The organism is Pseudomonas sp. IPO3747 (assembly GCF_013385245.1).
GTDB lineage: Bacteria > Pseudomonadota > Gammaproteobacteria > Pseudomonadales > Pseudomonadaceae > Aquipseudomonas > Aquipseudomonas edaphica.
Window position 1 is genome coordinate 551,626 of record NZ_JACAQL010000004.1, and the last position, 54,722, is coordinate 606,347.

Sequence of the window (54,722 nt, forward strand, 5' to 3'; positions counted from 1 at the left end):
ACGGCTGATGGACAGTTCAAATTCAGCGGGTTGGGTATTCATGGGTAAACCTCCTTAAAATCTTGTGGTTGTTGTGTTCAGAGATTCAATTCACGCACGGGGCGCACTTCCACACTGCCGACCCGGGCTGCCGGTATGCCGCCCGCCACCTGGATCGCTTCGTTCAGGTCTTTGGCCTCGATCAGGTAAAACCCGGCGAGCTGTTCCTTGGTTTCGGCAAACGGCCCGTCGGTGATCGACAGCTTGCCATTGCGCATGCGCACGGTGGTGGCGGTGCTCACCGACTCCAACGGCTCGGCGGCGAGCATTCGGCCGCTGGCCTGGATGGCCTCGGCGTAGGCAAAACACTCCGGGTCCGCCGGGCTGTCGGGCGAGGTGTGCAACACCTCTTCGTTGCTGTAGATCAGGCAGAGGTATTTCATGGCGGTCTCCGTTTTCGGGCTACTGACTATAGTTCGTGGCGGTCAAGGTTTCAGGTCGAACAATGCCGTGCCGCTTTCCATGTCGAAGGGCGCCGACCAGTGCTCATGCACCACCTTCCACTGCCCGTTGATGCGCTGGTAGCCGGCAGTCACGCGCATCCAGCACGCCTTCACCACGCCATCCGGCCCGGCGCCGCCGCAGTGGGCCAGCCAGTGGGCAAACGCGCTGTCGGGCGCCTCAACGATATGCAGCTCATGAAATTCGAAAATGCCCGGGCCAGGGCAATGCTTCATGCATTCGTCCCAATGGGCGCGGTAGGCGGCCTTGCCCTTGAATTGCAGCGCAGTGACAGCGTCGAACGAGACGATATCGTCGGCGTAATAGCTGACAATTTTGTCGATATCACGATCAAGTACGGCTTGTTTCCATTGCTCGATCAGGGTGTTGATTGCAGTGCTCATGGCGATACTCCTGGGGGTTGGAAAATCACAAAGGACACTCCTGGTCGAATGGCCTTGAATGAAATCGACACGCCACTGAAAAATAATTTCGCGTGCATCAAACCCGCTAGAATCCACGCCTCTTTGTAGGATTTCGGATGCGCCCCCGATGGAAACCCGCCTCGTCGCCTATGAGACGCTGAGCCTTGTGCAAAAACAGCACCTCGACACCCTGCAAGTGCACCCCGAGCAACTGGCGTATTCCGGCGATATCTACTGCGCGCTCAACAGCCTGCTGGTCAACCCCAAGCCCGGCGCAATCAAAGGCTTTGCACTACTGGCCGACGAAATGCCCGTGGCCTTCCTGCTGCTCAAACGCCCACCCTGCCTGCCCCATTGGGCCGATGAACACAGCGCCACGCTGCACGCGTTACAGGTGGACCGGCACCAGCAAGGGCGCGGGTTTGGCAAAGCGTGTTTGCAGGCATTGCCGGCGGCGGCCCTGCAGGCGTGGCCGCAGATCAGGGCGCTGGAGTTGTCGGTGGACACGGACAATGTGGCGGCGATGGGGTTGTATCTGGCGGCTGGGTGGGTGGACAGCGGGGAGGCGTATAAGGGGCGGGTTGGGTATGAGCGCAGGTTGAGTTGGGTGTTTGGTCGGGATGGCATTGACAGCTTAAAAATGTAACGTATATATGACTTAAATAATCAAAAGTAATGAATACGTGACATGGACACTTCTATTATCACCCAACGCTTAGGCCAACAAGTTCGCTCCATGCGCCTCAACCGTGGCTATACACAAGCGGACCTGGCGAAACTTGCGGGCGTTACCCGGCAAAAACTGATCGAAATCGAGAAGGGCAGCCTCTCTGTTTCCATGAATGCCTATGCTCGCGTGATTGCCGCCCTGGGCAGTGAGGTCAAATTAGTGCCAGTGACTCTGCCGACACTTGAAGAGTTAGAGGACTTGTTCAATGAATAGCCCCGCTCTTAGCGTTCATACGCCTCAGGGCGACAGCGGCAGCGTCTTGGTGGGCGCTGATGATTACCTGTTTCGCTACGACGCTAAGGCACAGGCCCAAAGCGCCATCAGCCTTACCATGCCCGTGCGTGCAGAAGAATATCGCCGCCGCGAATTGCATCCAATCTTTCAAATGAATTTGCCCGAAGGCTACGTACTGGAGCAATTGCGTAACCGTCTGGCTAAAACGGTAAAAGTGGACCCGATGCTGTTACTGGCCTTATCAGGTAGCAGTGCACCGATTGGCCGGGTTTTCGTGATTTCCGATCAGATAAACGAATTGATCCAACGCAACGGTCCGCCCGCAAACGGAGAGAACCTGGCAGAAATTCTCGCGTGGGATGGAGCAGAAGACCTGTTCGCCGACTTGGTGGACCGTTACATTCTGCGAGCGGGCATTTCTGGCGTGCAGCCCAAAGTGCTGGTGCCAGAAAAACCTCAAACTCCCGAGCAAAAATTCACCTCAAAAACCAACGACCTGATTATCAAAAGCGGGCGCGATGAGTTTCCGGGCTTGGCCATCAATGAATACCTGTGCATGTCCATTGCGCGGGATGCAGGCCTGCCCGTGCCGCCGTTTTATCTGTCGCAGAACCATAAGCTATTCATCATGCGGCGCTTTGATCGCGACGCGCAGCTCAACCCGCTGGGTTTCGAAGACATGACCACACTGATGGGCCTGTCTGCCGAACAGAAATACACCAAGAGCTATGCCGCCATCGCCAAGGCTGTACGCGCGTTTTGCTCACCAGAAAACCAACGCAGCTCGTTGGACCAATTGTTCGATAGCGTGGCTTTGAGTTGCATCGTGGGAAATGGCGATGCTCACCTGAAAAACTTCGGTGTGCTCTACAGTGACCCGATTAAATTTGACGCGCGCCTGGCCCCGGCTTACGACATCGTGAATACCACCGCCTATATACCTGAAGACACACTTGCGCTGGATCTGTCCGGCAACAAATCAATGTTTGCCTCACGCTTGGGCATCCTTGAGTTTGCAAGAACCTGCGAAATTGCAGAACCTCAGGCGCGTATTCAGGCGCTGCTTCAAACCCTTGAGGTCGTGCTCAAGCGCGAAGACGAATACTGTCGGTTAGCGCCTGACGTTGCAAAAGCCATTCGACAATCCGCCCAGAGCTACCAGCAGAGCTTCGGTGGCTGAACGCTTCTGTACTCATCCAAGGACAAGGTGGTGAACATGCTGACAACCCTCGAACAACTCGAAACCCTCTACGGCCTCCCCCACGAGCGGGCGGTGCGCAAGGAGATCGCGTTTCTCAACGAGGACTACCAGGCCATGGTGCGGGCGTCGCCCCTGGTGGTGGTGAGTTCATCCGGGCCGGACGGCATTGATGGCTCGCCACGTGGTGATGTGCCGGGGTTTGTGCGGATTGTGGATGAGCGCACCTTGGCGATCCCGGACCGGCCGGGCAATAACCGGCTCGACACCCTGCGCAATCTGCTGCAAGACCCACGCATTGCCTTACTGTTCATCATCCCGGGGGTTGGCGAAACGTTGCGCGTGAACGGCCGCGCACAGATTTCCATCGAGCCCGAGCTGCTGGAGAGTTTTGCGGTGAATGGCAAACCGGCGCGTTCGGTGATTCTGGTGCAGGTGGAGGCCGCGTATTTCCACTGCTCCAAAGCCTTTGTGCGCTCGGATTGCTGGAACCCCGAGAAGCACTTGGACCGCTCGGCACTGCCGTCGGCCGGAGCGTTTCACAAGCGGCTCAATGCTGGGCAGTTTGATGCCGAGGCCTATGACCGAGAGATGCCGGAGCGGGTCAAAAACACGCTGTATTGATACGTCTGTCGGCGCCGGCTTGCCGGCGCTGACAGCACCGCCGTCAGCCCTTTTCGCCAACCGGCAGCCAGATCTCCACCGTCCCCGTACCCTTGCGCGCGTCGAAATCGGCGCTGTAGCGTTCGAAATCCGCGCCCATCACCTTGTAGCCCGAGTGCGGCAACCACTCGAACATGATGCGTTCGTAGGTTTGCTCAAGTGCCTGCACCGGCCCGTAATGTGGGAACACGGCATAGTTGAGCGGCGCAATTTCGATGAACTCGAAGTTGCTCGGCACGTCGCTTTTAGTCGGGACTTCAACTCCGGCCATGTAGTCGAACTCGCCATGGTGGGGGTTATGGCACACACCATAGGTCACGCCACCGACGCGCTTTTTAATGTCTTTGATGCAAGTGTCGAACAATTCCCACAGCTTTGGGATATCACCCACTGTGGCCTTTGAATAACGCCCTTGTACCCCAGCGATTACCAAGGCTTTACCGGCTTCCATGCGTGGCTCTAACGGTTGTTTTGTCTGCTGATCCATACGAACAGTCTCCTTCTTATGAGGGAACAAACCCGCATCGAGTATAGGGGCATATCCAGGCTTCACTCCAAGTAGAAATTTTTCCTACACATCTGGACAACTGGCCATCATCGACCGTATTGTCTGCCCCGCAGGCCACCGCAGTGGCCGACGTCGCTCGGACGGTTCCGGGCGCTTACGTACCTCGAGGCAACAATGGCAGACCAAGGTTCGCCGCGCCGCTTTGCGCGCATAGATCGACTCCCCCCTTACGTTTTTAATATCACTGCCGAGCTGAAGATGGCTGCGCGTCGGTGCGGCGAAGACATCATCGACTTGAGCATGGGTAACCCTGACGGCGCCACGCCTCCCCACATCGTGGAAAAAATGGTCACCGTCGCCCAGCGTGAAGATACCCACGGCTACTCCACTTCCAAAGGCATTCCGCGGCTGCGCCGGGCGATTTCGCGCTGGTATAAAGACCGCTACGAAGTGGATATCGACCCGGAAACCGAAGCCATCGTGACCATCGGTTCCAAGGAAGGCCTGGCGCATTTGATGCTGGCCACCCTCGACCAGGGCGACACCGTGCTGGTGCCCAACCCCAGCTACCCGATTCACATCTACGGTGCCGTGATTGCCGGCGCCCAGGTGCGTTCGGTGCCGCTGGTGCCGGGCGTGGATTTCTTCGCCGAGCTGGAACGGGCGATTCGTGGCTCGATCCCCAAGCCGAAAATGATGATTCTGGGCTTCCCGTCCAACCCCACCGCGCAGTGCGTGGAACTGGACTTCTTTGAACGTGTGATCGCCCTGGCCAAGCAGTACGACGTGCTTGTTGTCCACGACCTGGCCTACGCCGACATCGTCTACGACGGCTGGAAAGCGCCGTCGATCATGCAAGTGCCGGGCGCCAAGGACATTGCGGTGGAGTTTTTCACCCTGTCCAAGAGTTACAACATGGCCGGCTGGCGCATCGGCTTTATGGTCGGTAACCCGGAACTGGTCAACGCCCTGGCGCGGATCAAGAGCTACCACGACTACGGCACCTTCACCCCGCTGCAAGTGGCCGCGATTGCGGCGCTGGAAGGTGATCAGCAGTGCGTGAAGGACATTGCCGAGCAGTACCGCCAGCGCCGTAACGTGCTGGTCAAAGGCCTGCATGAGCTGGGTTGGATGGTCGAGAATCCCAAGGCGTCGATGTACGTCTGGGCAAAAATCCCCGAGCAGTATGCCGCCATGGGTTCGCTGGAATTTGCCAAGAAGCTGCTGCTGGAGGCCAAAGTGTGTGTGTCGCCAGGGATTGGGTTTGGTGAGTACGGGGATGATCATGTGCGCTTTGCGCTGATCGAGAACCAGGACCGGATTCGCCAGGCGGTACGCGGGATTCGCGGGATGTTCCGGGCGGATAAAGCCTGATCCTGAACGACCTGAAGAAACCGAATCAATGTGGGAGCTGGCTTGCCTGCGATGGCGATGGTGAATCCAACACCGCCATCGCAGGCAAGCCAGCTCCCACATTTGATTGGGTTACCACATAGGTTTTGTGGTGCGCCTGTTACACCACCAACGACAGCAACATGATAAAGATCAGCGCCACCACCGACAGAATGGTCTCCATCGCCGTCCAGGTCTTGAACGTCTCGACCACGGTCATATTGAAGTACTGCTTCACCAGCCAGAACCCCGCATCGTTGACGTGAGACAACACCAACGAGCCCGCCCCCGTCGCCAACACCAGCAGCTCACGGTTAACGCCTGGAATCATCCCGACCACCGGCACCACAATGCCTGCGCCGGTAATGGTCGCGACCGTCGCGGAGCCTGTGGCCACACGAATCACCGCCGCCACCAGCCACGCCAGCAAAATCGGGTTGATCTGCGCGTTCACCGCCATGTGGCCGATCACGTCGCCCACACCGCTGGTCACCAGCATCTGCTTGAAACCACCACCGGCGCCGATGATCAGGATGATCGCAGCGGTCGGCGCGAGGCTGGCGTCGAGCAGCTTGAGGATTTGCTTGGAGTGAATGCCCTGGCGATGGCCAAAGGTGTACAGCGACAGCAGCAACGCCAGCAGCAGCGCAGTGATCGGGTGACCGATCATGTCCATCCAGTTGCGGATGGCATGGCCGTCCGGCAGCGCGACGTCGGCGAAGGTTTTGAGCAGCATCAGGAACACCGGCAGCAGCACGGTGATCAGGGTGATGCTGAAGCTCGGCAAGCTTTTGGACTCTGGCTCGCGGGCCAGTTGGTCAACCAGTTCCTGGGACGGGTTGCCTGGAATGTACTTGGCGATAAACGTGCCGAAAATCGGACCGGCAATGATGGCGGTCGGCAGTGCGACGATCAGGCCGTACAGGATGGTCTTGCCGATGTCTGCGCCAAACACGCCGATGGCCAGCAGCGGGCCAGGGTGCGGTGGCACCAGGCCGTGTACTGCCGACAGGCCGGCGAGCAGCGGGATGCCGATCTTGATCAGCGACACGCCGGTGCGGCGCGCGACGATAAATACCAGCGGGATCAGCAGTACAAAACCGATCTCGAAGAACAGCGGGATGCCCACCAGGAACGCAGCGAACATCATCGCCCACTGGACTTTGTCTTTGCCGAAGGCACGGATCAGTGTCTGTGCGATCTGATCGGCGCCGCCGGACTCGGCCATCATCTTGCCGAGCATCGTGCCCAGCGCGAGGATAATGCCGACAAAACCAAGCACACCGCCAAAACCGTCCTGGAACGCCTTGATGATCTTGTCCACGGGCATGCCCGAGGTCAGGCCGAGAAAGCCGGCCGCGATGATCAGTGCAATGAACGGGTGCACCTTGAATTGGGTGATCAGAACGATCAACCCGATGATTGTGACCACTGCGTCTAGCAGCAGGTAGGACTCGTGGGACATGCCAAACATGGGGGGTCTCTCCTGTTTGTTGTTGTTATTAAAGCGGGTATTGAATCTTTCGCCGGGGGTAGCGCTACCTTTTCCGGCAAAAAATTAATGAGTAGGTTCAAAGCCGTGTTGCAGCCACCAGGCATTGGTTTGCTTGGCCAAGTCCTCAACGCTGTCTTCGCTGGCATTGAGCGCCAGGGTCAGCGGCTCGCCCACGGGCGATTCGAGGGTGGCGAACTGGCTGTCGATCAGGCTTGCCGGCATGAAATGGCCGGGGCGATGGGACACGCGGTCAGCAGCCACGGCGCGGGTCAGCTCCAGGAACACAAACCCCAGGCCCGGCGCGGCTTCGCGCAGGTGGTCACGGTATTTCTTTTTGAGGGCTGAGCAGGTGAGCACCGGATGCTCGCCCGCTTTGAGCGAGCGGCGCAGTTCATCGCAGAGGATATCGAGCCAGCCGGCGCGGTCGTCGTCGTTGAGGGGGTGGCCGGCGCTCATCTTTTCGATATTGGCGGCAGGGTGAAAGCTGTCGCCTTCAATGGCGGTGGCGCCGTTCAGGCGGCACAGGGCTTCGCTGACGCTGGACTTGCCACAGCCGGAAACACCCATGATGACCAGGGCGGTAACAGGTTGACTCATGAAACACCTCAGGACGCAGATAGCGCTACCTTTGCACGCTGTAAGGCTAGTGCAAAAACAGGCTTTTCCCGCGCCGACTTGTCATTTTTATGGAGTGACGCGTGCATCCTCTCCAACTGTTTGAACAGGATCAGGCAACCCAACGTTCAATAATTTGCAGCCATTTGGAGACAGCGCTACCTTAGTGCCTCGATTTTTGTTTGGCAACAGCCTGATGACCTCCAAGAACGATAAAAAATTGCGCACCACCGGTCGCCCGACCCTCAATGAAGTGGCCCGCCTGGCGGGTGTCAGCCCCATTACCGCCTCCCGCGCACTGCGTGGCGTCAGCACGGTTGCTACCGAGCTGGTGGAAAAAGTGCAACTGGCCGCTGCCGAACTGAATTACGTCGTCAACCCCGCCGCTCGCGCCCTGGCCTCGGCGCAAAGCCATTCGGTGGTGGTCATCGTGCCGTCGCTGTCCAACCTGTTGTTTATCGAAACCCTCGAAGCCATCCACGCAGTGCTGCGGCCCAAGGGCTTTGAAGTACTGATCGGCAACTCGCACTATTCGCGTGATGAAGAAGAAAACCTGCTGCGCAACTACATGGCCTACCAGCCACGCGGTTTGCTGCTGACCGGGTTTGATCGCACCGAAAGCGCACGACGGATGGTCGAGGCCAGCAATGTGCCCTGTGTGTACATGATGGATCTGGACCCGAACGCGGGCGTGAATTGCGTGGGGTTTTCGCAATTGAGCGCAGGCGAAACAGCCGCAGCGCATTTGCTCTCCCGTGGGCGCAAGCGCCTGGCGTATATCGGCGCGCAGTTGGACCAGCGCACGTTGCTGCGCGGTGAAGGGTTCCGCCGCGCCCTGCAGCAGGCGGGTATGTACGACCCGGCGCTGGAACTGCTGACGCCACGCCCCTCCTCCGTGGGCTTGGGTGGTGAGTTGTTTTTGCAGCTGCTGGCGGCGCATCCGGACGTGGATGCGATTTTCTTCGGTAACGACGACCTGGCCCAGGGCGCACTGCTGGAGGCCATGCGACACGGCATCAACGTCCCGGAGCGCGTGGCGGTGCTGGGCTTTAACGACTTGCCGGCATCGTCTTTTATGGTGCCGCGTTTGAGCAGCATCAGCACTCCACGGGAAGCGATCGGGCGGCGCTCGGCGGAGCATTTGTTGACGATCATGGCAGGCAACAAGATTGCCAAGCCGGTGGTGGACATGGGGTTTGAGTTGCAGGTGCGCGAAAGCACGTAACTTTCAAAGCCCAAACACAATCAAACTGTGGGAGCTGGCTTGCCTGCGATGGCGGTAGACCTGTCGGCACATCGTTGCCTGACACACCGCTATCGCAGGCAAGCCAGCTCCCACATTTTTTTACCGTGCTCGCTTGAGATGTAGGAAGGCTGTAGGACGCGGCTGACATTGCCGTAAGCGCCTTGCCCGGTTGCCTACGCTTACGTCAGAATCCGCCGGCTTGTGCGCTTGGGGGGTGGTCTCTAAGGTGGGTCGGTCACTGAATTTCTCGGTGATCGGGTTTAGTAGCCCGAACTTCCCAACACAATATGCACAAGCCAATTATGGCGGCTGTGCGTAGGGCGCCTTCGGGCGCGCCGGGTTTGTGTGGGATTACCGGTCTACTAACCTGCGCACAGCTGCCACCCAACTTGTTTAGTAGCGATGCGGGTGTTGGCACAAACCAGGTACTTCAACCATGCAAAGCGTCAATCCCCCAACTACGCTCTTCACTCTCACACCCGACATACCCATCGAATCCCTACTGATCAACAGCTACGAAACCGTGTGCTCCGTCAGCACCTTGTTGCTCGACCTGTCCAATGACCTCACCGGCAAACACCGCGACGTGGCACTCGCCATTCATCAACTCAGCGAGTTATCAGTCTTGATGGTCGGCAAAGCCATGGACCAGCAAACACCACGCACCTAAAGCCTAACTCGGTTAACCCTGTGGGAGCTGGCTTGCCTGCGATGGCGGTAGACCTGTCGGCACATCATTGCCTGACACACCGCTATCGCAGGCAAGCCAGCTCCCACATGTTGTCCGTGCCCACTTAAGATATCGCCGTAAAGTCCTGCCCCTGCTAGATTGACCGCTCGCCATCGTCAGGGAAGCACCATGGGACACTCACTGAAAATCCTCGGCCGCACGTCCTCCATCAACGTGCGCAAAGTGCTCTGGACCTGCCAGGAACTGGGCATCGACTACGTACGTGAAGACTGGGGCATCGGCTTCAAGCCCACCCAGTCAGCCGAATTCCTGGCCCTGAACCCCAACGCCCAGGTGCCGGTGCTGATCGACGACCACGGTGTGTTGTGGGAATCCAACACCATCTGCCGCTACCTGATCGGCCTCTACCAACGCACCGACCTGCTCCCCGCCGAACCCGCGCCACGTGCGCGGGTCGAGCAATGGGTGGACTGGCAAGCCGTGGAACTCAACCGCGCCTGGGGCGACGCCTTCACCGCGCTGGTGCGCAACAACCCCGACGGCCTCGACACAACGCAGATTGCCGCCGCCGTGCAGCGCTGGAATGACAAGATGGGCCTGCTGGAACAACAGTTGGCCAAAACCGGCGCCTATGTGGCCGGAGATGAATTCACCCTCGCCGATATCCTGATCGGCCTCTCGGTGCACCGTTGGCAGAACACGCCCATGGAGCGCCCGCCCTACCCTGCCATTGCGGCGTATTACCAACGCCTGAGCCAACGCCAGGGCTTCAAGACCTTCGCCCTCGACGGCCATCACTAAAACAAGGACTCACTGTGAAAGGACTCAACGTACTGCTTACCGGCGCCTGCGGCAGAATCGGCAAGACATTTTTCGAAGCCTCAAAAGAGCGCTACCGCTTCACCCTCACGGACCGCATCGCGCCGGCGTTCGACCTGGGCGAGCACCGTTTCGTCCACGCTGACCTGAGTGACAAAGCCAGCCTGGCCGCGCTGCTTGATGGCATCGACGTGGTCGTGCACCTGTCGGGCATCCCCCACGCCAGCGCGTCGTTCGACGAGTTGCTACCGAACAATATCCTCGCTACGACTTACCTGTTCGAAGCCGCCGTGGCCGCCGGCGTGAAGCGTTTGGTATTCGCCAGCAGCGCACAAACCATCGAAGGCTACCCGGTAGACCGGCAGATCACGCCCGGCATGCAGGTAATGCCCGCCAACCTGTATGGCGTGAGCAAATGCTACGGCGAGGCGTTGTGCGGCTACTACGCAGCCAAGACGCCACTGTCGACCATTGCCCTGCGCATCGGCGCCTTTGAGTTCCCCGAAACCCACGACCTCAACAACGCCCGCGACCTCAGCGCCTGGCTCAGCCCACGGGACGCGGTGCAATTGCTGCAACGCTCGGTGGAGGCCGAGGGCGTGAAGCACCTGATCGCCCATGGCATTTCCAATAACCGTTTCAAGCGCCTGGACCTGAGCGAAACCACGCGGGTGTTGGGTTACCATCCGGTCGATGATGCATTCCAAGCATTTGAAATCCCGATTACTTATTGAGTTCTGCCCATGCCTGCACTCTCCACCGCCGACGGCATCGACCCGATCCGTGCTGCCCACATCAGCGCGCGCATTGACCGCCTGCCCGCCGTCGCCACCGTCTGGCGCCTGGTGGCGCTGCTGTCGATCGGTGGTTTTTTTGAGCTGTATGACCTGTTCCAGACCGCCTATATCAGCCCCGGCTTGATCAGCGACGGTATTTTCCACACCGGCAGCGAGGGCGTGTTTGGCTTCTCGGACCAGGCCGCGTTTGCTTCCGCGACCTTCCTGGGCCTGTTCCTCGGTGCCAGCCTGCTCAGCCCTATCGCCGACCGTTTCGGGCGCCGGGCGATCTTTACCTTTGCGTTGATCTGGTACACGGTCGCCACGGTGTTGATGGGCATTCAAACCTCGGCGCTGGGCATTATCGGCATGCGTTTTCTGGTGGGCATTGGCCTGGGGATCGAGCTGGTAACCATCGACGCCTACCTGTCGGAACTGGTGCCCAAGCGCATGCGCAGTTCAGCGTTCGCCTTTGCGTTTTTCATCCAGTTTCTGTCGGTGCCGGCGGTAGCATTGATGTCGTGGTGGCTGGTGCCCCAGGCGCCATTCGGGGTGTCCGGCTGGCGCTGGGTGGTGCTCAGCAGTGCAGTGTTTGCGCTGTTTATCTGGCAACTGCGCAAGCGCCTGCCGGAATCACCGCGCTGGCTGGCGCAAAAAGGTCGCTTTGATGAAGCCGGGCAGATCATGGACAACCTGGAGGCGCGCTGCCAAAAGGATCACGGCAAACCGCTGGATGAACCCGAACTGCAGGCCGTCGGCGTGCAAGGCAGCGGCCGTTTTGCCGATATCTGGCAACCGCCGTACCGGCGCCGTGCGTTGATGCTGATTGTGTTTCACGTGTTCCAGGCTATCGGCTTTTTCGGCTTCGGCAATTGGTTGCCGGCGTTGCTGTCGGGCCAGGGCGTGAGCGTGACCCACAGCCTGATGTACGCCTTTATCATCACCCTCGCCTACCCGCTGGGCCCGTTGTTGTTTGTAAAAGTGGCCAACCGTTTCGAAAATAAATGGCAGATTGTCGGCTCAGCCATGGGCGCAATGATCTTCGGCAGCCTGTTCGCCCTGCAAACCACGGCGGTGGGGCTGGTGATCTGCGGGGTGATGATCACCTTCTGCAACGCCTGGCTGAGCTTCAGTTATCACTCGTACCAGAGCGAGTTGTTCCCGACCAATATCCGCGCACGGGCGGTGGGGTTCTGCTATTCGTTCAGCCGCTTGTCCACGGTGTTCAGCAGCTTGTTGATCGGTTTTATTCTGGAGCACCTGGGCACGCCGGGCGTGCTGGCGTTTATTGCCAGCAGCATGTTGATTGTGATGATCACCATCAGTTGGTTCGGGCCGCGCACGCGCAATTTGGCGTTGGAGAATATTGCGCACTGACGGCAACAGTTGGCCGCCTGCGGGACAATGATTGCCGCGACGCCCGCGCCATCCCCAACAAAACCGGGGGTGGTGCACTCGGCATGCTATTTGCTCCAGCTGTCGCACCGAACATTTCCACAGGTGACCGATCATGCTGGTTAATAACAACGCCCAAGCCGTATCGACCGTGCAACAGCTCAAGCGTCCCGACATGGACCCGGCCAACGCTGCCGCCAGCACGCTTTACAGTGGTGCCCTGCAAGCGGCGCAGCAAAGTGTGACCGTGCCGGCCGCGCAGAAGGACCTGGACAAAGCCAACGACCGCATCGACGAAGCCTTCGCCAAGACCCGAGTGCAGCTGCAAGCCACCACCGCCGCCCCTACCGCATCGACGGATGTGCCGGCAGCCGGTTCGAGCACCAGCACCGCACGCGCCGACTTCACCGACTACATGAACAAATCCCCCGCCGAACGCATCCGCGAGCAGTTGCTCAAGGAACAGGGTTTGACCGAGGCGCAAGTGCAAGCAATGCCGCAGGAAAAACAGGACGCGATTGCCAAGCAAGTGGCTGAACGCGTGAAGCAGCAGCAAGATCAGCAGGTAGCGGCGAAGGCCACTGATCCGGCGCAGGCGGTTAAAGAAACCCTGGCCGCGATCTGACCGACACCACTGATGATCGGATGATCGTTCCCACGCTCCGCGTGGGAATGCAGCCAAGGACGCTCCGCGTCCCAAGAGCGGACGCGGAGCGTCCAGTGAGGCATTCCCACGCGGAGCGTGGGAACGATCTTGAGCCCCCAGCCTTACTGCAGTTGCAACGTTGAGTTGAACTGGCTGATCGCATCCACCACATGCCGCGAGCCTTCCTGAATCTCCAGGATCACCTGCCCCGCTTCATTCGCCAATTCCACACCCAGCCCAGTACGGCTCAGGCTCGACTGCATGCTCGACACCGCGCTCAGCGACAGGTCGTGGTTCTTGCGCACTACATCCACAATCTCCACTGTCGCCTGACTGGTGCGTGCGGCAAGGCTGCGCACTTCATCGGCCACCACCGCAAAACCACGCCCATGCTCACCCGCCCGCGCCGCTTCAATGGCTGCGTTAAGCGCGAGCATATTGGTCTGCTCGGCAATGCTGCGGATGGTCTGCACGATGGAGCCGATGATGTCCGATTGCTTGCTCACCGCATCGATACTCTGGGCCGCCTGATTCAAGTCGCTGGAAATCTCTTCAATGATCTGCACGGTTTGCTGCACCACCTCCGAACCTTTGCGCGCACAGGCATCGTTTTGTACCGAGGTGGCATGCGCCGAATCGGCGGCGGTGCGCAGGGTGGTGACCTGGTCGGTGATGTCACTGGCGAATTTCACCACTTTGTACAGGCGCCCGTTGGTGTCGAAAATCGGGTTGTAGGACGCTTCCAGAAACAGGGTCTTGCCGTATTTGTTCTTACGCTCGAAGCGATGGGAATGATATTCCCCACGGTTGAGCGAGGCCCAGAACGCCTTGTAGGCCGGCAATTCAACCTCGGCACGGTGGCAGAACATGCTGTGGTGCTGGCCGATGATTTCTTCGCGTGAGTACTGCACGGTGCGCAGGAAATTGTCGTTGGCGTTGAGAATCTGGCCCTGGGGCGTGAACTCGATCACCGCCATTGAACGGCTGATGGCGTCGATCAGGCTCTGGTTCTCGTGTTCATGGTGGACCCGCGCCGAAATATCCGAAGCCACTTTGATCACGCTCTGCACCTGGTTGTTGCTGTCGAGCACCGGCATATAACTGGCTTCGAGCCACACTTCTTCGCCACGCTTGTTCAGGCGCATAAAGGTGCCGCTGAGGGCTTCGCCCCGCGCCAGGTCACGCCATAGCTTGGTGTAGGCCTCGGTGTGGGTGTAGGCATCCTCGCAAAAAATGCGGTGATGCTTGCCGCGAATTTCCTCCACATTGTAGCCCATGGCTTGGCAGAAGTTGTCGTTGGCATCGAGGATGATGCCGTTGCGGTCGAACTCGATCATTGCCATGGAACGGCTGATGGCGGCGAGTTTGGCGTTGGCTTCGGTGAGGGCACAGGAGAAACGTTCGATTTCTTGCAGGTCGGATTTGTGATGGCGGTTGAACATGGTCAGATCACCCTTGATTCCCGGCGCCTGAAAGGCGCATTCCATTCATTTTTTGGATAGTGCTGGCTAACCTTCATGGGGAAATAACCATCCGAAACGCTTTATATGCCAAACGTCATCAACGGTTCTGGGTGAGCATAGACAGGGCTTGGCGCTATGCAAGGCCACTAGTCAGCCAGCATTTTTAACAATGCGCTTGCCGCGGCTGAAGGCGGCCGGGCGGGCGAGCCGACCAAGGCAAATTCGCGATACAGCGGGACGGTCAGCGGCATCACGCGCAAGCCATTGCGCTTTACCGGCAAGGCCATTTCAGGTACCAGCGTGACGCCGACGCCTTCGCGTACCAGGCTGTAGGCGCTGTTCCACTCGCGTACTTCCACGCGAATATCGCGCAGGGTAAGCCCCGCAGCGCCCGCCAAGCTGCGGGCACTGGCGGTGCAACCGCCGGTGGCAAGTACAAAGGGTTGCTCCAGCAGTTCCTCAAACGACACGCTGGCGTTGGCCGGGCGCTGCGCCAAGGGATGATCGGTCGGCAACACGGCCATCCAGCAATCTCGCCCCAATACGCTGGCGTTGCGCTCGGGCCTGGGGTTGAGCACCACGCCCAGGTCGATCAGGCCGGCGTCAAGCAAGGTGAGCACTTCACTGTCCGTGACATCCAGCGTGGTCACTTCAATACCGGGGTTCAGCTGACGAAAACGCTGCAGCAGCGGCGTCAGAAAAGTCGCCATCACCATCGGGAAACTGGCGATGCGAATACTCCCACGCAGCAGCGGCCGAGCGTCGTCGACCGTTGTACGAATCGCCTGCAACGCCCCCATCATCACGCGCGCTTGTTCGATCACACTCAACCCGAGCGCGGTGGGCAAGGTCTTGCGCGGCTCGCGCGTGAACAATTGCGCACCCAAAGTCGCCTCCATGTTGGCCATGGCCTGGCTGGCGGCGGACTGGGTCATGCCCACCTGCTCGGCAGCCGCCGTAATGCTGCCTTGATCGGCCACGGCCACCAGCAAGCGCCAGTGCATCAGGTTCATCATGGCAGTAGCTGTCCTTATGGGTGGGGTCTGAAGGTTTAATTTTACCCACGGTGCCATGCCCGCGAGACTGGCGCAAATTCAACCGAGTAGCCCCACATGAAATTGTATTTCTCCCCGAATGCCTGTTCCCTCGCCCCCCATATCGTGCTGCGCGAATTGGCGCTGCCGTTCGACTTGGTAAGGGTCGATAACAAGGCCAAAACCACTGCCGATGGCGCAGACTTCCTGCAAATAAACCCCAAGGGCTATGTGGCGGCGCTGCAACTGGATAACGGCCAGGTGCTGACCGAAGCCAGTGCGATCCTGCAATACCTGGCCGACCTGAAACCCGCCGTCCAGTTGGCCCCGGCCAATGGCAGTTGGGAGCGTGTGCGTTTGCAGGAATGGCTGAATTTCATCGCCAGCGAGATTCACGGCGGGCTGGGGATTTTCTTCAACCCGGCGATCCAAGGCGAAGTGCGAGCCACGTTTGTGGCCAAGTTGTTCAAGCGCTTTGAGTTTCTGGTGCAGACGCTGGAGCGTCAGGATTATTTGCTGGGCGAGCAGTACTCGGTAGCGGATGCGTATTTGTTTGTGCTGCTGCGCTGGGCGGCGGTTCATGACATTGATCTGCAGCCGTGGCCGGCACTGACGGCGTTTCAACAACGCGTTGGCGCACGGCCTGCCGTGACTGCGGCGCTGGCTGCTGAAAATCCATGACCTGAAATGCAATCCACTGTGGGAGCTGGCTTGCCTGCGATGACTGTGTGTCAGGCAATGATGTGCTGTCTGGGCCAGCGCTATCGCAGGCAAGCCAGCTCCCACAGTTGATGTTCATTGGTTTAGAGCCTTGAAGACTATTTGCTGCACATCGACCTTTTTCGGGATCAGGCCGTTGGCGAAGAACAGGTCGGCGGTGCGCTGCTGATTGGCGATGTCGATGGCCTGCAGCGGCCGAATCGGCTCCGGCGAGCGGTGTTCGAAGTAGCTTTTGACCACCGCCGGCTGCAGGCCCAGGGTCTTGGCCATCAAGGCGATGCTTTCTTCGGGCTGGTCCAGGGACAGGCGCTGGGCCTTGCCGAGCGTCTTGATGATGGTGGCGACGGCGTGCGGGTACTGTTTGGCAAATGGGCTGTTGACCACAAAGAAACTGCCGGCCGGGTTAAGGCCCTGGCCGTCGCCCAATACGCGGGCGGAGCCATCGACCACAGCCGCCGAGTAGTACGGGTCCCACACCACCCAGGCGTCGACTTTGCCTTGTTCAAACGCGGCGCGGCCGTCGGACGGCGACAGGTACACCACATTCACATCCTTCCACTGCAAGCCCGCGCGCAGCAGGCTTTTGAGGAACAGGTTGTGTGCGCTGGAGCCCTTGAGCAGCGCCACGCGCTTGCCCTTGAGTTCGGCCACGCTTTGGATGCTGCTGGCTGTGGGCACCAGCACCGCTTCGGTTTTGCCTTCATTGGGCTCGACAGCGAAGTACTGCAAGTCGATGCCGGCGGCCTGGGCGAAGATCGGCGGGATGTCGCCGATATTGCCAATGTCCAGGCTGCCGGCGTTCAGCGCTTCGATCAGTGGCGGGCCGCCGAGGAATTCAGTCCACTGCACCTGGGTGCCGGGCAGCGCCTCTTCGAACAGTTTGTGCTCACGGGCCAGTACCATGCTCACCGAGCTTTTCTGGTAGCCGATGCGCAAGGTGGACGGTTCGGCCGCAGACACCGCTGCCGAAAACACAAGTGAAGCCAGAACCACACTGAAAAACTTAACCATCATTGTTATCTCCGATCGCTCCCACGCTCTGCGTGGGAATGCCGCCAGGGACGCTCCGCGCCCCGCTCTAAAATCGTGACGCAGAGCGTCACGGGATGCATTCCCACGCGGAGCGTGGGAACGATCAGCTACAGGCCAGCTTTGACCTTGGCCGCGACATCCGCAGGCACCCATTGCTGCCACACTTGCGGCTGCTCTTTGAGGAACGCCAGCGCGACCTGGCGCGGCTGTTCACGTTTCTCGCTCATTTGCGCGAGGATGCCGTTGAGCAGGTCGATCGGCAGGTCGACTTTTTCAAAGAAGGTGACTAACTGTGGGTACCGCGCCTTGAACGGCGCCGACACACCAATCGCCAAATGTGCAGGCATCGAACGGGTGCCAATGGGGTGCGGGTTGTTGGCGTCGGCCAGGGTTTTCCAGGCGTCGGCGTTGAACGGCGGTTCTTCGAGCTTGATCAGCTTGAAGCGGCCCAGCAGTGGCGTCGGCGACCAGTAGTAGAACAACACCGGTTTGCCACGGCGGATCGAGGAGGCCACTTCAGCATCCAGCGCCGCGCCGGAACCGGTGCGGATGTTGACGAAGGTATCGGTCAGGCCATAGGCCTTGAGCTTCTGGCTGTTGACGATTTCCGAGGTCCAGCCGGTGGGGCTGTTGAGGAAGCGGCCTTTGCTCGGGTCTTCAGGGTCGCGAAATACGTCCTTGTAGCGCGCCAGGTCAGCCACTGACTTAAGCTGCGGCGCCAGCGGTTTGATGCCGCGTTCGGCATCACCCTTGATCACGTATTCGGGCACCCACCAGCCTTCGGTGGCACCTTTGACCGTGTCGCCCAGGCCGAACACTTTGCCTTCGGCCTCGGCCTTGACCCACGCCGGACTGCGCCCGGCCCATTCTTCGCCGATCACCTGAATGTCGTCCTTGGCCAGGGCGGCTTCCAGGCTCACGGTGCTGCCTGGCAAGGTGTCGGTGGGCAGGCCGTAACCTTTCTCGACGATCAGGCGCAGCACTTCGGTGATCAGGCTGCCGCTTTCCCAGGTGATGTCGCCGAAGTGGATGGGTTTGATGGCCTCGGCGGCCTGGGTAGGCTGCGTCAGGACAGCGAGTGCCAGCAGCGAGCCACCGAGCAGGTTTTTAATTGTTTTCATGCAGAACCTCATTTTCCGGAACACAGGAGATCAACGGTGGGAGCTGGCTTGCCTGCGATGGCAATGGTGGCTTCAACATCGCTATCGCAGGCAAGCCAGCTCCCACACTGGATCGGTGTGCCACTCAAGTTGTTTAAAAGTCATAACTGAGCCGCGTGTAGCTGTATGGCTGGCCGGGCGTCTGGCGCAGGCAACGGTTGAGGGCGCGGGCCATGTAGCCGCTGACCGAGCGTTGGGAAATCCCCAGTTTGGCGGCGATCTCGGGATACGTCAGGCCATTGAGCTGCGAAAGCAAAAAGGTCGCCCTGACCTTGGCCGGCAAGCCGTCGAGCAATTGGTCGATGGCCTGCAGGGCTTCGAGCATTTGCGCGAGGTCTTCAGGCGACGGTGCGTTGCAGGTTTCGTCGTTGTCCAGGGCGCCGAGATAAGCGCGTTCCAGGTCACGGCGACGCCACAGTTGGTACATCAAACGCTGAGCGATGGTGGTGAGCAAGGCACGGGGCTGACGAATCGGCAGCACGCCGGGCGAACTCAGCAGTTGGACGAAGGTGTCGGCGGCGATGTCTTCGGCGTGTGCGCGGGAATCGAGGTGGCGGTGCAAACGGCTGCACAGCCAGTCGTAATGACTGCGGAACAATCCGCCCACGTAATCGCTGTGAGAAGTGTCGGCGCCGGACATAGTGGCTCCATCTGAGAAGGTTGCGCGTTATGTCCGGTGTTCCGGTGGAGCGATCCTAGCAAGGCCGCTTATTCTTTAATAATATTTAAAATTCATTCTTATATAACCGATTGTTCGCACGATCAGCGTAGGTGCGGGTAGCCGGCAGTGGCGGCGGCTTGTTGATAGTTCAGCAGGACTTGATAGTCGTCTTCGCTGGCAGGCAGAACTGCCTGGATGCCCAGGGTTGCGACCACGTGCGGTAAATCCTGCAACGCCTGATTCATCACCTCACGAATGTGCGCCACTTGCTCATCGCTCAAGTGCAGCGGGCCGATAAAGGGCAAGGTCGGGCTCGGTGCGCTGCGGGTGACGGTGCGCAGCCCCGCCACTTCTTCGGGGGCGAAACGGGCGAGGTAGTCGTAGGTCACGCTGTCGACGGCGGCAAGGTCGGCGCGGCCTTCGCGCAGCCAGCGCAGGCTTTCGCGGTGGGCGCCGCTGATGCCGACGCTGGCGAAGAAACGGCCGTCGCGTTGCAGCGGTGCCAGGCGTTCACGCAGCAGGTTCATGCCGCTGTTGGAGTCGTGGCCGTTGATCACGCCGCGACTGTCGTAGAAGTCCGCCAGTTCGTTAAGCGGGTTGTCCTCGCGGGTCAGCAGCAGGCTGCAATGTTCGCCCTGGCTGCTGTGGGCCAGCTCATAGCGCGGGCGGCCGATCACGCGCACTTTGCCGCGCAGTTGGGTCATCAGCGGGTAGCCACAGGTTTGCGTCACCAGCAGCTCGGGCGCGAGCCACAGGCCGTGCAGGTCGAGGTGGTCAGCGTTACGGCGCGTCAGGTTCAGGCGCTCAAAAATACGCGTCAGCCACGCTTGGTTGGCCTGTTGCACCGCTGCGGGCGCGACGTACATCAGCAGCTCGGCGTAGTGGTCACTCATGGTCGTCTCTCACGCAAAAGGGTGCCTTGGGCTGTCGATGGCCTTGAGGCCGTGGCGGCTGATCAACTGGCCATAACCCTGCACCAGAAAGCCGCCACTGCGCGCGACCCATTGTTCACGTCGCGCCCGGTAGACCGTTGGCAGCAGATACCAGGGCAGCTTGGGCAAGTCGTGGTGCACCAGGTGCAGGTTGTTATTGAGGAACAGCCAGGTCCACGGCCAGGACGCTTCGTTGAGCACCGTACGCTGTTCCGGCTGCGGGTGCGGGCGGTGTTCATAGTAGGAACGGATCGACGCCAGGGACAAGGCTGGCGCGGTCACCAGCAGCAGGTAATGCCATACCGGGATGGCGCTGGAGTGGGCGATAACGCCGAGCATCAGGATTGTCACGCCGCCGTGGGCCAGCCACATTGGCCAAACCTGGGGCAGGCATCGGAGTTGATGACGCGCCAATCGGGCGATGGCCAGCGGCGATGCCAGCAGAAAACGCCCCAGTAGGGTTTTGGTCAGCCAGTGAACGCCGCGCTTGAGCAACGAGCTGTTATCCCACTGGTGTTGATTGAGGTAGCGGCTTTCCGGGTCGATGCCCGGCAGGGTCAGGTCTTCGTCGTTATGGTGCAACAGGTGACTGTCGCGGTACAGCGTGTAGGGATACCACACGGCAAACGGCGCGTAGCCGAGCAGTTTGTTGATCAGGGGCGAACGGGTGGGATGGCCATGCAGCAATTCGTGTTGCACCGACAGCCAGAGTGTCACCAACGGGATCAGCAACACCGTGCTCAGCCACAGGCCCAGCCAGTGGCTGGCGAGGATCACGGCGAACCAGCCGGTATATACGCCGATCAGCAACAGCCAGGTCGGCCATTCGGTGACTGCGGTAAAACTGCGTGCCAGGGCTTCGATTTCCCGGCGTTGGGTCAGATCAAGGTAGTTGGCCATCGGTAGCTCAGAGCAGGTGTTTCCTGCTCTGTGCAGTGAGGCGCAAAAATCTTGCAGATCGTTTGGTTCTAAGCTTGTAACTCAGTGACCGAACAGGCCGGTTTCAGTCTTTTTGGCTTTTTTGTCGGCGCGTTTTTCATCGGCGGTCTTTGCCGGCTTTTTCTTCGCGGCTTTCTTTGAATCCATACCTTTGGCCATGATGCATGCTCCACGTGAAGGGGATGTAACACTGGGTATACCACCTATTGCCCGGCAGAAGGCGCTTATAATCGGCGGCCCTTGATTACGTTGCTCAAACACCATGCCCGAACTGCACATCCAACTGCTGGCAGAGCCACTGTGGCCGCTGCTGAACAAGTTTTACCGCCGCCATAATTCGCCGATGAAGGCCCTCAAGGGCGGCCGCTTGTGGGTGGCGCGTGACAGCGAGATTGTCGCCGGGTTGTGCCTTACGCCTGTGGTGGGAGGGCAATGGCTGACCGGCGTGTTTGTTGACCCGGCCTATCGCGGCCACGGGCTGGCGGCGCGGTTGATTGCTGCGGCAGTGGCCGATGTGGAAGGCACGGTGTGGTTGCTGTGTCATCCGCAGCTGGAAGGGCTCTATCAACGTATGGGTTTCACCCAGGAAACCACCCTGCCCCAATCGCTGGGTGAGCGCCTGGCGCGCTACAAACGCAACAAGCCAATGATCGCCATGGGCTTAGACCTTTTAGTGAGGTCCACTGCGGATAATGTGTGATCGGCCCGTGCAAGGCCCGTGCTAGCCTCGACAGCACAGTGGCCCCTTACAGGATGATCATGAAAACCACGCTTGCAGCGCTGTCTCTTACCGCCCTCCTCGCTCCGGCTTTAAGCCAGGCAGCGAATGCGCCGATTACCGCCGAGCAATACGCCAGCGTGCTGGCCGGCAGTTGGCGCGACCCGGCCAATAGCGCGCGTGACGGTTACCGCCACCCGCAGCAAACCCTGGAGTTCTTCGGCCTGAGCGCCACACAGAGCGTGATCGAAATCACCCCGGGTGGCGGTTGGTTCAGCGAAATTCTCGCGCCGCTGCTCAAGGACCACGGGCATTACATCGCCGCCGTGCAAGCTGCCAGCAGCAGTGCTTATGCTGCGACGTCCGAACAGAACCTGAAAAACAAATTCGCCGCCGACCCTGCGCGCTATGCCAAGGCCGAAGTCGTCGAGTTCAACCCCAAGGCCCCGGTGCTCGGCAAACCAGCTTCGGTGGACGCCGTGCTGACCTTTCGCAATGTGCATAACTGGGTAGACGCAGGCACCGCGCCAGCGACCTTCAGCGCGTTCTACACCGTGCTCAAACCAGGCGGTGTGCTGGGCGTGGAAGATCACCGGGCCAAAGACGGCGCGGACCTGGAAGCGATCAAGGACAGCGGCTACCTGACCACGGCGCAAGTGGTGAAACTGGCGACGGACGCCGGGTTCAAGCTGGCCGGGCAGAGCGAGGTGAATGCCAACCCCAAGGACACCAAGGACTACCCGGGCGGCGTGTGGACATTGCCGCCGTCGTTGCGGTATGGGGAGCAGGATAAGGCCAGGTATGTCGCGATTGGCGAGTCGGATCGGATGACGTTGCGGTTCGTTAAACCCGCCCGATAACTCTGTTTGGAATGTATTCCAAATGTGGGAGCTGGCTTGTGTGGGAGCTGGCTTGCCTGCGATGCAGGCACCTCGGTTTATCAGTGTCACCGAGGCGATGCTATCGCAGGCAAGCCAGCTCCCACATAAGCGCGCTCCGACATTTAGATATGAGCGTTCCTAAGGGTTACTCGTCAGCGTTTGGATCCATATCCGGGAACATCACTTCGATAAACCCGAATTTGCTGAAGTCGGTAATCCGCGAGGGGTATAACCGGCCGATCAGGTGATCGCATTCATGCTGCACCACCCGTGCATGGAAGCCGTCGGCAACGCGCACGATCGGCTCGCCCTTGGGATCGAAACCCTCGTAGCGAATCTGCTGGTAACGATCTACCGCGCCACGCAGGCCCGGCACCGACAGGCAACCTTCATAACCCTCTTCGAGCACCGGGCTGAGCGGCGTGATCAGCGGGTTGATCAGGATGGTCTGCGGCACCGGCGGCGCATCCGGGTAGCGTTCGCTGGCCTCGAAACCAAAGATAACAAGCTGCAGGTCCACACCAATCTGCGGCGCGGCCAGGCCGACACCGCCGACGTGCTCCATGGTCTGGAACATGTCATCAATCAACTGCCACAGCTCAGGGCTGTCGAACATTTCCGGCGGAACCGGTGGCGCGATGCGCAGCAGGCGCTCGTCGCCCATTTTCAGGATTTCACGGATCATCGATCAGACTTCATCGGTAGTGGGCTTGGAGTGGTCCCGGCCCAGGCCTGAGACGTGCTGTTTTTCATTCGTGTGGCTGTCTTCATCAAATTCCTTTTCACCTGGGTCCTTGCCTTCGGCCGACATGTGCTCGATCACGGCATTCATCTCCGCGCCGAGCAACAACACAGCGGCGGAAATATAGAAGTACAGAAGCAGGACGATGATCGCACCGATACTGCCATACATCGCGTTGTAGTCAGCAAAGGTTTTGACGTAATAACCAAAGCCCAGCGAGGCGATGATCCACACCACCACGGCCAGCACTGAGCCTGGGGTGATAAAGCGGAATTTTTGCTCAACATCGGGCATCACGTAGTACATGAGGGCCACGGCGAACATCAGCAGAATCACGATCAAGGGCCAGCGCAGGATGGTCCATAAGGTGACCACGAATTCCTGCATGCCGATCTGCCCGGCGAGCCATTCCATCACTTGCGGGCCGAGCACCATCAGTGCGGCAGCAGCGAGCAACATGCCGGCGATGCCGACAGTGTAGAAAATCGACAGCGGGAAGCGTTTCCAGATCGGCCGGCCTTCGACCACATCATAGGCGGCGTTCATCGCGCTCATCATCAGGCGCACGCCGGCCGAGGCGGTCCACAGCGCGATCACGATACCCACCGAGAGCAAACCGCCCTTGGACTGCTGCAACTGGTCGATCACCGGGTTGACCTGCTCCAGCGCCTGGGGCGGCAACACCAGTTCCGACTGCATGCGCAGCCAGGTGAAAAAGTCCGGCAGGTGCAGGAAGCCGATCAGGGCAATGAGGAACAGCAGGAAGGGAAACAGCGAGAACAGCATCTGGTAGGCCAGTGCCGAGGCGTAGGTGGGCATTTCGTCATCGACGAATTCCTTGACGGTGCGCAGCAGCACTTTGTGGAGCTTGAGGCCGTCTAGTACCGGAAAAATCATAGCGTCTCCTTTCGCCGCAAAAGGGTGAGGTCGTGGGCGACTCAGGGGCCGTTTTCTACATCAAAGTAGCCCATTTGGCGACTTTGAAACAATTTCCAAACTTTAGTTGCACGCTTCACATAAAAACGGCCATCCGTAGATGGCCGTCGGGCTGCATGAATCCAGCCGGCGATTCAGTGTTACTTGACGGCTTTTTTTACCGCATCTTTGGTGTCGCCGACGGCTTTTTCGACCTGACCTTTCTTCTCCTGCAAAACGCCTTCAGCGTGCAGCTTGTCATTGCCGGTGACTTTGCCGACACCTTGCTTGATGTTGCCGACAAGTTCATCTTTCAAACCTTTTGCCTTATCCGATGTGCTGCTCATGGTATTTCTCCGAAAGAACAATCAAGGGTTTTGGTCATTACCTAGAGATTGACCCGAGGCCGTTCGGCAGAGTTTCAATTATTTTCAGCGCGCATTTCATCGCCGGCGACAGGTTTGGCTTTATGTTTTGCCGCTAACCCATGAGAATGCCCGGCACATTCAGGCTATAACGCTGAATAACAGATCCCGTAGGAAGGTTATGAAACTCAATAAAGCACAGGCCATCGCCCGCAGAAACCAGGAACTGGGCGGTGCCGTACTCGGCGTCAACAACTGCCACTTCACCGACCTGGACAGCAAACGCAACATCTGGTGGTTCGACCTGCCGCTGGTGCGCATTGGTGTGGGCCAGTACGAGTGGGTTCACTTGTTGATGCACAACGCCGAGACTGACCAGTTGCTGCACCTGAAGGTGCCGACGGCGTTCCTGCGCGAACACATCGAAGGGTTGGTGGTGCGCAACGCGGGCAAGCGCAAGCCGGAGATTACCCTGGAGCTGAGCGCGGATAAGGATTCGTTCTTGAAGGATGTGCGCCCGGCAGGTGCTGGCGTGGGCTTCGCGCAGTTCGCCTTGTAACAACTCGATTAAAACATGTGGGAGCTGGCTTGCCTGCGATGGCGGTATACCCGTCACAGTTGGGCTAGCTGATCCACCGCTATCGCAGGCAAGCCAGCTCCCACATTGGACTGCATTCCAGTTCGGGCCAAAAAAAACCCCGCATCAGCGGGGTTTTTTATGGGTTACTTTTTAAGACCCAGCTTCTTCAGCTCTTCATCGCGCAACTCACGGCGCAGGATCTTGCCCACGTTGGTAGTCGGCAATGCATCACGGAACTCCACGGCCCTGGGCACCTTGTAGCCGGTGACGTTGGCGCGCATGTGTTCCATGACCTGGTCCTTGGTCAGGGTCGCGCCTGGCTTGACCACGATAAAGATCTTGATGTGCTCACCGGATTTTTCATCCGGCACACCGATGGCCGCACATTGCAGCACGCCCGGCAGGCTTGTCAGCACGTCTTCCAGTTCGTTGGGGTAGACGTTGAAACCGGAGACCAGAATCATGTCTTTCTTGCGGTCGACAATGCGGATGTAGCCGTCTTGCTGGATGATCGCGATGTCACCGGTCTTCAACCAGCCTTCACTGTCGAGCATTTCGGCGGTGGAGTCGTCGCGCAACCAGTAGCCCTTCATCACCTGCGGGCCTTTCACACACAGCTCGCCGGTTTCGCCCAGCGCCAACTCGGTGCCGTCGTCGGCGATGACTTTGCACAGCGTGGAAGGCACCGGAATGCCGATGGTGCCGATCTGGATATGCTGGATCGGGTTGACGGTGGCCACCGGGCTGGTTTCGGTCATGCCGTAACCTTCACAGATGCCACAGCCGGTCACGGCTTTCCAGCGCTCAGCCGCAGCCAGTTGCAGGGCCATGCCGCCCGACAAGGTCACTTTGAGTGCGGAGAAGTCCAGCTTGCGGAACGCCTCGTTATTGCACAGCGCCACGAACAGCGTGTTCAAGCCGACAAAGCCGCTGAACTTCCACTTCGACAGTTCCTTGACCATCGCCGGCAGGTCGCGCGGGTTGCTGATCAGGATGTTGTGGTTGCCGATCAGCATCATCGCCATGCAATGAAAGGTGAACGCATAGATGTGGTACAGCGGCAGCGGTGTGATCAGGATCTCGCAGCCTTCGTTGAGGTTGGAGCCCATCAGCGCCTTGCACTGCAACATGTTGGCAACCAGGTTGCGGTGGGTGAGCATCGCGCCCTTGGCCACGCCGGTGGTGCCACCGGTGTATTGCAGCACAGCCACATCGCCGCTGGCAGGGCTGGCGTCGTTAACCGGTTGGCCGTGCCCCTTGGCCAGTACTTCATTGAACTTGATCGCCTTGGGCAAGTGATAGGCCGGGACCATTTTCTTCACGTACTTGATGACGCTGTTGATCAACAGGCGCTTGAACGGCGACAGCAAGTCAGCGACTTCGGTGACGATCACGTGCTTGACGGCAGTCTTGGGCACGACTTTTTCAGCCAGGTGCGCCATGTTTGCCAGGCAGACCAGGGCCTTGGCCCCGGAATCATTGAATTGGTGTTCCATTTCCCGCGCGGTGTACAGCGGGTTGGTGTTGACCACGATCAGCCCGGCACGGATGGCACCGAACACGGCCACCGGGTATTGCAGGACGTTGGGCAGTTGCACGGCGATTCGATCGCCGGGCTTCAAATCGGTATGCTGTTGCAGGTAGGCGGCGAAGGCGCCGGACAATTCGTAGAGTTCACCGTAGGTGATGGTCTTGCCCAGGTTGCTGAAAGCCGGTTTGTCGGCGAAGCGCTGGCAGGACTGTTTCAGTACCGCCTGAATATTCTGATACTCGTCTGGATTGATGTCTGCAGCAATCCCGGCGGGGTACTTATCCTTCCAAAAGTCTTCGTTCATGGAAGCCCACTCCTCAGCGACGCGAATTCATCATCGCATTTGATGCGATTATTATTGGTGTATGTTTTTTTAGGTGAATCTGGCGCTTTCAAGCAGGCCGAGAAGTCACAAAGCGCGCCGAGAGTAGCAGCTTTGCCAAGGGCCGCCTAGAGCCAAAAGAAGGCCCTACAGTCATAAACATGACTCAAGAATATCTAATGGTCATTTTTAGAGCAAAGATTCTATAAGCCAGGAAATCGCTCTGGAATGGGCTTTACGGAGCGATAAACAGCAATGTGGGAGCTGGCTTGCCTGCGATAGCGGTGAATCAGTCGATAAATCGGGTGACTGATACATGGCTATCGCAGGCAAGCCAGCTCCCACATTTTTTATTGCATTTCACATCAGGCGATGTCGCGCAGCTCCCTGCGCAAAATCTTGCCCACCGGCGTCATCGGCAACGACTCACGCAACACAATGTGCTTGGGCACCTTGTACCCGGTGAAGTTGGTCTTGCAGTACGCCTTCAACTCATCAACGCTCACACCTTGGGCGCGCGCCACCACAAACAGCTTCACCGCTTCGCCGGTGCGTTCGTCCGGTACGCCGATCACCGCGCAGTTGGCCACTGCTGGATGCGCCATCACCACGTCTTCGATCTCGTTGGGGTACACATTGAAGCCCGAGACGATGATCAGGTCTTTCTTGCGATCGACGATGCTGACAAAACCATCGGTGTCGATCACCGCAATATCACCGGTTTTGAGCCAACCTTCGGCGTCCAGGGTCTCGGCGGTGGCCACGGGTTGCTGCCAGTAACCCTTCATCACCTGCGGGCCTTTGATGCACAGCTCGCCGCGCTCGCCCAGGGGCAGCTCGCGGCCTTCATCATCAATCACTTTCATCGCCGTGCCCGGCACCGGAATGCCCACGGTGCCCAGCCGCGACTGGCTGCCGTAGGGGTTGGTGCTGGCCACCGGCGAGGTTTCGGTGAGGCCGTAACCTTCGCCGATGGAGCAACCGGTGAGTGCCTTCCAGCGCTCGGCGGTGGCCTTGACCAGCGCAGTGCCACCCGAATTGGTGATCTTGAGATGGGAGAAATCCAGGGTCTTGAAGTCGGGGTGATCCATGAGCGCCACGAACAGCGTGTTCAACCCGAGCAAGCAGGAGAACCGCCACTTTTTCAGCTCCTTGATAAACCCGCCGATGTCACGCGGGTTGGTGATCAGCACGTTGTGGTTGCCGGTCACCATCATGCACATGCAGTTCGCGGTAAAAGCATAGATGTGGTACAGCGGCAGCGGCGCAATCATCACCTCCTGCCCTTCTTTCACCAGCGGCTGGCCGTCATCGGTGACCTGGGACATGCACGCCCGCGCCTGCTGCATATTCGCCACCAGGTTGCCGTGGGTGAGCATCGCGCCCTTGGCCAGGCCGGTGGTGCCGCCGGTGTATTGCAGCACGGCGATATCATCCAGCGTCACCGGGTGGCGAACCACCGCCTGGCCCGCGCCCATGCGCAAGGCGCGCTTGAACGACACCGCACGTGGCAGGCTGTAGGCCGGGACCATTTTCTTGACCTTGTCGACCACGGTGTTGACCAGCCAGCCTTTGGCGGCGGGCATGAAGTCGCCCATCCTGGCTTCGATCAGGTAGTCGATCTCGGTGTCGGTGCACACGTCCTGCACCCGCGAACCGAACAGGTTGAGATAGACCAGCGCGCGCACGCCAGCATCCTTGAACTGGTGGCGCATCTCACGCGGGGTGTACAGCGGGTTGGTGTTGACCACGATCAACCCGGCGCGCAGCGCGCCGAACACCGCAATCGGGTAATGCAGCACGTTGGGCATCTGCACCGCGATGCGCTCGCCAGGCTTGAGGTCGGTGTGGTTTTGCAGGTAGCCGGCGAACGCGGCACTCTGGCGCTCAAGCTCGGCGTAGGTCAGGGTGATGCCCATGTTGCTGAACGCCGGACGGTCGGCAAAGGCCTTGCAGGAGCGTTCAAAGACTTCGATCACCGATTTGTAGGTAGTGAGGTCGATATCATTGGGAACGCCCGCCGCGCGTTTGTCATTCCAGAAATCAGGTTGCATTATTCTTGTCCTCGTACCTGAGTGTGTCCGGCCGCTTTCTCATTGGTATAAAAAGCGGAGCTTTGGGGACGTTAGCAGCTATGGCCAAACAGGCAAATACGCGCAACTGTGTCATTTATTGTATGAATCTTGCCCCTAACGTGTAGGCAGATACACCAGCCCCGGCCAGATGAGCTATACACTGCAACGACCCTGAGCAAAGGAAGCGCTATGAATCACAGCACCTTCTGGCTGACCGCGAATGACCGCAGCCGCCTGTACGTCAATCAATGGCTGCCGGACGGGCCCGCCAAGGCCATGATCATGCTGTCCCACGGCATGGCCGAACACAGCGGGCGCTATGCACGCCTGGCCGAAGCGCTGTGCGCAGCCGGCTACGGCCTGTACGCGCCGGACCAGCGTGGCCATGGCCGCACCGCCGATGAAGGCACGCTGGGCCTGTACGCCGAAAAGGATGGCTGGAATAAAGTGGTGGGCGACCTCGCCAGCCTCAACCAGCACATCGGCCAGCAGCAGCCGGGCCTGCCGATCATCTTGCTGGGCCACAGCATGGGCAGCTATATCGCCCAGGCGTACCTGTTGCACCATAGCGCGAGCCTGAACGGGGCGATTCTCAGCGGTTCGAATTACCAGCCGGTGGCGCTTTACCGCGCCGCCGGCGTCATTGCCCGACTGGAGCGCGCACGCCAAGGCCTGCGCGGGCGCAGTGCATTGATCGACTTTTTGTCGTTCGGCTCATTCAACAAGGCATTCAAGCCCAACCGCACCGCGTTTGACTGGCTAAGCCGCGACCCGCTGGAGGTGGACAAGTACATCAATGACCCGCTGTGCGGCTTTCGCTGTACCAACCAGTTGTGGATCGACTTGCTCGGCGGCTTGCAGCAAATCAGCAAAGCGTCCAACCTCGCACAGATCGATCCGGGCCTGCCAATTATGATAATGGGCGGCGAATGTGATCCGGTAAGTGAAGGCAAACGTCTCAAAAGCCTGGCCCATGCCCTGCGTGAGGCTGGTTGCCAGAACCTGCAATTGAATATCTACCCGCAGGCGCGTCATGAAGTGTTCAACGAAACCAACCGCGATGACGTGACAGCGGATGTTCTGAAGTGGCTCGACCAGGCCTTGACGTTACGCAGGCCGGCGCGCTGCGAGTAACTTTTTCCTTTAAAATCAATCTATTAAATTACCGATTAGCCACAGGATGCACCTTTAGATGACCCAGGTTACCAACACCCCATACGAAGCCCTCGAAGTCGGCCAGACCGCCAGCTACAGCAAGACCGTCGAAGAGCGCGATATCCAGCTGTTCGCGGCGATGTCCGGCGACCACAACCCGGTGCACCTGGATGCCGAGTACGCCAAGGCGACCATGTTCAAGGAGCGTATCGCCCACGGCATGTTCAGCGGCGCGTTGATCAGTGCAGCGGTAGCGTGCGAGCTGCCTGGGCCGGGCACTATCTACATCGGCCAGCAGATGAGCTTCCAGAAGCCGGTGAAAATCGGCGACACCTTGACCGTGCGCCTGGAGATCCTGGAGAAGTTGCCCAAGTTTCGTGTGCGCATCGCCACGCGCGTCTTCAACCAGCGCGATGAGCTGGTGGTGGACGGTGAGGCTGAAATTCTTGCGCCGCGCAAGCAACAGGTTGTTACGTTGACTGAGCTGCCGCCGATCAGCATTGGCTGATAGAAATCTCAAAATCAATACAAAGCAAATGTGGGAGCTGGCTAGCCTGCGATACACACCTCGGCGTATCAGTTACACCGGGGTGATGCTATCGCAGGCAAGCCAGCTCCCACATTCAGTTACAGCTTAGGCAGTTACAACACAGGGCTTACGAGTTAGCGCGAGCCTGGTTACGCAGGGCTTTCACCTGGTCGTGGTTACGTTGTGCGCCGTGGAACTGACGCTCAACCAGGTCACGAATACCCAGCAGGTTGTGCTTGTTGATTTTCTCGATCGCTTCCTTGTAAGCCTTCAGGGCGTGGTCTTCACCGCGCTCGGCTTCGTTCAGTACTGCCTCTTCATCTTTACCGGTGACCAGCGACTTCACGTCGACCCAGCCACGGTGCAGAGCGCCGGCAACCGAACCGGATTCTTCCGGATCGCCACCCAGGGCACGCACGGCGGTTTGCAGCTCGGCTGCGGCAGTGGCGCAATCGGCGGAGCGTTTCTGGAACAGCGCCTTGAGCTCAGGATGCTTGATGTCTTCAGCACAAGTCGCGAAGCCTTTCTGGCCGTCTTTGCTGGTTTCGATCAGGTCGTTGAGTACGGAGATCGATTCTTTGTTGATGTCAGTCATTTTTCAATTCCTTGTGCAGGTTAGAAGGTTGTCTTAATGATTGCAGCGCCCGTGCCAGGTTTTGAAAAATTAATTTATTGATATATATCAGCCACTTACAAAATATTGAACCATCTGTATGTACGTTATTTGCATGATCTGTCATTTGGCCTTCATGCAGAATGCCTGTATTTTCCAAGGACTCGACGCCAACCCTTGAAGCCCATGAACCCCGAAAAACTCGAATTGCTGATCACCCGCGAAATGCCCTTCGGCAAGTACAAGGGACGCATCATCGCCGACCTGCCCGGCCCCTACCTGAACTGGTTTGCCCGTGAGGGTTTTCCTCACGGCGAGCTGGGCGGTTTGCTCGCTTTGATGCAGGAAATCGACCACAACGGCCTGTCAGAACTGCTGGAGCCGCTGCGCGTAAAGCACGGCAAACCCGCCCCCCGCCATTAAGAGCCCACGCTATGCCAAGGAATGCAGACAACGAATGTCACTGGCACGCCATCGCCCAGCGCTATGAGCTGGAGCCTGGCCCGATCAATCTGGAAAACGGCTACTTCGGGCGCATGAGCCGTGCTGTGCAGGCGCAGTATCTGGAGCATGTGGCCTTTATTAACCGCAGCAACTCGCTGTATGTGCGTCAGCGCTTCGAGCAAGGTGAAAATGTCGAGATCCGTCAGCAACTGGCCGGGCTGATCGATGCCGACCCGGAGGCGATCGCTTTCACCCGCAACGCCACCGAGGCTTTGCAATCGCTGATCCGCAACTACAACAGCCTGCAACCAGGCGATCAGGTGCTGATCAGTGATCTGGAGTACGACACGGTCAAAGGCGCCATGCGCTGGTTGGCCGGTGTTCGCGGCGTGGAAGTCGTCGAACTTGCCCACGCCCACCCAGCCAGTTTCGACAGCCTGGTGCAGACCTATCGCAATGCGTTCGTGCAGTACCCGCGCCTCAAGCTGATGGCGCTGACCCATGTCACCCACCGCACCGGCCTGGTGATGCCGGTCGCAGCCATCGCTAAAGCGGCCCGTGAGCATGGCGTGGACGTGATTCTTGATGGCGCCCATGCGTTGGGCCAGATTGACTTCAACCTCGCCGAACTGGGCATTCAGTTCGCCGGGTTCAACCTGCATAAATGGATCGGCGCGCCGCTGACCCTGGGTTTTCTGTACATCGCCCCGGAGCGCCTGGCCGATATCGACCCGGACATGGGTGAGTTTCACTACCCCGCCAGCGACGTGCGTGCGCGCACCTCCTACAGCACGCCGAATTTTCCGGCGTTGATGACCTTGCCGTTGGTGCTGGAGGAACATCGCAACCTCGGCGGCTCGGCGGCCAAGGGTGCGCGCGTCAATTACCTGCGTGATCGCTGGGTCAGCCAGGTGCGCGGGTTGCCGGGGATTGAGGTGCTGACACCGGATGATCCGCGGCTGTATTGCGCGATTACGGCGTTCAAGTTTACTGGGCGGGATCAGACGGCGATGGCGGATCGGTTGCTCAAGGAGTACGACCTGTTTACCACCACGCGCACAGGTGCGGCGTTTGGAACCTGTATTCGGGTGACGCCTGGGCTAGTGACGTCGGCGGCAGACATCGATGTGTTGGTCAACGCAATAACTGAGTTAAGCACGGACTAAAACTGTGGGAGCTGGCTTGCCTGCGATGGCGGTGTATCAGTAGAAACATCCTAACCTGACCCACCGCTATCGCAGGCAAGCCAGCTCCCACAGTTGATCGGAGTTGAATGTGAGTTTTTTGCAGGCAAAAAAAAGCGGTACACCGACCAAGTGCACCGCAAAAATGCCGTTAAGCACAGCAACAACGATTCGGTAAATCAGATCAGTCCAGCAGTGCCAGCGCCTGTGCGGTGACTTCCTGGATACGGGCCCAGTCGCCGTTCTTGACCCATTCAGGGTCCAGCATCCAGCTACCGCCCACGCACATCACGTTTTTCAACGCCATGTAGTTTTTGATGTTGGCCGGGCCAACGCCGCCGGTTGGGCAGAATTTAACTTCGCCGAACGGGCCGCCCAGGGCCTTGATTGCAGCCACGCCGCCGCTGACTTCGGCCGGGAACAGCTTGAAGCGGCGATAACCCAGGCCATAGCCTTCCATGATGCCGGAAGCATTGCTGATGCCAGGCAACAGCGGAATCGGGCTGTGCACCGAGGCTTCCAGCAGGTCACGGGTAATGCCGGGGGTGACGATGAACTGCGAACCGGCAACCTCGGCCGCTTCGAGCATGTGGCGGTCGAGTACGGTGCCGGCACCGGTGCACAGTTCAGGGCGTTGCTCGCGCAGTACCTGAATGGCCTTGAGGCCGAACTCGGAGCGCAGGGTCACTTCCAATGCGGTCAAACCGCCGGCTGCCAGGGCATCGGCCAGCGGCAGGATGTCCTGTTCGCGGGCGATGGTGATCACCGGCAGGATCCGCGCCTTGGCGCAGAGGCTGTCGATCAGGGCAACTTTGTCCGCCATGGACACGGTCGGTTGAGGGCTTTTCATAGCGGCTGATCCTTGGCTCATGGGCACCAGTAAATCTCTAAAGTAGGTTGCAAAAACGCGCGAATCGGCATGGCAGCAACGTCGTCACTGGCCAGCGCGGCGCTCAAGGTGGTCAATTTCGAACTGCCGGAAATCGACAGCACGGTGTAATGGGCCGTGGCCAGCAGCGCGCGACTCATGGTCAGGCGCTGGTGCGGCACAGTCGGCGCCAGCATCGGCCAGCAACGGCGCGTGCCGTCAGGCTTGAGCGCCTCGCCCAGGTTGGGGCTGTTGGGGAACAGCGATGCGGTGTGGCCGTCATCGCCCATGCCGAGTACCAGCACATCGATCGCGGGTAGCTCTGCCAACTGGCGATCGGCCAGTTCGGCGGCGTCTTCCAGGTTCGCGGCAACGTTGTACAGGCTGAGGAACTTGGCCTTGGCCGCCGGGCCCTGGAGCAAATACTTTTTCAACAGGCCGGCATTGCTGTCGGCATGTTCCACCGGCACCCAGCGCTCGTCGGCCAGGGTGATGGTGACCTTGGACCAGTCCAGGCCTTGTTTGGCCAGGTTCTGAAAAAACGCCACGGGGCTGCGGCCACCGGACACGACCAGGGTCGCTTCGCCACGGGCACTGATGGCCGCGCGCAGTTGCTCGGCCACGTCAGTGGCCAGGCCATCGGCCAGCAACACCGGCGTGCGGTACTCATGGGCTGTCACGCCCTGAGGCAGTTTCAATTCAGATATCGCCATACCACGACCTCCCATCCCGCGTGATCAGTGCAATTGAGCTCATCGGCCCCCAGGACCCCGCCGCATACGGCTTGGGCGCATCACCGGATTTTTTCCACCCGGCGATCAACTGGTCACACCACTTCCACGCGGCTTCGATTTCATCTTTGCGAACAAACAGGTTCTGATTGCCGCGCATTACTTCCAGCAACAGCCGCTCGTAGGCATCGGGAATCCGTGCACTGCGATAGGTGTCGGAAAAATTCAGTTGCAGCGGGCCGCTGCGCAGTTGCATGCCCTTGTCCAGGCCTTGCTCTTTGGTCATCACGCGCAAGGAAATACCTTCGTCCGGCTGCAGGCGGATGATCAGTTTGTTGCTGATCTGCAGGCGCTGCTCGGGGGCGAAGATATAGTGGGACGGTTCCTTGAAGTGAATGACGATCTGCGACAGCTTTTGCGGCATGCGTTTGCCAGTACGCAGGTAGAACGGCACGCCAGCCCAACGCCAGTTGCGGATATCGGCACGCAGGGCGACGAACGTCTCGGTGTCGCTCTGGGTGTTGGAGTTCTCTTCTTCCAGGTAGCCCGGCACCGGCTTGCCGGCGCTGTAGCCGGCGATGTACTGGCCGCGCACCACTTGGGTGGTCAGGCCTTCCGGGCTGATCGGCGCCAGGGCCTTGAGCACCTTGACCTTCTCGTCACGGATGCTGTCGGCGGACAGGTCGGCCGGTGGGTCCATGGCGATCAGGCACAGCAGCTGCAGCAAGTGATTCTGGATCATGTCACGCAGTTGGCCGGCCTTGTCGAAGTAACCCCAACGGCCTTCGATACCGACCTGCTCGGCCACGGTGATTTCCACGTGGGAAATGTAGTGCTGGTTCCACTGGGTTTCGAACAGGCTGTTGGCGAAACGCAGCGCAATCAGGTTCTGTACGGTTTCTTTGCCCAGGTAGTGGTCGATGCGGTAGGTGCGGTTTTCCGGGAAAAACTGCGCCACGGCGTCGTTGACCTTGCGCGAGGATTCCAGGTCCGAACCGATGGGCTTTTCCAGCACCACGCGGGTGTTGTCCGCCAGGCCGACCTTGGCGAGGTTCTCGCAGATCGCGCCATACACCGCCGCCGGGGTGGCGAAATAGGCGATCAGGCGTTGGTCGCTGCCGACTTTTTCGGCCAGAGCGACGTAGTCATCGGCTTTCATGAAGTCGACGTGCACGTAGGCCAGACGCGCCAGGAAGCGCGCGGCCACAGCTTCGTCGAGTTCCTTGCCGACGTAGTTACGCAGTTCTTTTTCGATATGGGCCAGGTGCTCCTGCTCGGAACCGGCTTCACGGGCCAGGCCCAGGATGCGCGTATCGTCGTGCAGCAGCCCGGCGCCATCGAGTTGGTAGAGGGCAGGAAATAACTTGCGCAGCGCCAGATCACCCAAGGCGCCAAACAGGGCAAAGGTGCAGGGTTCTACGGTTATCGAAGGCATGATGTTTGTTCTTTTATCAAGTTAAGCTACAAATACCTTTTTTCAAGGCATCACTCAAGGAAAAATGTAGTAATAACCACAACATTTTCCCGAAATACGCATTCCGAGTGGTGGTGTTCAGCTACCCTCAGTAGGATAGGCCACCGCAAAGGGCCACTCGTCGATGGGTTACCGCCCTTTATTTGCATCGTCGCCCGAAGGAAAGACTGAATGGACCGCGTGCGAAATCTTCTGGAACAGATCCGGAACCGCCTCGAAGAATTGAACAAGGCCGAGAAAAAAGTCGCCGAGGTCATCCTGCAAAACCCACAGCAGGCGACCCGCTTCTCGATCGCCGCCCTCGCCCAAGCCGCCTCGGTCAGTGAACCGACGGTCAACCGTTTCTGCCGTTCGTTCGGCGTCAGCGGTTACCCTGAACTTAAATTGCAGCTGGCGCAAAGTCTGGCCAGTGGTGCGGCGTATGTGAGCCGCGCCGTGGAGGCCGATGATAACCCTGAGGCCTACACCCAGAAGATCTTTGGCAGCGCCATTGCCTCCCTGGACAGTGCGTGCCAGGCCCTCGACCCGGCGCTGATCAGCAAGGCCGTGGATTTGTTGATCCAGGCGCGGCAGATCCATTTCTTTGGCCTGGGCGCTTCGGCACCGGTGGCCATGGATGCGCTGCACAAGTTCTTCCGCTTCAACCTGGCCGTGACCGCCCATGCCGACGTGCTGATGCAGCGCATGATCGCGTCTGTGGCGCATACGGGCGAGCTGTTTGTGATCATTTCCTACACCGGGCGTACCCGGGAGCTGGTGGAAGTGGCGCGTATCGCCCGGGAAAACGGTGCGTCGGTACTGGGCGTGACTGCCGAGAACTCGCCCTTGGCCAAGGCCAGTACGGTGAGCTTGAACATTCCATTGCCGGAAGACACTGACATCTACATGCCGATGACGTCGCGGATCATTCAGTTAACGGTGCTGGACGTGCTGGCAACCGGCATGACCTTGCGCCGCGGGGTGGATTTCCAGCCGCATCTGCGCAAGATCAAAGAGAGCTTGAATGACAGCCGGTATCCGGTGGGGGATGAATTCAACTAGCAGCAATCTCCACCAGCAGTACCGACCCTATCGCAGGCAAGCCAGCTCCCACAGTGAACCGAGCTGCCCATTTGGAATGGATTCCCCTGTGGGAGCTGGCTTGCCTGCGATAGCGCCATAAGCTCCACCACTAAACCCCGGCCCGCGCCTGCAAACTCAGGTGCGCCCGCTCCCCCGGCGCCAGACTGGCTGCCGCCATCGCCGACTCCACGCACACAAACCCCGACGCCTCGTTAAAGCTCACGCCCAACAACGGCCGACTGCCCGGATGCCATACCACGGTGTCGGCGCTGTCGCCGGTGTCGATGCACAGTTCGCGTTGCCAGGCGTGGTCCTTGAGCTGCAGTTCACCCTCATGCTGGAACACCCGCTGGCAGCCGCCATCCACTCGCAGTTCACCTTCCTGCTGGCAAACCTGACGGCTGAGCTGGTCATAACCTTGCGCACCGTCAAGCCCAGACAGCGCTATCTCGTCGACGTGACCAATACGCCAATAAGCGTGCAACGCATGGCTCAACTGGCACGGCAACTCGTCCTGGTGCTCGGTGCTCAGGCGCAGCTCCAGGGTCTCGCCCAGGTGCGCGTGCAGGTCGACCTGCCAGTCGCACAGCTGCAATTGCCAGTGCAGGCGCACGCCGTCGTCGTCGGTGCTGCTGTCGAGCAGTTTCCAGTCGATCAGCCGCGCCCAGCCATGGGACGGCCAGGCGTTTTCGCTCGGATGGCGCCCATACCAGGGCCAGCACACCGGCACGCCACCACGGATGGCGCCGACTTGTGGCCACTTGGCTGCGCACCACAGCCAGGGTTTCTGGCCTGTGGGCTGAAAGTGCAGCAATTGCGCACCCTGGCGGCTGAACACCGCCTGGCACAGCGGATGGTCGATCACCAATACATCGCGCATCTGAAAGCGCTCCCAGGCGAACACCGGTTGTTCACGCAGGGATTTGAAAAAGCGTTGCAGCGGATGCTCATGCATGTGCCACGGTCCTGGAGTTCATTGTTGCTCAAGCTTGGTTACCCTGTGGGAGCTGGCTTGCCTGCGATGGCATCGCCTCGGCCATCCAGGCAGACCGCGTCGTTTGCATCGCAGGCAAGCCAGCTCCCACATGGGTAGTGCAGCGCGCCCCAAAAAAAGCGGGTAGCCATGGCTACCCGCAAAATGCGCACAGAGAGAAGGAGCTTATCGCAACAGCGTTAGAACGTAGACTGAATTTTCAGGCCCGCTACCAACGCGTTGTCGACTTTATCGACGCCACCTGGGTGGGTAACGTATTGCAGGTTAGGACGCACGGTCAGCCAGTTGGTGACGTGGAAGCCGTAGTTGATTTCAGTGTTGTACTCGGTGTCACGCAGCGGCGCGTAGCCCACCTGATCGTAGTCGGTGAAACCACCGGCTGCGTTCAGCAACTCTGCGTTTTTCCTCACGTCCTGGTTGACATGGATGCGGGAGAAACCGATACCGACGTCATCTTTTGGACGCGCATCGAACGGGCCTTTGTAGACCAGCATCAACGACTGATAGTTGTCGACGAGGTTGGTGTCCTTGTCGTGGAAGGTGGCGTTGGCCGCGATGTTCAGGCCGCGCGACGCGTCGCCGTTATGGGTGGTAAGTTGCTGCTGCACAACGCCCCAATAGCCGCTTTTGCTGCTACGGGTACGGTAAGCCAAGCCTGAGGTGGCGGCATCGTTGCCGTTAACGTCTTCACGTACGTCGCTGGCATCCGCGGCGCTCTTGTAGTAACCCACGCGGTATTCGCCCGGCAGGCCATTGACCTTCGGCGACCAGACCAACTCCACCGGAATCACGGTGCCCTTGGTGCCGCTGCCGCTGAGCTTGAAGCCATTGCCGTGCTCAAGCTGCGACGGGTTCTGGTTGTACGCACCGATCTGCGCATACAGCTCAGGCGTGATGTTGTACTTCACGCGGATAGCGGCCTGGGCGACCGGCCAGTTGTACCAGGTGTTTACATAGTTACCCACCTGCGAGCCACAGAACGACAGGTTCTGGAAGTCGCATGGGAAGGTGTTGAAGTCTTCGCCTTCACCGAAGTAACCGAGTTTCACGTCCAGCTTGTTATCGAACATCTGGTGCTGAATCCAGAACTGGGTCAGACGCACCATGTGGCCACGACCATAGACTTCCATCGACGAACTCAGCGTGCCGGCACGCGGGTCACCGATACGGTCGTTGGAGATGTTTTGGCCATTACGGTTGGTCAACTGGATCTTGGCCTGGGTGTTGTCCCAGCCCCACAGCTTTTGCAGATCGAGCGCTACGCCCAACCCGAACTGGTCGGAGTAACGGCCGGTCTTGTCGTCGTTATAGCCGCCGTGCAGGTTGGCGCCCATTTCCCCTACGTAGTCAGCCTTGATGTCGATACCTTGCTCGATCAGCTTGGTACGCTCGCCACCCCAATCACCGGTCATCCACTTGGAATCGGCGCTGAATGCATCGGCCGCCATCGCATTGGCGGACAATACCAGGGCTGCTGCTGCTGACAGTTGGCAGATCAGCCGAGTGTTGTTGTGTTGCTTTTTCATCCCTACATCCTCGTCTTTATTGTTATTTAACTGTTTTTATCTAACGCGGGTTACTTTTTTTAACCAAAACAACAAGTTATCTGCTTCAGCGGCCTTTGAATTGGGCCACGTTGTCGGCATGCCCGTGTGCAGGCAATGAGGCAGCAGTGCCCAAGCGTTCTCCGGTTTTGGCGTCGAACAGCAATACCTTGGCCGGGTCGAATTGCAGGGTCAGGGTCTCACCGACCTGCGGTGCAACGTCCGGCGCGAGGCGGCAGCAGACTTTGGTGTCGTTGAGTTGCACAAACACCAACGTGTCCGGACCGGTTGGCTCAGTGACCTGGACTTCGGCACGAATGCTCGACGACCCATTCGCTTCACCCGTGGCCAGAACAATTTGCTCCGGGCGCAGACCCAGGATCACATCGCGATCTTCAAGCCCAGCATCACTCATACCCAGCGGCAGCTCGCAACGGGCCTGGCCGCTGTCGAGCAGTGCCACCAGGCGACCGTCCTTGCGTTGCAGGCGCAAAGGTATGAAGTTCATTGGAGGTGAACCGATAAAGCTTGCCACAAACAGGTTGGCCGGGTCGTTATAGATTTCTTTCGGCGTGCCAAATTGTTGAATGATGCCGTCCTTCATCACCGCCACTTTATCGCCCAGGGTCATTGCTTCGATCTGGTCGTGGGTGACGTACACGGTGGTGGTTTTCAGGCGCTGGTGCATCAGTTTCATTTCGGTGCGCATCTCGACACGCAGCTTGGCGTCGAGGTTGGACAGCGGTTCGTCGAACAGGTAGATCTTCGGCCGACGTGCCAGGGCGCGGCCCATGGCCACACGCTGTTGCTGGCCACCGGACAACTGACCTGGCTTGCGGTTAAGCAGGTGCTCGATCTGCAGCAGCTTGGCCACGCGCGCCACTTCGGCGTCGATATCCGCCTGGGGCATCTTGCGGATCTTGAGACCGAACTCGATGTTCTCGCGCACGCTCATGGTCGGGTACAGCGCGTAGGACTGAAACACCATGGCGATGTCACGGTCCTTGGGGCTCATGCCGCTCACGTCCTGGTCGCCGATCATGATCGCGCCGCCGGTGATGGTCTCAAGGCCGGCGATGCAGTTCATCAGCGTGGATTTACCGCACCCCGAAGGGCCGACCAGAATCAGGAACTCACCCTCTTTGATCGACAGTTCGATGTTCTTCAAGGTGTCGGGCAGGCCGGCGCCATAGGTCTTGTTTACATTGCGAAGTTCGAGCGTAGCCATGATTACCCCTTGACCGCGCCGGCCGTGAGGCCGCGCACGAAATACTTGCCTGCGATCACATAGACCAGCAGGGTCGGCAGCCCGGCGATCATCGCCGCCGCCATATCCACGTTATATTCCTTGGCCCCGGTGCTGGTGTTGACCAGGTTGTTCAGCGCCACCGTAATGGGCTGCGAGTCGCCGCTGGAGAACACCACGCCAAACAGGAAGTCGTTCCAGATCTGGGTGAACTGCCAGATCAGGCAGACCATGATGATCGGCGTCGACATCGGCAGAATGATCAGCCGGAAGATGGTGAAGAAACCTGCACCGTCCAGTCGCGCCGCCTTGATCAGAGCATCCGGAATGCTCACGTAGTAATTACGGAAGAACAGCGTAGTAAACGCCAACCCGTAGACCACGTGCACAAACACCAGGCCCGTGGTGGTACTGGCCAGGCCCATCTTGCCGAGGGTGAACGAGGCCGGCAGCAGCACGGTCTGGAACGGCAGGAAGCAGCCGAACAGCAGCAAGCCGAAGAACAGCTGCGAACCTTTGAAGCGCCAGAACGACAGCACATAGCCGTTCAACGCGCCGATGGCGGTGGAGATCAGTACCGCCGGAACGGTGATCTTGATCGAGTTCCAGAAGTAACCGTCAACGGTGGCCCAGGCCTTGACCCAGCCGATGCCGGTCACGACGGTCGGCCAGCTCAGCAGGTTGCCGGTGCTGATATCTTCGGGGGTTTTGAAGCTGGTCAGCAGCATCACCACCAGCGGCACCAGGTACAGCAGCACGGCGAGGATCAGCACCGCGTAGATCGCGATGCGACTCAGGCTGATGGCAGGTTTGGAGGCGAGACTAGTCATTGCGCTTGGTCCTCAGCTCGGAATACAGGTAAGGCACGATGATCGCGAGGATCGCGCCGAGCATCAGGATTGCACTGGCCGAGCCCATGCCCATCTGGCCACGGCTGAAGGTGAACGAGTACATGAACATCGCAGGCAGGTCGGACGAGTAGCCCGGGCCGCCGGCGGTCATGGCCGCTACCAGGTCGAAGCTCTTGATCGCGATGTGCGCGAGGATCATCACCGCACTGAAGAACACCGGGCGCAGGCTTGGCAGCACCACGCTCCAATAGATGCGCGGCAGGCTGGCGCCATCGATTTGCGCGGCGCGCACGATCGACTGATCAACGCCACGCAGGCCGGCCAGGAACATCGCCATGATGAAGCCCGAGGCTTGCCACACGGCGGCAATCACCAGGCAGTACACCACGCGGTCGGGGTCGATCAGCCAGTCGAGACGGAAGCCTTCCCAGCCCCAGTCACGCAGAAGTTTGTCCAGGCCCATGCCCGGGTTGAGCAGCCATTTCCAGGCCGTACCGGTCACGATCATCGAGAGCGCCATCGGGTACAGGTAAATGGTGCGGATAAAGCCTTCGCGGCGGATTTTCTGGTCGAGGAAAATCGCCAGTGTCACGCCGATCACCAAGGTGATGCCGATAAACATCCCGCCGAACAGCGCCAGGTTCTTGCTCGCCACCCACCAACGGTCGTTGTCGAACAACCGCGCGTATTGTGCAAGACCGGCCCATTTGTAGCTGGGCAGGAACGTGGACGTGGTGAACGACAGCACGAATGTCCACAGGATGTAGCCGTAGAAGCCCACCAGCACGATGAACATGCTCGGCGCCAGCACCAGCTTAGGGAGCCAGCGCTGCAGCGCATCGAACGGCGAGGCCTTGCTGAACACAGCAACAGAACTCATGGGAAAATCCAGTACAGGGAAAAAGGACTACAGGAGCAAGCCTTGTGAGGGGTCAGGGGGTTTCCCCTCACAAGGACCAGCCGTGCTAACCGTTACTTGGCAGACTTGATCGCAGCGCCGAGTTTCTTGGCGGTGTCGGCCGGGTCGGCTTTCGGGTCGTTGATGTAGTTGGTCACGACATCAAAGAACGCACCTTGTACCGCCAGGGTAGTGGCCATGTTGTGGGCCATACTTGGCTGCAGGCCACCGGTCTTGGCGTCCGCCAGGAAGTCTTTGGCAGCGGTCTGGGCGCAGGAGTCGAAACCGAGCTTGTCCATTTCATTGAGCATGTCGGTACGAACCGGGATCGAGCCTTTGTTGATGCTGAAGACTTTCTGGAAGTTTTCACCCAGTACCACTTTGGCGATGTCCTTCTGACCTTCCTGAGTGCCCTTGTCTTTAACTTTGAACACCGCCAGGGAGTCGATGTTGTAGGTAAAGGCTTTGTCGGTACCTGGGAAAGCTACGCACTCGTAGTCTTTGCCGGCGACTTTCTTGGCGGCAGTCCACTCGGACTTGGCCCAGTCACCCATGATCTGCATGCCGGCCTTGCCGTTGATGACTTTGCCGGCTTCCAGGTTCCAGTCCTGGCCTTTGCCGTCGACGTCCATATAGGTCGCGACCTTTTTAAGCTCAGTCAGGGCCTTGACCATTTGCGGGCCGGTCAGCGCGTCGTTATCCAGGTCAACCAGGGCTTTCTTGTAGCCGTCGGCACCCATCACCGACAGTACGACCGCTTCAAATACGGTGCTGTCCTGCCAAGGCTGGCCACCGTGGGCGAGCGGGATGAAGCCTGCGGCCTTGAGCTTGTCGCCGGCTGCGTAGAATTCTTCGAGGGTGGTCGGGTTCTTGGTGATACCGGCTTTCTTGAAGACTTCCGGGTTGATCCACAGCCAGTTTACGCGGTGAATATTGACCGGCACGGCAACGTAGTTACCTTCGTACTTCACGGTATCGGAGACTTTCTTGTCGAGCAGCGAGTCCCACTTTTCTTCTTTGGCGACGTCTTTAAGCACGTCGGTGTCGAGCAAGCCAGTGGACGCCCATTCCTGAATGTCCGGGCCTTTGATCTGGGCAACGCCTGGCGGGTTGCCAGCGACTGCGCGGCTTTTCAGCACAGTCATTGCAGTGGCGCCACCGCCACCGGCTACGGCGCCGTCTTTCCAGACGAAGCCATCTTTCTCAACTTGAGCCTTCAGTACGTCTACTGCTGCTTTTTCACCGCCTGAGGTCCACCAATGCACAACTTCAACCGTCCCTTTCGAGTCGGCGGCAAATGCACTGAGGGGAAACAACGAGGCAATGGAAATAGCAACGGCGAGGCGATTAATCGCGTTCATCTGAATACCTTTTCTTGTTGTTATGCATGCAAGTCTAGAGCTTGCGCTGCACGGAGTTTAAACATGGATTTTTAGCGCGCAGGTAACAAAGGGACGCACAAATGTCACCACTTGGTGACATAACATCCTTGGCCCAATGCGCTGGTCATACTCGGTGACAAGGGTAGTGCAGGCAGTACGACCGCTTGCCAGGCATGGTACAGGTCCGGCTTGCCACCCCAGATCTTGCTGCTGGGTTGGTTGTGCGGGCTGAGTTCGTGGTGCCAGCTGCCGTTGATACGGTCGATAAAGTGGCTTTCGCAGAACTCCCAAAAGCGCCGATACCAGGTTTCGTAATGCAGCTCGCCGGTGCGTTTGAGCAAAGCCTGGGCCGCCGCGCTGGCTTCGGCGTGGGTCCAGTGCAGGCGCTCGCGCACCACTGGCTGGTGCTTCCAGTCCAGGGTGTAGACGATGCCGGGAGCGCCGTCCACGGCCCAGGCGTATTCGCAGGCGCTGGCGAACAGGCCGCGGGCGTCGCTCACCAGCCAGTCCGGCGTGGCCAGCCCGGCTTGCAGGCGTGCAGCTTCCAGGTGCAGCACCAAACGTGCCCATTCGAAACCGTGGCCGGGGGTGATGCCATACGGGCGGAAGCCATCGGCAGGGTTGTCTTCGTTGTAGCCGAGCAAGGGTTGCCAGTGCGTGTCGAAATGCTCGATCACCATGAACTGGTTGCCGGCAGCGTGAGTGTGGATAACGCGCTCGGCAATGCGCAGCGCGCGGTCCAGCCAGCGTGTTTCACCGGTGACATCGGCCAGTGCCAGGAAGGCTTCGGTGGCGTGCATGTTGCTGTTGGCGCCGCGATAGGCTTCGACGCCGCTCCAGTCCTGGGCGAAGGACTCGAGCATCACGCCCTCCTCCTCGCTCCAGAAGAACTGGTCGATGATATGCACGGCGTCGTTGAGCAGGTTCTGCGCACCGGGTGCGCCGGCCACTACGGCAGAGCTGGCAGCCAGGGCAACGAACGCGTGCAGGTAAGCGGCTTTGCCACGGTTGCCATCCAAGGCGTTGAGCGCGGCGAACCAGCCGCCGTGTTCGCTATCGTGCAAGGGGCCACTGAGGGCGGCAACGCCATGGGCAACCAGGTCGGCATAACCCGGCACCCCCATGGCATGGGCCATGGCAAAGCTGTGGGTCATGCGCGCCGTGTTCATGGTTTCGGCGTGGGCGTCGGCCGGCAGTTGGCCTGTATCGTCAAGGTTGCCGAAGCCGTCTGGCAGACGTGAGGCTTTGGCGAACGCCAGCAGGCGTTGGCCTTCGCTGGCGAGCCAGGCGTGATGGGCAGGTGCGTTCAGCCAACTGCTGGCAGGCAGTGGTTGCATGGTCATGGGTAGCCCTTTTTATTTTTTATGGGATGACCGGAGTCTAAACAAGGGCGAGACGAGGGCAAGTAACGAAGGGGATGGGAAATGTCACCACCTGGTGACATTTGATCGTTCCCACGCAGAGCCCGTCGATCGTTCCCACGCTCCGCGTGGTAATGCAGCCTGTGGCGCTCTGCGCCACAGCGGGACGCGGAGCGTCCATGGCGGCATTCCCACGCAGAGCGTGGGAACGATCATTGGCCCAGTGGGGTGACCCGCGCTGGCGCGTTGAGCTGTTGGTTAAGGTTCTGCACCTGGCTCTGCAACGTGGTGATGTTGCGCGTGGTCTGGATGCGGAACACGTCAAACTCTTTATTGGTTGGCGCATCAGTATTGGCGGGCTGGTTCTCCTGCGCGCTTTTGAGCACCACCAGGTCCTGTTCCAGGCGGGCGATGGCCGCGCTCGGGTTGCCTTGCTTTTTAAGGGCCGCCACGTCGGCGGACAGATCCTTGACCTCACCCTGCGCCGCCTTAAGTGTGGCCACGGCATCGGTCAGCGCCTGCACCTGGCCTTGTAGCTTGGCATTCGCGTTCGACAGTTCAGTGGTGCTGGCACTCATCTGTGCCAGGCGCTGGTCGAGTTCGGTTGCCTGCCCGGCCACGCCGACTTGCTGCTTGCCTTGCTCCAGCAATTGGGTTTCCAACTGCTTGATCTGCAACTTGAGGGCTTCGCTGCCGTTGTTGACGTTGGCCTCGCTGGCCACCACCTTGCCGGAAATGTCTTGCAGGCGCCCCGCCGCTTCTTCGCTGATGCGTGCAAAGCTTTCCTGGGTGGCGACCAACTGCTGGCCCATCAGGGAAATCTGCTGGAAGCTCCACCAGGCAAGGCCGGCGAAGGCGATCAGCAGCGCGCCGACCAAGGCCCACAGGGGGCCGGTGCTGGCGCTCTTGACCTTGACCACCTTGGTTGTGCGCGAGCGCACGGAGGTGGCGGGAGTCGGCTCGAAATCATCATCGTCCCCGATGTCGGCCCGCAGGCTGGGAACGTTGTCGAAATCGTCTTTGGCATCGTTACGCATGAATCAACCCTGAATCGGTGAGATGGCGACCGGAAAAGCCGAGCGAGCGGAGTATAAACCCCGTTGGCGCCGCATTGATCGACCCGGAAGCCTGAATTCGGTTCCCGATGTGTTGCTGGTTGTGAGCTTATTTCAGCCCCGGCTCCTGAGCTTTCCACCAACTGCAGAACTCATCGAGCGCCGTCCACAGGCTGACCTTGGGCTCGTAGTCGAGATAATGCCTGGCACGGCTGATGTCCAGGGTGAAATCTTTGTTCATGACCTGCATGCCCAGGCGCGACAACGACGGCTCCGGGCGACCCGGCCACATTGCGCAGAATGCCTCGTTCAACGCCGCCACGCTGTAGGACAAACCGTACGACCGATACCGGGTGACCTGGGGCATGTCCATCTGGCGCATTACATAATTGACCACATCCCACACTGGCACCGGCGCGCCATTACTGATGTTGTAGGCCTTGCCCAACGCCGAGCCGGTGGCGAGCAAGCTGCTGAGCAGTGCCTCATTGAGGTTGTGCACACTGGTGAAGTCGACCTTGTTCAAACCATCACCGACGATAGCCAGGCGGTTCTTGCGCTGCATTTTAAGCAGGCGCGGGAAGATGCTCATGTCGCCGGCCCCGGTGACAAAACGCGGGCGCAGCGCAAGTACTTCGAGGCCGAATTCCTGGGCGCCAAACACCTTCTGCTCCGCCAGGTATTTGGTGGCGGCGTAGGGATGCTTGAAGCGCTTTGGCACTTGCTCCTCGGTCAGCCCCAGGTGGTCGCGGCCATCAAAGTAGATCGACGGCGACGACAAGTGCACCAGGCGCCCGACACGCTCCTTGAGGCAGGCCTCGACGACGTTTTCGGTGACCAGCACATTGCCCTGGTGGAAGTCCTGGTACTTGCCCCACAACCCGACGGCGCCGGCGCAATGCACCACGGCTTCGACATCGCGGCACAGCTCGCGCACCAGGTCGGCATCATTGAGATCACCCTGGATAAACTCGGCGCCGCGCCTTACCAGGTGCTCCACACCTTCGGCACGCCGCCCGTTGACCCGCACGTCCAGGCCCTGCTCCAGGGCGAAACGCGCAAAACGCCCGCCGATGAAGCCGCTTGCGCCGGTGACCAGAATTTTCATTTGTTACCCCATGCTCTTTCGTTTTTCATCGCTGTTGCCTTGACGCACGCCATCAGTCCAACGGCACCAACCATTGGCCACAGGCCTGGGCCAAGTGATCGGTCAGCAGCCCCAACAATTGCCCACCACTGCGCCAATGATGCCAGTACAACGGCACGTCGATGGGCTTATCTGGCAACAACTCGACTAAAGCGCCGCTTTGCAACTGGTCGCGCACCTGTAATTCCGGCACCAGGCCCCAACCCAGTCCGGCTTCGGTCAGGCGAATAAAACCTTCGGAGGACGGGCACAAATGGTGCTCGAAACCGCCGTCCACGCCCAGCGATGCCAGGTAGCGGTGCTGCAGGAAATCGTCCGGGCCGAACACCAGCGCCGGCGTGCGTGCCAACTGATCGGCACGCACGCCCTCGGGAAAATGCCGCGTTATAAATGCAGGGCTGGCCAACGCACGGTAGCGCATGGCACCGAGCAACAGACTGCGCGCCCCGGCCACCGGGCGTTCGCTGGCGCAGATACAGGCCGCCACTTCACCGGCGCGCATGCGCTTGAGGCCCACGGTCTGGTCTTCTACCACCAAGTCCAGCAACAAATGCTGCTCGGCGCAAAAGTCGCTGACGGCCTCGGCCCACCAGGTGGCGAGGCTGTCGGCGTTCAAGGCGATGCGCAGGCGCTCGGGCATGCCCTCCTCGTCCAGCGCCGGCACCTGGCTTTGCAGGTCGCGCTCGAGCAAGCGCACCTGTTGCACATGGTTAAGCAACCGCCGGCCGATGTCGGTGGGTGTAGGTGGCGTGGCCCGCACCAGCACCGGTTGGCCAATACGCGCCTCCAGTAACTTGATGCGCTGGGAAATCGCAGACTGAGAAAGCCCCAGTACCTGCGCGCCACGCTCGAAGCCGGCCTGCTCCACCACCGCCGCCAGGGCGGAAAGCAATTTATAGTCGAACATCAGTTTCTCTAATGAGCGATCAGCAATATTGGTTTTTCTTATACAGCGTGGGCCGGGAGAATGACCAGCATTGCTTTTCTTTATTAAAGGAATCCACACATGACTGGCGAAACCGCCCTGGCAACCCTGCTGCGCAGCATGAGCCCTCATCTAAACGAAGGCGACTACGTGTTCTGCACCCTGCCCGACTCACGTATCCCGGCAGGTTGCGAGATCATCGGCAGCTTTCGCGAGCAGGAAGGTTTGACCCTGATTGTGGAGCGTGAGCAGGCGGACCACGCCGGGCTGGCCTTCGACTATGTGGCCGCCTGGATCACCCTGAATGTGCATTCGGCCCTTGAAGCCGTGGGCCTGACGGCGGCGTTTGCCAGCGCGCTGGGCAGCGCCGGTATCAGTTGCAACGTGATTGCCGGGTTTTATCACGACCACTTGTTCGTAGGCCGCGCCGATGCCGAGCGGGCCATGGATGTATTGCGCCAACTGGCAGCAAACGCGGAGTAATGGCTATGTGGCAAAGCTACGTAAACGGGCTGCTGGTGGCTCTCGGCCTGATCATGGCGATCGGCACCCAGAACGCGTTTGTATTGGCGCAAAGCCTGCGCCGTGAACATCACTTGCCGGTGGCGGCGCTGTGCATCGTGTGTGATGCAATTCTGGTCGCACTCGGGGTATTTGGCCTGGCTACCGTGCTGGCGCAAAACCCGCTGCTGCTGGCCATTGCCCGCTGGGGTGGTGCGGCATTCCTGTTGTGGTACGGCACCTTGGCGTTGCGTCGAGCGTGTTCCCGACAAAGCCTGGAACAGGGGGCACACCTCAAAGTGCGTTCATTGCGCGCCGTGTTGCTCAGTGCCTTGGCAGTAACGCTGCTCAATCCCCATGTGTACCTGGACACCGTGCTGCTGATCGGCTCATTGGGCGCGCAACAAACCGAGCCCGGCGCCTATGTGGCCGGCGCTGCCAGCGCCTCGTTCCTGTGGTTCGCCACCCTGGCACTCGGCGCGGCGTGGTTGGCACCTTGGCTGGCGCGCCCGGCGACCTGGCGCCTGCTCGACCTTCTGGTCGCGGTGATGATGTTCAGCGTGGCCTACCAATTGATCAGTGCCGGATGAATATTCCAAAACGCTCTGGAACCTCTATCCCACACAGTTGTTGCGTGGTTTTGCCGCACCCCCGGTGCTATGATCCGGACCCTGCGCCGCAAAGAGTACAAACTCCCCGGCGCTTGTTTGGCCGCCCGTGATCGGCCTTGCGCTCACCGCAACTGACCTGATTAGGAGAATCATCATGGCTTTCGAATTGCCGCCGCTGCCCTACGCACACGATGCCCTGCAGCCGCACATCTCCAAGGAAACCTTGGAGTACCACCACGACAAGCACCACAACACCTATGTCGTGAACCTGAACAACCTGGTGCCTGGCACCGAGTTCGAAGGCAAGACCCTGGAAGAAATCGTCAAGTCTTCTTCGGGCGGCATCTTCAACAACGCCGCTCAGGTCTGGAACCACACTTTCTACTGGAACTGCCTGGCGCCAAACGCCGGTGGCCAACCGACCGGCGCACTGGCTGAAGCCATCAACGCAGCCTTCGGTTCGTTCGACAAGTTCAAGGAAGAGTTCACCAAGACGTCCGTCGGCACCTTCGGTTCCGGTTGGGGCTGGCTGGTGAAAAAAGCTGACGGTTCCCTGGCCCTGGCCAGCACCATCGGCGCCGGCAACCCGCTGACCAGCGGCGACACCCCGCTGCTGACCTGCGACGTGTGGGAACACGCCTACTACATCGACTACCGCAACGTGCGTCCAAAGTATGTGGAAGCGTTCTGGAATCTGGTCAACTGGAAATTCGTGGCTGAGCAGTTCGAAGGCAAAACCTTTACTGCCTGAGCAACGTTTGCAGTAGAAAGAGCCCGGCAATTGCCGGGCTTTTTTGTGGCCGACGAAAACTGGACGTAATGCAGAATGTGTGGAACTCACCGAGAGGAACAGGCCACCCAGCATGCGAGAGAAATAACTCTCTCATTTTATCCTGTAGGAGAGTCCGCAATGGATCCGTTATCGATGGGTATGTCAGCTGTGTCTTCAGTGTTGCCACTCGCAGGCAAAGGCATGGACCTGGTGAGCAAGGGCATGGACTTGCTGGGCACGCTGGTCAATTCAGCCAGTCAGGCCGCCGGCAGGGCGCAAGGTAAAATCGGCGGTGATGCCCACCAGAAGAACGAACATCAGATCACGTTCAACAACGTAAACGAAAACTCGATCAAAGTATCTTAAGCCCGCAACACTCGATGTCGGGATGTCGAAGGCATTCCCTTCCTTTCCTGCGCGGTACCCGAGGGCGATGGATATCATCGCCCTCTTCCTTCCAGACACGCCCTTTACAGCCTCCAGAAGCCTTAGCAGCAATGTCCCTTTGACTGCCATCCCGAGATTGCCAATACTCATGGCATATTGAGGCTACCCGCACGGAACAAGGAATGACCCTTTGAAGCTGGAACTCAAAAACAGCTTGTCGGTGAAGTTGCTACGGGTTGTGCTGCTCTCGGCATTGATCGTGGGCGTGACGCTGAGCGTGGCGCAGATCGTGTTTGATGCCTACAAGACGCGTCAGGCCGTGGCCGGTGACGCGCAGCGGATCCTCGACATGTTTCGCGACCCCTCGACCCAGGCTGTCTACAGCCTGGACCGCGAGATGGGCATGCAGGTGATCGAGGGCCTGTTTCAGGACGACGCCGTGCGCATGGCCTCCATCGGCCACCCCAACGAAACCATGCTGGCGGAAAAAAGCCGCGCCTTGCAGCAATCACCCACCCGCTGGTTGACCGACCTGATTCTTGGCCAGGAACGCACCTTTACGACTGCACTGGTTGGCAAAGGCCCCTATAGCGAGTACTACGGCGACCTGAGCATTACCCTCGACACAGCCACCTACGGCAAAGGTTTTATTGTCAGCTCGGTGATCATCTTTATTTCCGGCGTGCTGCGCGCCCTGGCCATGGGCCTGGTGCTGTACCTGGTGTATCACTGGCTGCTGACCAAGCCGTTGTCGCGGATTATCGAGCACTTGACCTCAATCAACCCCGACCGCCCCAGCGAACACAAGATCCCCCAGCTCAAGGGCCATGAACGCAACGAGCTGGGGCTGTGGATCAACACTGCCAACCAGTTGCTCGAGTCCATCGAGCGCAATACGCACTTGCGGCATGAGGCGGAATCGAGCCTGTTGCGCATGGCCCAGTACGACTTCCTGACCGGGCTGCCGAACCGTCAGAAGCTGCAGGAGCAGTTGGACAAGATCCTCACCGATGCCGGCCGCCGACAGCGCCGGGTGGCGGTGCTGTGCGTGGGGCTGGATGACTTCAAAAGCGTCAACGAACAGTTCACCTACCAGGCCGGCGACAAATTACTGCTGGCCCTGGCCGACCGCCTGCGCGCCCACAGCGGCCGCCTCGGCGCCCTCGCCCGCTTGGGCGGCGACCAGTTTGCACTGGTGCAGGCCGATATCGACCAGCCTTACGAGGCCGCCGAGCTGGCGCAAAGTATCCTCGACGACCTGGAAGCCGAATTCGCCCTCGACCAGGACCAGATTCGCCTGCGCGCCACCATCGGCATCACCCTGTTCCCGGAGGACGGCGACAGCACCGAGAAGCTGCTGCAAAAAGCCGAACAGACCATGACCCTGGCCAAGAGCCGCTCGCGCAACCGCTATCAGTTCTATATCGCCAGTGTCGACAGCGAAATGCGCCGGCGCCGCGAACTGGAAAAAGACCTGCGCGATGCCCTGGGTCGCGAGCAGTTCCACTTGGTCTACCAACCGCAGATCAGCTACCTCGACCACCGCGTGGTGGGCGTAGAGGCATTGCTTCGCTGGCAGCACCCGGAACACGGCCTGGTGCCGCCGGACTTGTTCATCCCGCTGGCGGAGCAGAACGGCACCATTATTCCGATTGGTGAATGGGTGCTGGACCAGGCTTGCCGGCAGTTGCGCGAATGGCATGACCTGGGCTTCACCGAACTGCGCATGGCGGTCAACCTGTCCACCGTGCAGTTGCACCACACCGAGTTGCCACGGGTGGTCAACAACCTGATGCAGATCTATCGCCTGCCGCCACGCAGCCTGGAGCTGGAAGTGACCGAGACCGGCCTGATGGAGGACATCAGCACCGCCGCCCAGCACCTGCTGAGCCTGCGCCGCTCCGGTGCCTTGATCGCGATTGATGACTTCGGCACCGGCTATTCATCCTTGAGCTACCTCAAGAGCCTGCCGCTGGACAAGATCAAGATCGACAAGAGCTTCGTCCAGGACCTGCTGGATGACGACGACGATGCAACCATCGTGCGCGCCATTATCCAACTGGGCAAAAGCCTGGGCATGCAGGTGATTGCCGAAGGCGTGGAAACCGCCGAGCAGGAGGCCTATATCATTTCCGAAGGGTGCCATGAGGGCCAGGGCTACCACTACAGCAAACCGCTGCAGGCCCGTGAGCTGGCGGCGTTTTTGAAACAGTCCGAGCGCAACAACGCGGCGATTCTCTGAACCGACAAATCGATACCAAATATTTCCCTCGCATAAACCTTTACACAAAATGCAAATCTTTCGCATTATGTCGCAGTTTTTGCGCTTCCCCGCGCGCCCTATCAACAACCGAAGCAGGATGTTCGCCATGATTCGTATGCCCCTGGCCACCGCCAGTCTGCTGGCCATTGCCATTTCTCTCGCCGGTTGCGGCGAAGGTAAAGACAAGGCCGCCGCGCCGACCCCGGCAGTCAGCACCACCGCTCCAGCGGCTGCCACGCCTGCCGGCCAGGTCGACGAAGCAGCCGCCAAGGCCGTTGTCGCGCATTACGCCGACATGGTGTTCGCGGTGTACAGCGACGCCGAATCCACCGCGAAGACCCTGCAGACCGCAATCGACACCTTCCTCGCCAACCCGAGCGACGACACCCTGAAAGCAGCCCGCACCGCCTGGGTCGCCGCCCGTGTGCCGTACTTGCAAAGTGAAGTGTTCCGCTTCGGCAACACCATCATCGACGACTGGGAAGGCCAAGTGAACGCCTGGCCCCTGGACGAAGGCCTGATCGACTACGTAGACAAATCCTACGAGCACGCGCTGGGTAACCCGGGCGCCAACGCCAACATCATCGCCAACACAGAGATCCAGGTGGGCGAAGACAAGGTCGACGTCAAGGAAATCACCCCGGAAAAACTCGCCAGCCTCAATGAACTGGGCGGTTCCGAAGCCAACGTCGCCACCGGCTACCACGCCATCGAGTTCCTGCTCTGGGGCCAGGACCTCAACGGCACCGGCCCAGGCGCAGGCAACCGCCCGGCATCCGACTACATGACCGGCGACGGTGCCACCGGCGGTAACAACGAGCGCCGTCGCACTTACCTGCGCGCTGTGACCCAACTGCTGGTCAGCGACCTGGAAGAAATGGTCGGCAACTGGAAACCCAAGGTCGACGACAACTACCGCGCCACCCTGGAAGCAGAACCTGCCACCGACGGCCTGCGCAAAATGCTGTTCGGCATGGGCAGCCTGTCCCTGGGCGAACTGGCCGGTGAGCGCATGAAGGTTTCCCTGGAAGCCAACTCGCCGGAAGACGAACAGGATTGCTTCAGCGACAACACCCACAACTCGCACTTCTACGACGCCAAGGGCATCCGCAACGTCTACCTGGGCGAGTACACCCGCACCGACGGCACCAAAATGACCGGCGCAAGCCTCTCGTCGCTGGTGGCCAAGGCCGATCCAGCCGCCGACTCGGCGCTCAAGGCCGACCTGGCGTCGACCGAAGCGAAGATCCAGGTCATGGTTGACCAGGCCAACGCCGGTGAGCACTACGACCAACTGATCGCGGCCGGTAACGACAAGGGCAACCAGATCGTGCGTGACGCG

The 54,722-nt window shown here is 59.6% G+C and carries 58 protein-coding genes and 1 pseudogene (2 of these 59 only partly in view); 26 read left to right on the top strand and 33 right to left on the bottom strand.

Going from position 1 to position 54,722, the window contains the following annotated elements; translation table 11 throughout:
- The 3 genes in view from HX790_RS09505 to HX790_RS09515 are tightly spaced (at most 42 nt apart) and all read right to left on the bottom strand, a layout consistent with a single transcriptional unit that may run on beyond the window.
- Positions 1 to 42, bottom strand: partial view of an SRPBCC family protein gene (locus HX790_RS09505; protein WP_017135435.1) — the 5' end (the start) only. Its footprint begins 435 nt before the window's first position; the window shows 42 of its 477 coding nt (coding positions 1-42); it begins with the start codon at positions 40 to 42; its stop codon lies off the left edge, out of view.
- A gap of 35 nt (positions 43 to 77) precedes the next feature.
- Positions 78 to 422, bottom strand: a complete 345-nt coding sequence (locus tag HX790_RS09510) for a YciI family protein (RefSeq protein ID WP_017135434.1) — start codon at positions 420 to 422, stop codon at positions 78 to 80.
- Between the two features lie 42 nt (positions 423 to 464).
- Positions 465 to 884 carry a nuclear transport factor 2 family protein gene (locus HX790_RS09515; RefSeq protein WP_169985084.1) on the bottom strand — a complete coding sequence of 140 codons (420 nt, stop codon included), beginning with the start codon at positions 882 to 884 and terminating at the stop codon, positions 465 to 467.
- 148 nt (positions 885 to 1,032) lie between these two features.
- Between HX790_RS09515 and HX790_RS09520 the strand changes: the two genes are divergently transcribed.
- The 4 genes from HX790_RS09520 to HX790_RS09535 are packed head-to-tail and all read left to right on the top strand — an operon-like array spanning position 1,033 to position 3,691.
- Complete coding sequence (locus HX790_RS09520; RefSeq protein WP_176991473.1) at positions 1,033 to 1,551, top strand: GNAT family N-acetyltransferase; 519 nt, start codon at positions 1,033 to 1,035, stop codon at positions 1,549 to 1,551.
- 42 nt (positions 1,552 to 1,593) lie between these two features.
- Positions 1,594 to 1,848, top strand: coding sequence for a helix-turn-helix domain-containing protein (locus HX790_RS09525; protein ID WP_017135431.1), 255 nt, complete (start codon positions 1,594 to 1,596; stop codon positions 1,846 to 1,848).
- Complete coding sequence (locus tag HX790_RS09530) at positions 1,841 to 3,049, top strand: type II toxin-antitoxin system HipA family toxin (RefSeq protein ID WP_026013559.1); 1,209 nt, start codon at positions 1,841 to 1,843, stop codon at positions 3,047 to 3,049. Before HX790_RS09525 ends, HX790_RS09530 begins: the two co-directional genes overlap by 8 nt.
- A gap of 36 nt (positions 3,050 to 3,085) precedes the next feature.
- The gene (locus tag HX790_RS09535) at positions 3,086 to 3,691 is read left to right on the top strand and encodes a pyridoxamine 5'-phosphate oxidase family protein (RefSeq protein WP_017135429.1); all 606 of its coding nucleotides are present in this window, start codon (positions 3,086 to 3,088) and stop codon (positions 3,689 to 3,691) included.
- Between the two features lie 43 nt (positions 3,692 to 3,734).
- Here the strand turns inward: HX790_RS09535 and HX790_RS09540 are convergent, their stop codons facing one another.
- Positions 3,735 to 4,217, bottom strand: coding sequence for a GyrI-like domain-containing protein (locus HX790_RS09540; protein ID WP_017135428.1), 483 nt, complete (start codon positions 4,215 to 4,217; stop codon positions 3,735 to 3,737).
- Between the two features lie 195 nt (positions 4,218 to 4,412).
- On the opposite strand from HX790_RS09540, the gene alaC reads away from it, so the two are divergent.
- Positions 4,413 to 5,612, top strand: coding sequence for an alanine transaminase (gene alaC / locus HX790_RS09545; protein ID WP_176991474.1), 1,200 nt, complete (start codon positions 4,413 to 4,415; stop codon positions 5,610 to 5,612).
- Between the two features lie 139 nt (positions 5,613 to 5,751).
- Here the strand turns inward: alaC and HX790_RS09550 are convergent, their stop codons facing one another.
- Both HX790_RS09550 and HX790_RS09555 read right to left on the bottom strand, forming a co-directional pair.
- Positions 5,752 to 7,104, bottom strand: a complete 1,353-nt coding sequence (locus HX790_RS09550; RefSeq protein ID WP_056859617.1) for a GntP family permease — start codon at positions 7,102 to 7,104, stop codon at positions 5,752 to 5,754.
- Between the two features lie 84 nt (positions 7,105 to 7,188).
- The gene (locus HX790_RS09555; RefSeq protein WP_169985094.1) at positions 7,189 to 7,722 is read right to left on the bottom strand and encodes a gluconokinase; all 534 of its coding nucleotides are present in this window, start codon (positions 7,720 to 7,722) and stop codon (positions 7,189 to 7,191) included.
- A 211-nt stretch (positions 7,723 to 7,933) separates the two neighbouring features.
- Between HX790_RS09555 and HX790_RS09560 the strand changes: the two genes are divergently transcribed.
- The 6 genes from HX790_RS09560 (at position 7,934) to HX790_RS09585 (ending at position 13,292) form a co-directional block, all read left to right on the top strand.
- Entirely contained in the window at positions 7,934 to 8,965 is a 1,032-nt protein-coding gene (locus HX790_RS09560) for a LacI family DNA-binding transcriptional regulator (protein WP_169985274.1), read from the top strand.
- A 457-nt stretch (positions 8,966 to 9,422) separates the two neighbouring features.
- On the top strand, positions 9,423 to 9,656 hold the full coding sequence (locus HX790_RS09565) for a DUF6124 family protein (RefSeq protein ID WP_017139214.1): 234 nt from the start codon (positions 9,423 to 9,425) through the stop codon (positions 9,654 to 9,656).
- A gap of 189 nt (positions 9,657 to 9,845) precedes the next feature.
- Positions 9,846 to 10,478, top strand: coding sequence for a glutathione S-transferase family protein (locus tag HX790_RS09570; RefSeq protein ID WP_176991475.1), 633 nt, complete (start codon positions 9,846 to 9,848; stop codon positions 10,476 to 10,478).
- 14 nt (positions 10,479 to 10,492) lie between these two features.
- Positions 10,493 to 11,230 carry an NAD(P)-dependent oxidoreductase gene (locus tag HX790_RS09575; RefSeq protein WP_138452085.1) on the top strand — a complete coding sequence of 246 codons (738 nt, stop codon included), beginning with the start codon at positions 10,493 to 10,495 and terminating at the stop codon, positions 11,228 to 11,230.
- A 9-nt stretch (positions 11,231 to 11,239) separates the two neighbouring features.
- Positions 11,240 to 12,649 carry an MFS transporter gene (locus HX790_RS09580; RefSeq protein WP_176991476.1) on the top strand — a complete coding sequence of 470 codons (1,410 nt, stop codon included), beginning with the start codon at positions 11,240 to 11,242 and terminating at the stop codon, positions 12,647 to 12,649.
- A 133-nt stretch (positions 12,650 to 12,782) separates the two neighbouring features.
- Positions 12,783 to 13,292 carry a hypothetical protein gene (locus tag HX790_RS09585; RefSeq protein ID WP_017139210.1) on the top strand — a complete coding sequence of 170 codons (510 nt, stop codon included), beginning with the start codon at positions 12,783 to 12,785 and terminating at the stop codon, positions 13,290 to 13,292.
- Positions 13,293 to 13,435: 143 nt separating this feature from the next.
- On the opposite strand, the gene HX790_RS29815 is transcribed toward HX790_RS09585, so the two are convergent.
- The 3 genes and pseudogenes from HX790_RS29815 to HX790_RS09595 all read right to left on the bottom strand — a co-directional run bounded on the left by HX790_RS29815 (position 13,436) and on the right by HX790_RS09595 (position 15,792).
- Positions 13,436 to 14,005 (bottom strand): methyl-accepting chemotaxis protein, encoded by a 570-nt coding sequence (locus HX790_RS29815; RefSeq protein WP_371318500.1) that lies wholly within the window; start codon positions 14,003 to 14,005, stop codon positions 13,436 to 13,438.
- A pseudogene (locus tag HX790_RS29820) lies at positions 13,979 to 14,800 on the bottom strand (PAS domain-containing protein); the annotation flags it as partial. The gene HX790_RS29815 and the pseudogene HX790_RS29820, both read right to left, overlap by 27 nt.
- 122 nt (positions 14,801 to 14,922) lie before the next feature.
- On the bottom strand, positions 14,923 to 15,792 hold the full coding sequence (locus HX790_RS09595) for a LysR family transcriptional regulator (RefSeq protein ID WP_169985101.1): 870 nt from the start codon (positions 15,790 to 15,792) through the stop codon (positions 14,923 to 14,925).
- A gap of 96 nt (positions 15,793 to 15,888) precedes the next feature.
- Between HX790_RS09595 and gstA the strand changes: the two genes are divergently transcribed.
- A complete protein-coding gene (gene gstA / locus HX790_RS09600) occupies positions 15,889 to 16,491 on the top strand; it encodes a glutathione transferase GstA (RefSeq protein ID WP_176991477.1) in 603 nt (200 codons plus the stop codon).
- 114 nt (positions 16,492 to 16,605) lie between these two features.
- On the opposite strand, the gene HX790_RS09605 is transcribed toward gstA, so the two are convergent.
- The 5 genes from HX790_RS09605 to HX790_RS09625 form a co-directional block, all read right to left on the bottom strand.
- Positions 16,606 to 17,541: an aliphatic sulfonate ABC transporter substrate-binding protein gene (locus tag HX790_RS09605; protein ID WP_017139207.1), complete on the bottom strand. Its 936-nt coding sequence runs from the start codon at positions 17,539 to 17,541 to the stop codon at positions 16,606 to 16,608.
- A 128-nt stretch (positions 17,542 to 17,669) separates the two neighbouring features.
- Positions 17,670 to 18,683: an ABC transporter substrate-binding protein gene (locus HX790_RS09610; protein ID WP_176991478.1), complete on the bottom strand. Its 1,014-nt coding sequence runs from the start codon at positions 18,681 to 18,683 to the stop codon at positions 17,670 to 17,672.
- Positions 18,684 to 18,816: 133 nt separating this feature from the next.
- On the bottom strand, positions 18,817 to 19,362 hold the full coding sequence (locus tag HX790_RS09615; RefSeq protein WP_099550460.1) for a sigma-70 family RNA polymerase sigma factor: 546 nt from the start codon (positions 19,360 to 19,362) through the stop codon (positions 18,817 to 18,819).
- Between the two features lie 122 nt (positions 19,363 to 19,484).
- Complete coding sequence (locus HX790_RS09620) at positions 19,485 to 20,276, bottom strand: phosphate/phosphite/phosphonate ABC transporter substrate-binding protein (RefSeq protein ID WP_176991479.1); 792 nt, start codon at positions 20,274 to 20,276, stop codon at positions 19,485 to 19,487.
- A 9-nt stretch (positions 20,277 to 20,285) separates the two neighbouring features.
- The gene (locus HX790_RS09625) at positions 20,286 to 21,215 is read right to left on the bottom strand and encodes a fatty acid desaturase (RefSeq protein WP_017139203.1); all 930 of its coding nucleotides are present in this window, start codon (positions 21,213 to 21,215) and stop codon (positions 20,286 to 20,288) included.
- Positions 21,216 to 21,516: 301 nt separating this feature from the next.
- On the opposite strand from HX790_RS09625, the gene HX790_RS09630 reads away from it, so the two are divergent.
- Entirely contained in the window at positions 21,517 to 21,954 is a 438-nt protein-coding gene (locus HX790_RS09630) for a GNAT family N-acetyltransferase (protein WP_017139201.1), read from the top strand.
- A 59-nt stretch (positions 21,955 to 22,013) separates the two neighbouring features.
- The gene (locus HX790_RS09635; protein ID WP_099550457.1) at positions 22,014 to 22,832 is read left to right on the top strand and encodes a class I SAM-dependent methyltransferase; all 819 of its coding nucleotides are present in this window, start codon (positions 22,014 to 22,016) and stop codon (positions 22,830 to 22,832) included.
- Between the two features lie 166 nt (positions 22,833 to 22,998).
- Here HX790_RS09635 and def read toward each other — a convergent pair whose 3' ends face one another.
- The 3 genes from def to HX790_RS09650 all read right to left on the bottom strand — a co-directional run bounded on the left by def (position 22,999) and on the right by HX790_RS09650 (position 24,857).
- Entirely contained in the window at positions 22,999 to 23,538 is a 540-nt protein-coding gene (gene def / locus HX790_RS09640) for a peptide deformylase (protein WP_017139199.1), read from the bottom strand.
- A gap of 3 nt (positions 23,539 to 23,541) precedes the next feature.
- A complete protein-coding gene (locus tag HX790_RS09645; RefSeq protein ID WP_017139198.1) occupies positions 23,542 to 24,492 on the bottom strand; it encodes a YihY/virulence factor BrkB family protein in 951 nt (316 codons plus the stop codon).
- A gap of 179 nt (positions 24,493 to 24,671) precedes the next feature.
- Entirely contained in the window at positions 24,672 to 24,857 is a 186-nt protein-coding gene (locus HX790_RS09650; RefSeq protein WP_017139197.1) for a CsbD family protein, read from the bottom strand.
- Positions 24,858 to 25,056: 199 nt separating this feature from the next.
- Between HX790_RS09650 and HX790_RS09655 the strand changes: the two genes are divergently transcribed.
- Positions 25,057 to 25,434, top strand: a complete 378-nt coding sequence (locus tag HX790_RS09655; RefSeq protein ID WP_017139196.1) for a hypothetical protein — start codon at positions 25,057 to 25,059, stop codon at positions 25,432 to 25,434.
- Between the two features lie 164 nt (positions 25,435 to 25,598).
- Here HX790_RS09655 and fadD1 read toward each other — a convergent pair whose 3' ends face one another.
- Entirely contained in the window at positions 25,599 to 27,290 is a 1,692-nt protein-coding gene (gene fadD1 / locus HX790_RS09660) for a long-chain-fatty-acid--CoA ligase FadD1 (protein WP_176991480.1), read from the bottom strand.
- Positions 27,291 to 27,673: 383 nt separating this feature from the next.
- The gene (gene fadD2 / locus HX790_RS09665; protein ID WP_017139194.1) at positions 27,674 to 29,362 is read right to left on the bottom strand and encodes a long-chain-fatty-acid--CoA ligase FadD2; all 1,689 of its coding nucleotides are present in this window, start codon (positions 29,360 to 29,362) and stop codon (positions 27,674 to 27,676) included.
- Positions 29,363 to 29,572: 210 nt separating this feature from the next.
- Here fadD2 and HX790_RS09670 point away from each other — a divergent pair, with 210 nt between their 5' ends.
- A complete protein-coding gene (locus HX790_RS09670; RefSeq protein ID WP_099550453.1) occupies positions 29,573 to 30,517 on the top strand; it encodes an alpha/beta hydrolase in 945 nt (314 codons plus the stop codon).
- Between the two features lie 58 nt (positions 30,518 to 30,575).
- Positions 30,576 to 31,046 carry a MaoC family dehydratase gene (locus HX790_RS09675; RefSeq protein WP_003175719.1) on the top strand — a complete coding sequence of 157 codons (471 nt, stop codon included), beginning with the start codon at positions 30,576 to 30,578 and terminating at the stop codon, positions 31,044 to 31,046.
- A 148-nt stretch (positions 31,047 to 31,194) separates the two neighbouring features.
- On the opposite strand, the gene HX790_RS09680 is transcribed toward HX790_RS09675, so the two are convergent.
- The gene (locus tag HX790_RS09680) at positions 31,195 to 31,662 is read right to left on the bottom strand and encodes a PA2169 family four-helix-bundle protein (RefSeq protein ID WP_017139192.1); all 468 of its coding nucleotides are present in this window, start codon (positions 31,660 to 31,662) and stop codon (positions 31,195 to 31,197) included.
- Between the two features lie 204 nt (positions 31,663 to 31,866).
- Here HX790_RS09680 and HX790_RS09685 point away from each other — a divergent pair, with 204 nt between their 5' ends.
- Positions 31,867 to 32,103, top strand: coding sequence for a DUF3820 family protein (locus HX790_RS09685; protein WP_017139191.1), 237 nt, complete (start codon positions 31,867 to 31,869; stop codon positions 32,101 to 32,103).
- An 11-nt stretch (positions 32,104 to 32,114) separates the two neighbouring features.
- Complete coding sequence (locus tag HX790_RS09690; RefSeq protein ID WP_017139190.1) at positions 32,115 to 33,290, top strand: aminotransferase class V-fold PLP-dependent enzyme; 1,176 nt, start codon at positions 32,115 to 32,117, stop codon at positions 33,288 to 33,290.
- Between the two features lie 202 nt (positions 33,291 to 33,492).
- Here the strand turns inward: HX790_RS09690 and HX790_RS09695 are convergent, their stop codons facing one another.
- From HX790_RS09695 to zwf, 3 genes are read right to left on the bottom strand one after another with little or no spacing between them, the layout of a single operon-like run.
- On the bottom strand, positions 33,493 to 34,158 hold the full coding sequence (locus HX790_RS09695; RefSeq protein WP_026013852.1) for a bifunctional 4-hydroxy-2-oxoglutarate aldolase/2-dehydro-3-deoxy-phosphogluconate aldolase: 666 nt from the start codon (positions 34,156 to 34,158) through the stop codon (positions 33,493 to 33,495).
- A 17-nt stretch (positions 34,159 to 34,175) separates the two neighbouring features.
- Entirely contained in the window at positions 34,176 to 34,889 is a 714-nt protein-coding gene (pgl, locus tag HX790_RS09700; protein ID WP_026013851.1) for a 6-phosphogluconolactonase, read from the bottom strand.
- Positions 34,876 to 36,342 carry a glucose-6-phosphate dehydrogenase gene (gene zwf, locus HX790_RS09705; protein WP_099550450.1) on the bottom strand — a complete coding sequence of 489 codons (1,467 nt, stop codon included), beginning with the start codon at positions 36,340 to 36,342 and terminating at the stop codon, positions 34,876 to 34,878. The genes pgl and zwf overlap by 14 nt, the downstream gene beginning before the upstream one ends.
- Positions 36,343 to 36,561: 219 nt before the next feature.
- On the opposite strand from zwf, the gene HX790_RS09710 reads away from it, so the two are divergent.
- Positions 36,562 to 37,422 carry a MurR/RpiR family transcriptional regulator gene (locus HX790_RS09710; RefSeq protein ID WP_169985276.1) on the top strand — a complete coding sequence of 287 codons (861 nt, stop codon included), beginning with the start codon at positions 36,562 to 36,564 and terminating at the stop codon, positions 37,420 to 37,422.
- 130 nt (positions 37,423 to 37,552) lie between these two features.
- On the opposite strand, the gene HX790_RS09715 is transcribed toward HX790_RS09710, so the two are convergent.
- From HX790_RS09715 to HX790_RS09760, 10 genes are all read right to left on the bottom strand, one after another.
- Positions 37,553 to 38,398 carry a D-hexose-6-phosphate mutarotase gene (locus HX790_RS09715; RefSeq protein ID WP_017139187.1) on the bottom strand — a complete coding sequence of 282 codons (846 nt, stop codon included), beginning with the start codon at positions 38,396 to 38,398 and terminating at the stop codon, positions 37,553 to 37,555.
- Between the two features lie 218 nt (positions 38,399 to 38,616).
- Positions 38,617 to 39,963 carry a carbohydrate porin gene (locus HX790_RS09720; protein ID WP_017139186.1) on the bottom strand — a complete coding sequence of 449 codons (1,347 nt, stop codon included), beginning with the start codon at positions 39,961 to 39,963 and terminating at the stop codon, positions 38,617 to 38,619.
- 85 nt (positions 39,964 to 40,048) lie between these two features.
- On the bottom strand, positions 40,049 to 41,209 hold the full coding sequence (locus tag HX790_RS09725; RefSeq protein ID WP_017139185.1) for an ABC transporter ATP-binding protein: 1,161 nt from the start codon (positions 41,207 to 41,209) through the stop codon (positions 40,049 to 40,051).
- A gap of 2 nt (positions 41,210 to 41,211) precedes the next feature.
- The gene (locus tag HX790_RS09730) at positions 41,212 to 42,057 is read right to left on the bottom strand and encodes a carbohydrate ABC transporter permease (RefSeq protein WP_017139184.1); all 846 of its coding nucleotides are present in this window, start codon (positions 42,055 to 42,057) and stop codon (positions 41,212 to 41,214) included.
- Entirely contained in the window at positions 42,050 to 42,958 is a 909-nt protein-coding gene (locus HX790_RS09735) for a carbohydrate ABC transporter permease (RefSeq protein ID WP_017139183.1), read from the bottom strand. The genes HX790_RS09730 and HX790_RS09735 overlap by 8 nt, the downstream gene beginning before the upstream one ends.
- Positions 42,959 to 43,050: 92 nt before the next feature.
- Complete coding sequence (locus tag HX790_RS09740; protein ID WP_017139182.1) at positions 43,051 to 44,337, bottom strand: ABC transporter substrate-binding protein; 1,287 nt, start codon at positions 44,335 to 44,337, stop codon at positions 43,051 to 43,053.
- Positions 44,338 to 44,441: 104 nt separating this feature from the next.
- Entirely contained in the window at positions 44,442 to 45,701 is a 1,260-nt protein-coding gene (locus tag HX790_RS09745; RefSeq protein ID WP_169985122.1) for an AGE family epimerase/isomerase, read from the bottom strand.
- Positions 45,702 to 45,931: 230 nt separating this feature from the next.
- Positions 45,932 to 46,756, bottom strand: coding sequence for an ATPase (locus HX790_RS09750; RefSeq protein WP_138449655.1), 825 nt, complete (start codon positions 46,754 to 46,756; stop codon positions 45,932 to 45,934).
- Between the two features lie 127 nt (positions 46,757 to 46,883).
- Complete coding sequence (locus HX790_RS09755) at positions 46,884 to 47,882, bottom strand: NAD(P)-dependent oxidoreductase (protein ID WP_099550447.1); 999 nt, start codon at positions 47,880 to 47,882, stop codon at positions 46,884 to 46,886.
- A gap of 52 nt (positions 47,883 to 47,934) precedes the next feature.
- Entirely contained in the window at positions 47,935 to 48,828 is an 894-nt protein-coding gene (locus HX790_RS09760; protein WP_017139179.1) for a LysR family transcriptional regulator ArgP, read from the bottom strand.
- A gap of 99 nt (positions 48,829 to 48,927) precedes the next feature.
- Here HX790_RS09760 and HX790_RS09765 point away from each other — a divergent pair, with 99 nt between their 5' ends.
- From HX790_RS09765 to HX790_RS09790, 6 genes are all read left to right on the top strand, one after another.
- Positions 48,928 to 49,329, top strand: coding sequence for an ACT domain-containing protein (locus tag HX790_RS09765; RefSeq protein ID WP_176991481.1), 402 nt, complete (start codon positions 48,928 to 48,930; stop codon positions 49,327 to 49,329).
- A 5-nt stretch (positions 49,330 to 49,334) separates the two neighbouring features.
- Positions 49,335 to 49,937: a LysE/ArgO family amino acid transporter gene (locus tag HX790_RS09770; RefSeq protein ID WP_099550497.1), complete on the top strand. Its 603-nt coding sequence runs from the start codon at positions 49,335 to 49,337 to the stop codon at positions 49,935 to 49,937.
- A gap of 175 nt (positions 49,938 to 50,112) precedes the next feature.
- Positions 50,113 to 50,709: a superoxide dismutase gene (locus HX790_RS09775; protein ID WP_003212997.1), complete on the top strand. Its 597-nt coding sequence runs from the start codon at positions 50,113 to 50,115 to the stop codon at positions 50,707 to 50,709.
- Between the two features lie 159 nt (positions 50,710 to 50,868).
- On the top strand, positions 50,869 to 51,096 hold the full coding sequence (locus HX790_RS09780; RefSeq protein ID WP_099550444.1) for a hypothetical protein: 228 nt from the start codon (positions 50,869 to 50,871) through the stop codon (positions 51,094 to 51,096).
- A gap of 211 nt (positions 51,097 to 51,307) precedes the next feature.
- Entirely contained in the window at positions 51,308 to 53,359 is a 2,052-nt protein-coding gene (locus tag HX790_RS09785) for a bifunctional diguanylate cyclase/phosphodiesterase (protein ID WP_017139175.1), read from the top strand.
- A gap of 127 nt (positions 53,360 to 53,486) precedes the next feature.
- Positions 53,487 to 54,722, top strand: partial view of an imelysin family protein gene (locus HX790_RS09790; RefSeq protein ID WP_017139174.1) — the 5' portion only. It continues 99 nt past the right edge of the window; 1,236 of the gene's 1,335 nt are visible here — the first part of the coding sequence; the start codon lies at positions 53,487 to 53,489; its stop codon lies off the right edge, out of view.

Excerpts from the sequence above, each read along its gene's own strand:
- HX790_RS09510 (WP_017135434.1), bottom strand. The coding sequence starts at position 422 with ATGAAATACCTCTGCCTGATCTACAGCAACGAAGAGGTGTTGCACACC.
- HX790_RS09515 (WP_169985084.1), bottom strand. The coding sequence starts at position 884 with ATGAGCACTGCAATCAACACCCTGATCGAGCAATGGAAACAAGCCGTA.
- HX790_RS09520 (WP_176991473.1), top strand. The coding sequence starts at position 1,033 with ATGGAAACCCGCCTCGTCGCCTATGAGACGCTGAGCCTTGTGCAAAAA.
- HX790_RS09525 (WP_017135431.1), top strand. The coding sequence starts at position 1,594 with ATGGACACTTCTATTATCACCCAACGCTTAGGCCAACAAGTTCGCTCC.
- HX790_RS09530 (WP_026013559.1), top strand. The coding sequence starts at position 1,841 with ATGAATAGCCCCGCTCTTAGCGTTCATACGCCTCAGGGCGACAGCGGC.
- HX790_RS09535 (WP_017135429.1), top strand. The coding sequence starts at position 3,086 with ATGCTGACAACCCTCGAACAACTCGAAACCCTCTACGGCCTCCCCCAC.
- HX790_RS09540 (WP_017135428.1), bottom strand. The coding sequence starts at position 4,217 with ATGGATCAGCAGACAAAACAACCGTTAGAGCCACGCATGGAAGCCGGT.
- alaC (WP_176991474.1), top strand. The coding sequence starts at position 4,413 with ATGGCAGACCAAGGTTCGCCGCGCCGCTTTGCGCGCATAGATCGACTC.
- HX790_RS09550 (WP_056859617.1), bottom strand. The coding sequence starts at position 7,104 with ATGTTTGGCATGTCCCACGAGTCCTACCTGCTGCTAGACGCAGTGGTC.
- HX790_RS09555 (WP_169985094.1), bottom strand. The coding sequence starts at position 7,722 with ATGAGTCAACCTGTTACCGCCCTGGTCATCATGGGTGTTTCCGGCTGT.
- HX790_RS09565 (WP_017139214.1), top strand. The coding sequence starts at position 9,423 with ATGCAAAGCGTCAATCCCCCAACTACGCTCTTCACTCTCACACCCGAC.
- HX790_RS09570 (WP_176991475.1), top strand. The coding sequence starts at position 9,846 with ATGGGACACTCACTGAAAATCCTCGGCCGCACGTCCTCCATCAACGTG.
- HX790_RS09580 (WP_176991476.1), top strand. The coding sequence starts at position 11,240 with ATGCCTGCACTCTCCACCGCCGACGGCATCGACCCGATCCGTGCTGCC.
- HX790_RS09585 (WP_017139210.1), top strand. The coding sequence starts at position 12,783 with ATGCTGGTTAATAACAACGCCCAAGCCGTATCGACCGTGCAACAGCTC.
- HX790_RS09595 (WP_169985101.1), bottom strand. The coding sequence starts at position 15,792 with ATGATGAACCTGATGCACTGGCGCTTGCTGGTGGCCGTGGCCGATCAA.
- gstA (WP_176991477.1), top strand. The coding sequence starts at position 15,889 with ATGAAATTGTATTTCTCCCCGAATGCCTGTTCCCTCGCCCCCCATATC.
- HX790_RS09605 (WP_017139207.1), bottom strand. The coding sequence starts at position 17,541 with ATGGTTAAGTTTTTCAGTGTGGTTCTGGCTTCACTTGTGTTTTCGGCA.
- HX790_RS09610 (WP_176991478.1), bottom strand. The coding sequence starts at position 18,683 with ATGAAAACAATTAAAAACCTGCTCGGTGGCTCGCTGCTGGCACTCGCT.
- HX790_RS09615 (WP_099550460.1), bottom strand. The coding sequence starts at position 19,362 with ATGTCCGGCGCCGACACTTCTCACAGCGATTACGTGGGCGGATTGTTC.
- HX790_RS09620 (WP_176991479.1), bottom strand. The coding sequence starts at position 20,276 with ATGAGTGACCACTACGCCGAGCTGCTGATGTACGTCGCGCCCGCAGCG.
- HX790_RS09625 (WP_017139203.1), bottom strand. The coding sequence starts at position 21,215 with ATGGCCAACTACCTTGATCTGACCCAACGCCGGGAAATCGAAGCCCTG.
- HX790_RS09630 (WP_017139201.1), top strand. The coding sequence starts at position 21,517 with ATGCCCGAACTGCACATCCAACTGCTGGCAGAGCCACTGTGGCCGCTG.
- HX790_RS09635 (WP_099550457.1), top strand. The coding sequence starts at position 22,014 with ATGAAAACCACGCTTGCAGCGCTGTCTCTTACCGCCCTCCTCGCTCCG.
- def (WP_017139199.1), bottom strand. The coding sequence starts at position 23,538 with ATGATCCGTGAAATCCTGAAAATGGGCGACGAGCGCCTGCTGCGCATC.
- HX790_RS09645 (WP_017139198.1), bottom strand. The coding sequence starts at position 24,492 with ATGATTTTTCCGGTACTAGACGGCCTCAAGCTCCACAAAGTGCTGCTG.
- HX790_RS09650 (WP_017139197.1), bottom strand. The coding sequence starts at position 24,857 with ATGAGCAGCACATCGGATAAGGCAAAAGGTTTGAAAGATGAACTTGTC.
- HX790_RS09655 (WP_017139196.1), top strand. The coding sequence starts at position 25,057 with ATGAAACTCAATAAAGCACAGGCCATCGCCCGCAGAAACCAGGAACTG.
- fadD1 (WP_176991480.1), bottom strand. The coding sequence starts at position 27,290 with ATGAACGAAGACTTTTGGAAGGATAAGTACCCCGCCGGGATTGCTGCA.
- fadD2 (WP_017139194.1), bottom strand. The coding sequence starts at position 29,362 with ATGCAACCTGATTTCTGGAATGACAAACGCGCGGCGGGCGTTCCCAAT.
- HX790_RS09670 (WP_099550453.1), top strand. The coding sequence starts at position 29,573 with ATGAATCACAGCACCTTCTGGCTGACCGCGAATGACCGCAGCCGCCTG.
- HX790_RS09675 (WP_003175719.1), top strand. The coding sequence starts at position 30,576 with ATGACCCAGGTTACCAACACCCCATACGAAGCCCTCGAAGTCGGCCAG.
- HX790_RS09680 (WP_017139192.1), bottom strand. The coding sequence starts at position 31,662 with ATGACTGACATCAACAAAGAATCGATCTCCGTACTCAACGACCTGATC.
- HX790_RS09685 (WP_017139191.1), top strand. The coding sequence starts at position 31,867 with ATGAACCCCGAAAAACTCGAATTGCTGATCACCCGCGAAATGCCCTTC.
- HX790_RS09690 (WP_017139190.1), top strand. The coding sequence starts at position 32,115 with ATGCCAAGGAATGCAGACAACGAATGTCACTGGCACGCCATCGCCCAG.
- HX790_RS09695 (WP_026013852.1), bottom strand. The coding sequence starts at position 34,158 with ATGAAAAGCCCTCAACCGACCGTGTCCATGGCGGACAAAGTTGCCCTG.
- pgl (WP_026013851.1), bottom strand. The coding sequence starts at position 34,889 with ATGGCGATATCTGAATTGAAACTGCCTCAGGGCGTGACAGCCCATGAG.
- zwf (WP_099550450.1), bottom strand. The coding sequence starts at position 36,342 with ATGCCTTCGATAACCGTAGAACCCTGCACCTTTGCCCTGTTTGGCGCC.
- HX790_RS09715 (WP_017139187.1), bottom strand. The coding sequence starts at position 38,398 with ATGCATGAGCATCCGCTGCAACGCTTTTTCAAATCCCTGCGTGAACAA.
- HX790_RS09720 (WP_017139186.1), bottom strand. The coding sequence starts at position 39,963 with ATGAAAAAGCAACACAACAACACTCGGCTGATCTGCCAACTGTCAGCA.
- HX790_RS09725 (WP_017139185.1), bottom strand. The coding sequence starts at position 41,209 with ATGGCTACGCTCGAACTTCGCAATGTAAACAAGACCTATGGCGCCGGC.
- HX790_RS09730 (WP_017139184.1), bottom strand. The coding sequence starts at position 42,057 with ATGACTAGTCTCGCCTCCAAACCTGCCATCAGCCTGAGTCGCATCGCG.
- HX790_RS09735 (WP_017139183.1), bottom strand. The coding sequence starts at position 42,958 with ATGAGTTCTGTTGCTGTGTTCAGCAAGGCCTCGCCGTTCGATGCGCTG.
- HX790_RS09740 (WP_017139182.1), bottom strand. The coding sequence starts at position 44,337 with ATGAACGCGATTAATCGCCTCGCCGTTGCTATTTCCATTGCCTCGTTG.
- HX790_RS09745 (WP_169985122.1), bottom strand. The coding sequence starts at position 45,701 with ATGACCATGCAACCACTGCCTGCCAGCAGTTGGCTGAACGCACCTGCC.
- HX790_RS09750 (WP_138449655.1), bottom strand. The coding sequence starts at position 46,756 with ATGCGTAACGATGCCAAAGACGATTTCGACAACGTTCCCAGCCTGCGG.
- HX790_RS09755 (WP_099550447.1), bottom strand. The coding sequence starts at position 47,882 with ATGAAAATTCTGGTCACCGGCGCAAGCGGCTTCATCGGCGGGCGTTTT.
- HX790_RS09760 (WP_017139179.1), bottom strand. The coding sequence starts at position 48,828 with ATGTTCGACTATAAATTGCTTTCCGCCCTGGCGGCGGTGGTGGAGCAG.
- HX790_RS09765 (WP_176991481.1), top strand. The coding sequence starts at position 48,928 with ATGACTGGCGAAACCGCCCTGGCAACCCTGCTGCGCAGCATGAGCCCT.
- HX790_RS09770 (WP_099550497.1), top strand. The coding sequence starts at position 49,335 with ATGTGGCAAAGCTACGTAAACGGGCTGCTGGTGGCTCTCGGCCTGATC.
- HX790_RS09775 (WP_003212997.1), top strand. The coding sequence starts at position 50,113 with ATGGCTTTCGAATTGCCGCCGCTGCCCTACGCACACGATGCCCTGCAG.
- HX790_RS09780 (WP_099550444.1), top strand. The coding sequence starts at position 50,869 with ATGGATCCGTTATCGATGGGTATGTCAGCTGTGTCTTCAGTGTTGCCA.